Consider the following 57671-nt stretch of genomic DNA (forward strand, 5'->3'; position numbering starts at 1 on the left):
ATTGCTGATCGATGGTTTCACGCATCAACCGCATCTCTGCCGTCATGTCTTGCAGTACTTTTGATATGTCCGTAACTTGCTCTTTCATAAGTATAAAGGTACGAAAAATATCTCACATACGCAAGAAATATAGACACTTTGTTTTGTCTTTTTATGGGTCTTTTTGCTGTATATTTCAATTATGGATTAAGGGTGCAGCGCTACCGCTGAATAGTTACGGAAAGGGAATTAAATCTAAACAAATGTTAAATATAGAAAATCCCGTAACATTTAGGGATTACAGTCGTCGTACTCATGAAAACGGTAATAAACGAACATGGATTACAAGTACATCAACCAGTTGTTGGAGCGCTATTGGAAGTGCGAGACCTCTTTGGAAGAAGAGGATATCCTCCGTGCTTTCTTCAGCCAAGACAACATTCCCGCAGAGCTGGAACGCTACAAGCCGCTCTTTGTCTACGAGGCGAAGGAGCCGGTGAGCGATGTGCTGGGCAAGGACTTCGACGAGAAGATCTTGGCCATGGTCGAGGAGTCGCAGCCGGTAAAGGCCAAGGTCATCACCATGACGCAACGTCTCCGCCCGCTCTTCAAGGCAGCCGCCGTGGTGACCATCGTGCTCACGTTAGGCAATGCCATGCAGGTGCCGTTTGCCAAGCAGAACGCCGATCCTATCAGCAGCTACGACGGCTATAGCAAGCCCGAGCTCAACCACGGCACATCGGTGGCCATGAGCGATAGCGTGGTGCTCGACACCATGAAGCGCAGCTTGGCGGAGCCCACGGCAAAGATGGGCGACCCCATCATTAAATAAGATAATTTCTATGCTTTCTCTATAAAATCATGTTTAGTAAAACAAAATGAAACTGTGAAGTTTCAATTCTCTCAAATTTTTCATAACATACTAACGTTGAAAGGGACTGTAGCTCAGTGGTGAGTCGTACAGTCCCTTATTTTTTTCCTCCGCTCGTTAGCGGATGATTCGTTTTGTACCTAAAAGTTGCTTATGGGTTGCCCTAACGCTTGCAACGCGATGAGAAGATTGTTGTGGCGTGCAATTAGGGCGGTTGCGGGCTGGCCCCGATGGGTTAGGGGTTCTTCTTGCTTACGCCAAAGTTGTCGAGCTTTTGGAATTGCGTCTTGATGGCTTGTCGGCCCCTGAAGATGTTTACCTTCACTTGTTCCTCGGGTATTCCCATGACCGTGGCAATCTCCTTGTAGGTCTTTCCCTCAAAGTCGCGCAGCTGGATGCAGCTTCGTTGCTTTTCAGGCAGACTGTCGACGAGGTGCCTCACAATGTCTATGCGGTTGTTTGTGGTGGCCTTGTCGAGGGGCGTTTGCTGCGTGTCGGCCGCATCGGTGCGCACGTTCTCGAGTGTCTCGTTGCGGTTATCGTGTCGCTTGATGCTGTCGAGCGCCAGGTTTCGGCAGATGGTGAAGCAGAAAGCCTCAATGTTGTCGATCGTGTCCCACTTGTCGCGCACGTTCCAAGCCTTGATGAGCGTTTCCTGCACAATATCCTCAGCCTCGGCGTTACGCAGGGTGATGCGCAGCGCCAGGCGGTAGAGCTGGTTCTTCAGCGGTAGGATATCGTTTTGGAAACTGATTTTACTCATGTTCTTACTGGATGACGGTGCCCCCTTCTTGGCCGATGGCCGAGGCTTGTGTGATGATAACGCGGCCCACGCCAGCGCTTACTGCTGCCAAGGCGTTCTCCACCTTGGGCTTCATTCCGCCAGCGATGGTGCCGTCGGCGGTGAGACGGTCGAAGTCGGTGCGTGTGATGACAGGTATCACGCTGTTGTCGTCGGCTGGATCGCTGAGCACGCCCGGCTTCTCAAAACAGTAGACGAGCGTTACGTCGGCGTATGCGGCGAGCGCCTTGGCCGTCTCCGAGGCCATGGTGTCGGCGTTGGTGTTGAGCATGTGTCCCTGCCCGTCGTGGGTAAGGGGAGCGATGACCGGTACAATGCCTTGGTCGAGCCACGTCAGCAACAGGTCGCCCTTAACGTGGTCTACGTCGCCCACAAAGCCGTAGTCGATGCCGTTCTTCAATGGGCGTCGGTGACTGCGTATCACGTCGGCGTCGGCTCCTGTGAGTCCGAGGGCGTTGACGCCCCTTGCCTGCAGGCGCGCCACGATGTCCTTGTTGACCAAGCCTCCGTAGACCATGGTCACCACCTTGAGCATGTCGGCGTCGGTGATGCGTCGGCCGTCGACCATCTTACTCTCGATGCTGAGCGATGTAGCCACCTTTGTGGCGCGTCGTCCACCACCGTGAACAAGGATCTTCGGTCCGTCTACTTGTGCGAACTGGTCGAGCAGCTGGTTGAGCTGGCCCTCGTGCTCCACGATGGCTCCACCCACCTTGATGATGATAATCTTTTTCATGTTGTGTGTTGTTTGTGGTTGGCAAACGATGCGTTTGGCAAGCGTGTTATGGGGAGAGGCCCTCCGTCGAGGGCGCTCTCCGTGGTGTGTTTACTCCAGGTAGGTGTAGCCGTAGAGTCCAGAGCGGTAGTTGCTGAGGAACTCCTTGCCCTCGTCGAGCGAGAGCTTGCCTTGCTTGACGCTCTTCGTCACCCACTGCTCCAACTGTCTGACGAGCTTCTTGGGGTTGTACTGCACATACTCGAGCACCTCCTCGACGGTTTCGCCATCGATGATTTGGTCGATGTTGTATGTGCCGTTCTTCACGCTGATATGGGCTGCCGTGGTGTCGCCGAAGAGGTTGTGCATGTCGCCCAGGATCTCCTGGTAGGCGCCCACGAGGAATACGCCGATGTAATAAGGCTCATCCTTGCGCAAGGCGTGTACGGGAAGCACGTTGGCCTGCGAGCCGTTGATGGCGAAGTTGGAGATCTTTCCGTCGCTGTCGCAGGTAATGTCCTGTATCGTGCAGTTGCGTGTGGGACGCTCGTTAAGGCGCTCGATGGGCATGATGGGGAAGAGCTGGTCGATACCCCAGCAGTCGGGCAGGCTCTGGAAGAGCGAGAAGTTGCAGAAGTATTTGTCGGCCAGGAGCTTGTCGAGGCCACGCAACTCATCGGGCACGTGCTTCATGGTCTTGGCCATGGAGTCGATTTCGTGGCACACGCTCCAATACATGGCCTCCACCTCGGCGCGTGTCCTGAGGTCGACCATTCCGTGGGCGAACATGTCGAGACAGTCCTCGCGGATCTGGTCGGCGTCGTGCCAGTCCTCCAACATCGACTTGGGGTTGATGTTGCACCATATCTCGTAGAGGTCCTTCACCAACTTGTTGTCGGTCGATTTGGCCTCAAACTCCTCGGGCATCTCGGGCAGTGAGGCGGCGCCCAGCACGTCGAGCACCAGCACGGAGTGGTGGGCCGACAGCGACCGGCCGCTCTCAGTGATGATGTTGGGGTGGGGAATGCCGGTTCGGTTGGCAATGTCGACAAAGGCGTACACGCAGTCGTTGATATACTCCTGGATGGAATAGTTCACCGAGCTCTCCGAGTTGCTCGAGCGTGTGCCGTCGTAGTCGACACCCAGTCCGCCTCCGCAGTCCACAAACTCGATGTTGTAGCCCATCTTTCTGAGGTTGGCGTAATACTGTCCGGCCTCGGTGAGGGCGTTCTGTATGCGGCGAATCTTGGTGATTTGCGAGCCGATATGGAAGTGGATGAGTCGCACGCAGTCGTGCAACCCCATGCTGTCGAGTTTGTTGAGCGCCTCAAGCAGTTCCGAGGGCGTCAGTCCAAACTTCGACGCGTCGCCACCGCTCTCGGCCCATTTGCCCGATCCCGAGCTTGCGAGCTTGATGCGGATGCCGATGTTGGGGCGCACGTTGAGGCGTTCAGCGGTCTTGGCGATGATGTCGATCTCGTTGAGTTTCTCCACCACAATGAAGATGCGCTTGCCCAGTTTCTGCGCCAGCATGGCCAGCTCGATGTAGCTCTCGTCCTTGTATCCGTTGCAGATGATGAGCGAATCGCTCTTACACTGCACGGCGATGACAGCGTGGAGCTCGGGCTTTGATCCAGCCTCGAGGCCGAGGTTGAACTTCTTTCCGTGCGAGATGATCTCGTCGACGACGGGTTGCATCTGGTTGACCTTGATGGGGTAGATGATGTAATCCTCGCCCTTGTAGTCGTATTCCTTTCGCGCCTTGTCGTAGCACGATGCCATTTTCTCAATGCGATTGTCGAGGATGTCGGGGAAACGCAACAGCACGGGAGGCGTTACGTCGCGTAAAGCCAGCTCGTCGATCACGTCGCGCAGGTCGATCTGCGTGTTATCCTTGCAAGGAGTGACGTAGGCGTGTCCCTTCTCGTTGATTCCGAAATAGGACGTTCCCCATCCGTTGATATTGTAAAGCTCCTTAGAGTCCTCAATAGTCCATTTTTTCATTTATGCTATGCCCAATGTTTCTTTTAGTTTTGCTACTGATATTTTGATCTTCTCATAATTGTCCATCAAGGTCACATCCACAGTGTGTTTGGCCTTGCTGTAAAATGGTTCGCGCACCTGCAGTTGTTCCTCGATATAGGTCTTGACCTGCTCGGGAGTCTTGTTCAGGAGCAGGGGACGCACCGTTTTGCCCATGCTCAGGTGTTTATGGAGCACCTCGGGAGTGCATTTCAGGTAGACCGTCTCGCCCTGCTGGTTGAGGTAGTCGATGTTATCGAAGAAACATGGGGTGCCTCCTCCGCAACTGACGACGATGTTTTCGAACTCGGCCACCTCGTGAAGCATGTTGCGCTCGATGACTCGGAATCCATCCTCGCCTCGTTCGTCGAAGATTTGCTTCACCGTTTTGCGCATGCGGCTCTCGATGTACCAGTCGAGGTCGTAGAACGGCATGTTAAGGTCTTTGGCCAGTGCGCGCCCCACGGTGGTCTTGCCCGATCCCATGTAACCCATGAGTATGATGCGTGATGGTGTCATCGCTTAGCCCTCCTGGCCTTTGGTTCGGGTGCGGTCCTTACAATCTCCATGCACTCCTCGTAGCTCAACGCACCGCTGAGCGCCTGGTCTTGCAACTTCTTGTCGATATGGTAGTTCTTGCCGTCGTAGGCGATGTAGGGGCCGTAGCGACCTTTCATGAGCTCCAGTTTGGGGTCTTCGTCAAACTGCTTGATGTGCTTCTCCTGGTCGGCCTTGCGCTTCTGCTCTATTAGTGCGACGGCTGTTTCGAGGGTTACGGTGAGGGGATCCTCTGTGCGCGGCAGCGACACATACTTCTTATCGTGCATGATGTAGGGTCCGAAGCGGCCTGCGCCGATCACCACCGGCGAGCCCTCGAAGTTGCCCACCTCGCGCGGAAGCTTGAAGAGCTCCAATGCCTCGTCGAGCGTGATGGTCTCGATGCTCTTGTCCTTGGGCAACTGGGCGAAGAGGGGCTTCTCCTTGTCCTCGGCCGTTCCAATCTGCGCCACAGGTCCGAAGCGGCCGATCTTCACGAACACAGGCTTGTTGGTTTTGGGGTCGATGCCCAGTTGGCGCTCGCCAGCCTTGTGCTCAGAGCGTGCGTTCATTACCTTCTCCACGTTGGGCTCAAACTTCTTGTCGAAGTTGATCATCATCTTCGTCCATTCCTCCTTGCCCTCGGCGATGCGGTCGAACTGCTCCTCGACCTTGGCCGTGAAGTTGTAGTCCATGATGTCGGGGAAGTTTTGAAGCAGGAAGTCGTTTACCACGAAGCCGATGTCGGTAGGCAGCAGTTTGCCCTTCTCCGATCCGGCCATCTCGTGCTTGGTCTTCGAGGTGACGGCGCTGCCCTTCAGCGTGTCGATGGCGTAGGCGCGTTCCACACCCTTCTTGTCGCCCTTCTGCACGTATTCGCGCTGTTGAATGGTTGAGATGGTGGGCGCGTAGGTTGACGGGCGGCCGATGCCGAGCTCCTCGAGCTTGTGCACCAAACTGGCCTCGGTGTATCTCACGGGACCCATGGAGAAACGCTCGGTGGAGGTGATGTCGGCGCGCAGCAGTCGCTGTCCGGCCTTCATGGCGGGCAGGAGGTTGCCCTCGTCGTTATTGGTTGCCTCCTCGTCGGTCGACTCATGGTAGACCTTCAGGAATCCGTCGAAGCGAACCACCTCGCCGTTGGCCACAAACTGCTCCTCGGCGCCACTGATGTTGATGGTCACGGTGGTCTTCTCCACCTGGGCGTCGGCCATCTGCGATGCTGCCGTGCGCTTCCAGATGAGCTCGTAGAGACGACGCTCCTGGGCCGTTCCGGTGATGGTGGCCTCGTTCATGAAGGTGGGGCGGATGGCCTCATGGGCCTCCTGGGCACCCTTCGAGTGGGTGTGGTAGTTGCGGGGTTTGCTGTAATCGTCGCCGTAGAGCTTGCTGATCTCCTCCTTGCAGGCGTTGATGGCCAGTGAGGAGAGGTTCACGCTATCCGTACGCATGTACGTGATGCGTCCGCTTTCATATAGGCGCTGCGCCACCATCATGGTCTGCGACACGGTGAAGCCGAGCTTGCGGGCCGCTTCCTGTTGCAGGGTGGAGGTGGTGAAGGGAGGCGCCGGCGAGCGTTTCAGGGGTTTCTTGGTGATGTTGTCGACGGTGAACGAGGCGTCCTTACACTGGTTGAGGAAAGCCACGGCCTCGTCGTGCTTGGCGAAACGGTGGTCGAGCTCGGCCTTCACCTCGCTCTGCGAACCATCGGCGTTGGTAAGGAGGAACAGGGCGTTTACGCGGTAGTAGGGCTCGCTCTTGAAAGCCTGAATCTCGCGCTCGCGGTCGACGATGAGTCGTACGGCCACGCTCTGCACGCGTCCGGCGGAGAGGGCGGGCTTCACCTTGCGCCACAATACGGGCGACACCTTGAAGCCCACGAGGCGGTCGAGCACGCGACGGGCCTGCTGCGCGTTCACCAGGTTCATATCGAGGTGGCGTGGGTTCTGGATGGCCTCCATGATGGCGGGCTTGGTAATTTCGTGGAACACGATGCGCGAGGTCTTCTCCTCGTCGAGTCCGAGCACTTCGCAAAGGTGCCAACTGATGGCTTCTCCTTCGCGGTCCTCATCGGATGCCAACCAAACAGTCTTGGCTGCTTTCGCGCTCTTCTTCAAATCGGCCACCACCTTGGTCTTCTCCTCAGGAATCTCGTAGGTGGGTTGAAGGGTCTTTTCGTCTATGCTGAGTTCTTTCTTCTTTAAATCTCGGATGTGTCCGTACGACGACATCACCTTGAAGTCTTTACCCAGAAATTTCTCGATGGTCTTTGCCTTTGCCGGGCTCTCGACGATCACTAAATTATCTTGCATACTAACAGGTATTGTTTTTTTCGGTTGGCAAAAGTAATTAAAACTTTTGTCTACACCTTATATTATAGAGATAAATTTTATTTTTTTAATAATCTTCATGTTGGCAGGGTAGAGGGCGTGGATTGATATGTTGCTGAAAAACAGCGACAAAAGCGTGAATTTGCGCTACGTTTTTTGCCTTTGGTGTCGCGGTTAACTGCCAGTGGGTCGCTTCTGTCAGAGGGATGGCGTTGTGGTTGGGCATACTTTGGGCCTGCGTGGGGTGTGTGGGTTTGTGGATTTCTGTAGTATGGGTGTCTGCTTGTCGTTGGGGTTTGTGATGCGGCAGGCTGGCTTCTTGCAGAATATTGCTGACAAACCAGGGAAAAGTGCGCCACGGGTCATTCTGCCCAAACGACGGCACAAAAACTGCTTTCTTGCTCTTGCCGTGCTCGTCGGTCAGGAGGCGTGTTGGCTTGTCCGTTCCACGCGCCTTCCTGCCCTTGTCGCTCGAAGGCTCGGATTATCCAAATCTGATTATCAAAAATAGATAATTTGTTTTGGGTAATTCGAATATTTGTCTTATTTTTGCACACAAAACCTTTATAGACAAGAAGATATGGTTGTAAACGTGAACCCATTTTTTGTGACAGGCAGGATCCCTGCAGCTTATTTCTGCGACCGGGTAGTGGAGTCGAAGGTGCTGAGCCAAGCGTTGCTCAGTCAGATGAACGTTGTCGTCACCTCGCCGCGAAGAATGGGAAAGACTGCATTGGTCGATTTCGTGTTTCAGCAGGAAGTGATCCAGAAAGATTATTTCACAATCGATGTGGACATTCTTCATACCACCTGTTTTAAGGAATTTATCTATGCGCTGGGCACGGCCGCTTACGACAAGATAGCCTCACGAAGCGATAAGATGAAGCGGCTTTTCATTGCAACCCTACGCTCGCTTTCCGCAAGTTTTGGTTACGATCCCATTCAAAACACACCCACTTTCGACATCAAGTTGGGCGACATTACGACGCCCGACTATACGCTTCGCGAGATATTCAATTTCATGGAACAAGCCGACAAGCGATGCTTGGTGGTGATCGATGAGTTTCAACAAATCACCAAGTATCCAGAGAAGAACATTGAGGCTGTCCTTCGCTCTTATATCCAAAAGATGAGCAATGCCAATTTTGTTTTTGCAGGCAGTCAGCGAACGGTGTTGGAGGAGATGTTCCTGTCGTCTCGTCGTCCCTTCTTTCAAAGCGCTAAACTTATGCAGTTGGATGCGATCGAACTTTCTGTATATCAGGATTTTGTCGTAGGACATTTCCGGGAGGGTGGAAAGGATATCAACCCCGAGGCGGTAGAGGTTGCTTACCGCTCGTTTCGCGGCGTGACGCTTTATATGCAGCGCGTCATGAAGGACGCCTACGCCACAACTCCGCAGGGCGCTACCTGCGATGAGCGGTTGGTGGAACAACTCATCGATGATTTTGTGGCCGAAAACGACTACCGTATCCGTGGGTTGCTGGCCTATATCTCCGAACCGCAAAAGGAAGTGCTCTATGCCATCCACGACGAGAAAGAGGCGCAGGGCATCGTTTCGGCAGCTTTCACCAAGCGCCATCGCCTAAAGTCGCCCAGTGCCACCCAGTCGGCGGTGCAGAAACTGCTCGAAGATGACCTGCTGACAAGAAACGGAAAGGTTTACAGTCTCTCCGACCCCCTCATGTCGCTCTGGTTGGACAAAAACATACGTTAAAATAGCCTCCAAAAGGAGATTTCTTACATTTTTTATAAGAAGCGCTTGTGAGGATCGAATATTTTTCGTACCTTTGCATCGTTCAGTGGAATGAGGGGCTCCAAAGAGAGCTCCTCATTTTGTTTTATACAAAGCATAACGTATGATAGACAAAAACGTCGTTAAAAACTTAGTTGAGGAGTGGTTGGCAGACAAAGACTACTTCTTGGTTGATGTTACCGTCAGCCCCGATGACAAAATCACCGTGGAAATCGACCATGCCGATGGGGTGTGGATTGACGATTGCGCAAAGCTGAGCCAGTTTATCGAGGACCATCTCAGTCGCGATGAGGAGGATTATGAGCTCGAAGTGGGCTCAGCCGGACTGGGGCAGCCCTTCAAGGTGGAGCAGCAGTACATCAATTGCATTGGCGAGGACGTCGAAGTGATGGACGCCGACGGAAAGAAGGTGGCCGGAAAGCTCAAGAGCGTTGACGGACGCGACTTCGTGGTGTCGGTCAACGAAAAGGTGCAGGTGGAAGGAAAAAAACGCCCCGTGAAGATGGACGTGGACCACGCATTCAACATGGATAATGTGAAATATACAAAATACTTAATTAGTTTCAAATAAAAACTATGGCTGTAAGAAAGAAAGACGACGAGCAGTTGTCGATGATCGATAGCTTCCGCGAGTTCAAGGATACCAAGAATATCGACAGAACCACACTCGTGAGCGTGCTGGAGGAGAGCTTCCGCAACGTCCTTGCGAAGATATATGGCAGTGACGAGAACATCGACGTGATCGTTAACCCCGACAAGGGCGACTTCGAGATCTACCGCAACCGTGTCGTTGTGGAGAACGGTGAGGTGGAGGACGACAACAAGCAGATCTGCCTGAGCGACGCACAGAAGATTGAGCCCGACTATGAGGTGGGCGAGGAAGTGTCGGAGCCAGTCGACTTCGCCAAGTTCGGACGCCGCGCCATCCTGACCCTGCGCCAGACGCTGGCGAGCAAGATCCTCGAGCTTGAGCACGACGCACTGTTCAACAAGTATAAGGATCGTGTGGGACAGATCATCTCAGCCGAGGTCTATCAGGTGTGGAAGCGCGAGGTGTTGCTCGTTGATGACGAGAACAACGAGCTGATCCTGCCCAAGAGCGAGCAGATTCCCACCGACCAGTACCGCAAGGGCGAGACGGTGAGAGCCGTCATCGAGCGTGTGGACAACGAGAATAACAACCCGAAGATCATCCTGTCGCGCACCAGCGGTAAGTTCCTTGAGCATCTGCTTGAGCAGGAGGTGCCCGAGATTGCCGACGGCCTCATCGCCATCAAGGCGGTGGCTCGCATCCCCGGAGAGCGCGCCAAGGTGGCCGTGGAGAGCTTCGACGACCGTGTCGACCCCGTGGGCGCCTGCGTCGGCGTGCGTGGAAGCCGTGTGCACGGTATCGTGCGCGAGCTCTGCAACGAGAATATCGACGTGATCAACTGGACTGCCAACACGAAGCTGTTCATACAGCGCGCACTTAACCCCGCTAAGGTGTCGAGCATCGATCTCAACGAGGAGGACAAGAAGGCCGAGGTGTTCTTGGATCCCAGCGAGGTGAGCCTGGCCATCGGTCGCGGTGGACAGAACATCAAGTTGGCTTCTATGCTGACCGGCTACACCATCGACGTGTACCGCGTGGTCGACGGCAAGCAAGAGGCTGAGGTCGACGACGTTTATCTGGATCAGTTTAACGACGAGATCGACCAGTGGATCATCGACGCCATCAAGGGACTGGGTCTCACCACGGCCAAGGCTGTGCTCAACGCCCCCCGCGTGATGCTCGTCGAGAAGGCCGACCTCGAGGAGGAGACGGTCGATCATGTGATCGAGGTCCTGAAGAAGGAGTTCGAGTAATCCAACGGCTCTAAGACAAGAGCCGTCCCCTAATAAAAGGTGAAAAGCGTGGGGGAGGGCAGCACGCCTCCCCAGGCTTCCAAATAACAAGTCAAAAGAGATTATAAATATAATAAATAGAGTAAGGTGATGGAGCGAATGGCGTTTTACCTTTTTGCCACGAACCCCTCTCGCCTTTAAGAAAGGTTTTATGAGCATCAGATTAAACAAAGCATTACGTGAATTGAACATAGGACTTCAAACGGCAGTTGAATTCCTGGAAAAGAAAAGCGATCTGGGCGAGGTGAAGGCCGACGTGAGCTTCAAGCTCAACGATGCGCAGTATAAGGCGCTCGTTGAGGCTTTCAAGCAAGACGCAGCCGTGCTCTCAGCCGCCAAACAGCTTTTCCCTAAGAACAAGGAGAAAAAGCGTGAGACGGATTCCAAGCGGACAGAAACGCGCTCAAAGAGTGTGCTGGAGGGAACAAGCCACCAGCAGTACAAGCCATTGGGCAAAATTGACCTTGACAACCTGGGCAAGAAACCGGTCGGGGTCGGCTCTGCTGCTCCTGAGCCTGTTAAGAAAGAGGAGGCCAAGACTGCTGCCGTCAGTCGCGAGCCCGAGAAAGTCGTTGCCGAGAAGCCTGTGAGCGCAGCTCCGGAGAAGGTGGCCCCCAAGGCAGAGGCTCCCAAGGTGGAGCCTGCCAAGAAGGCTGAGCCCGCCAAGGTGGTTAAGGCGGAGGAACCCGTGAAGAAGGCGGAACCCGCCAAGCCCGCACAGCAGGCTGCTCCCGCTCCTGCCAAGCCCGCCGAGGCTCCGAAGGCCAACGTTGCGGCAAAGGCAACAAGTCAGAACAACGCCCAGAAGGAGGCTCCCAAACAGGAGGCTGCTCCGAAGAAGGCTGAGGAGAACGCTCAGCCCGCTCAGCAGGAGGAGAAATCGGGCGTGTTCCAGTTGAGCAGCGAGAGGAAGATTCTCAATACCCCCAAGGTGAACGTCTTGGGTAAGATTGACCTCTCGACCATCAACCAAAGCACAAGACCCCGTAAGAAGTCGAAGGAGGAGCGCCGAAAGGAGCGTGAGGCCAAGGGACAGAACGGTGCCAACGCTGGAGACCGCAAGAAGCGTCAGCGCATCAACAAGGAGCGCGTGGACATCAACGCCGTCGGACAGCAGAACAACCGCAACGGAAACGACGGCGGCAACAACAATGCCGGCAACAACAATAACAATAAGAAGAGCAAGAAGAAGAACAACCGCAGCCAAAAGCCGCTTGAGGTGAACGAGGAGGATGTAGCACGTCAGGTAAAGGAGACGTTGGCTCGTCTGACCAGCAAGCAGAACAACAACAAGCGCGGTGCCAAGTATCGTAAGGAAAAGCGTGAGGCTGTGCAGGAGAAGCTCGACGCAGAGGCACGTAAGGAGCGCAAGGAGAGCAAGGTGTTGAAGCTCACCGAGTTTGTTACGGTGTCGGAGTTGGCTACCATGATGGATGTTTCCGTCAACCAGCTCATCGGCACACTGATGAGCATTGGTGTCATGGCCTCTATCAACCAGCGACTCGATGCGGAGACCATCAACCTCGTGGCTGATGAGTTCGGATTCCAAACGGAGTATGTCAGCGCCGAAGTGCAGGAGGCTGTTAGCGAGGAGGAGGACGACGAGAGCGATCTCGTGCCCCGCGCTCCGATCGTGACGGTCATGGGACACGTAGACCATGGTAAGACTTCGTTGCTCGACCATATCCGAAACACCAACGTGATCGCCGGTGAGGCCGGTGGTATCACACAGCATATTGGCGCTTATAGCGTTACAATGAAGAACGGACGAAAGGTGACGTTCCTCGATACTCCGGGTCACGAGGCCTTCACGGCCATGCGTGCTCGTGGTGCGCAGGTCACCGATATCGCCATCATCATCGTTGCTGCCGACGACTCGGTGATGCCTACCACCAAGGAGGCCATCGCCCACTGTCAGGCCGCTGGTGTGCCCATGGTGTTCGCCATCAACAAGATTGATAAGCCCGGAGCCAACCCCGATCGCATTCGCGAGGACTTGGCCAACATGAACCTGCTCGTGGAGGAGTGGGGTGGTAAATACCAGTGCCAGGAGATTAGCGCCAAGAAGGGCATCGGTGTCGACGACCTGATGGAAAAGGTGCTGCTCGAGGCCGACATGCTCGACCTCAAGGCCAACCCCAACCGCAAGGCTTCAGGTACCATCATTGAGTCGTCGCTCGACAAGGGACGCGGCTATGTTTCGACGGTTCTTGTAAGCAACGGTACGTTGAAGGTGGGCGACATCGTCCTCGCTGGTACCAGCTGGGGACGCGTCAAGGCCATGTTCAACGAGCGTAACCAACGCATCGACAACGTGGGACCCGCAGAGCCTGCCATCGTGCTTGGTCTTAATGGAGCACCGACCGCCGGTGACGCTTTCCACGTGATCGACACAGACCAGGAGGCTCGAGAGATAGCCAACAAGCGTGAGCAGCTGCAGCGTGAGCAGGGACTGCGTACACAGAAGCGCCTTACCTTGGGCGACATCTCACACCGCATTGCACGTGGCGAGTTCCATGAGCTCAATATCATCGTTAAGGGTGACGTTGACGGATCGGTGGAGGCTTTGTCCGACTCGTTCATCAAGCTGTCGACCGAGAAGGTGCAGGTCAATGTCATCAGCAAGGCCGTGGGTCAAATCTCGGAGAACGATGTTATGTTGGCAAGCGCTTCCGACGCTGTCATCGTGGGATTCCAGGTTCGTCCATCATCGGATGCACGCAAACTGGCTGACCGCGAGGGTGTGGAGATCAACACCTACTCGGTTATCTACGATGCCATCGACGACATCACGTCGGCCATGGTAGGCATGCTCGACAAGGTGAAGAAGGAGATTATTACCGCCCAGGTTGAGGTGAGACAGGTCTATAAGATATCGAAGGTTGGCGCTGTTGCCGGTGGTCTGGTTACCGAGGGTAAGGTGCACAACAAGGACAAGGCTCGTGTGGTTCGCGATGGTATCGTCGTTCACACCGCCCCCATTGCCGCCTTGAAGCGTTATAAGGACGATGTGAAGGAGGTTGTGACGGGTCTGGAGTGTGGTATCTCGCTTGTCAACTACAACGATATCCAAGCCGGCGATGTCCTGGAGACCTTCACTGAGATTGAGGTGGAGCAGAAACTGTAAGATCTAATAGCATAAGGCCTCTCCAAGCCTTTCCATGGCGGAGAGATGTGCGAGCGTTTGTCGAAACGCAATCGGTGTGCTGCAACAACGTTGGGGCGCAGCGATTGCATAACGGCGGGAGGCTTGTGGCGCATCGCTTTCTCCCTGGAAGATCTTGGGGAGGCCGTTCATCATCATATGAAGACAGAACGAAATAATGAGTTTGTCAAAGAGGTAGCCAATCAGAAGTATGAGTTTGGCTTTACCACGAACGTGGAGACCGATGTCATTCCGAAAGGATTGAACGAGGATATCGTCAGACTCATCTCTAAGAAAAAGGGTGAGCCCGACTGGCTTCTTGAGTTTCGTCTGAAGGCTTATCGCTTTTGGACAACCCTCTCCGAACCCAAATGGGGACATGTTCATGTTCCCCCTATCGATTATCAGGATATCTCTTATTATGCCGATCCGTTGGCTAAGAAACCCAAGAACAAGGAGATCGACCCGGAACTCGAGAAAACTTTCGATAAGTTGGGCATTCCCTTGGAGGAACGTTTGGCGCTTAGTGGAACGGCAGTCGACGCCATCATGGACTCGGTGTCGGTGAAAACCACATTCAAGAAACAATTGGCCGAGAAGGGGGTCATCTTCTCGAGCATTGGCGAAGCCGTGAAAGACCATCCCGATTTGGTGCGTCAGTACCTCGGGTCGGTGGTTCCTTATCGCGACAATTATTCCGCCGCACTCAATTCGGCGGTGTTTAGCGATGGTAGTTTCGTCTATATCCCCAAGGGCGTTCGTTGTCCCATGGAGCTCAGTAGCTACTTCCGCATCAATGCGCGCAACACGGGTCAGTTTGAGCGTACGCTCATCATTGCCGACGACGACAGCTATGTGTCGTATTTGGAGGGCTGCACGGCACCTATGCGCGATGAGAATCAGTTGCACGCTGCTGTCGTTGAGATTGTTGTGATGAACAACGCCGAGGTGAAATACTCCACGGTTCAGAACTGGTATCCCGGCGACGAAAATGGTAAAGGTGGCGTGTTGAACCTTGTGACCAAGCGTGGCGACTGCCGCGGTGTCAACTCTAAGTTGTCGTGGACACAGGTGGAGACCGGATCGGCCATTACTTGGAAGTACCCCTCGTGTGTGCTTCGTGGCGACAATTCGCAGGCCGAATTCTATTCGGTTGCTGTCACCAACCATTTCCAGGAGGCCGATACGGGCACCAAGATGATCCACATGGGCAAGAACACCAAGTCGACCATCATCTCCAAGGGAATATCGGCGGGCCATTCGCAGAACAGCTATCGCGGTTTGGTTCGTGCCACATCCAATGCCGACAACGCCCGCAATTATAGCTCGTGCGACTCGTTGCTGCTGGGATCCGACTGTGGAGCCCACACCTTCCCATACATGGATATCCACAACGACACGGCCATCGTGGAGCATGAGGCCACCACGTCGAAGATTTCTGAGGACCAATTGTTCTACTGCAACCAACGTGGCATCCCTACCGAGGAGGCCGTCGGACTCATCGTCAACGGCTATGCCAAAGATGTGCTCAACAAGTTGCCTATGGAGTTTGCGGTGGAAGCCCAGAAACTCCTGAGCGTATCGCTCGAAGGAACGGTTGGGTAAAAAATACTTGTAACGCCAACTCCATCCAGTGAAATGACCGAATGAACAAAGCGTCAATGAGAAACCCACTTGGAGCATCGCAAAGATTATGCGGCAACATCGTAAGGCTAATATGACAACATCGTACGAATGATGCGATCATAGCGTAAGGATAATACGACAACATGAAGCGTTTGGTAATGATATGTATGACTTTCCTGTTGATGGGAAGCGTCTGTGTGTGGGCCCAGAGCGAAGACGACAACGGTCGTCGGTGGGCCATTGACGGCCAATTGGGCGGCAACATGATTCGCAATGCAGCGTCGACCGACGCCCTTGTGCCCCAGTATCGAATGGGGTCAACCTCCAATTCGGGCCTGATCACCAAGCTTCATATGGAGTATTACCTGCCCAAAGCGCCGTTCAGCCTGAAGGTGGGATATGAGCATGAGGAACTTCATTTTCTGAAGGGAGACGGCAGTTGCGACCTCAACCAACTGATGTTGGGAGGCCGTTGGTACCCTGCCCCGGCGCAATGGAAGGTCTGTCCTTATGTGGGTGTCGATGTCTTGTATGCCTTTGGCGCCGATCGCGGACCGTTCGAAATGACGTCTTCCATGTCGTGGAGCGCAAACGGACTGACGGAAAACACCTATTCCTATGCCGTCGAAGGCGTTGCCAAAGCTCCGAGGTTTAGTCTTGGTCCCGTTGTGGGAGCCGACATCTACCTGTTCTCAAGCGTCGCCTTGCAGTTGGAATATAGCTACCGGTTGGGCGTCGACGCTCCTTATCGAGCTCATTACACGGAGGGAGGCAGCGGTCGCACGACCGATTATCATGGACAGATGCACCGCCACGCGCTCACCGTCGGCCTAAAACTGACGTTCCCCTTTCTGTGGACGTGCGACGATGGATATGGATTGTTAAATGGTTTATTAGATATTTTATAAATAAATTATGTTAGAGGTTAGAAACCTGCATGCCACCATTGCTGGCAAAGAAATATTGAAAGGCATCAATCTCACGATCAACGACGGCGAGATACATGCCATCATGGGCCCAAATGGCTCAGGAAAGTCAACGCTCTCGGCCGTGTTGACAGGCAACCCCCTGTACACCGTCACCGAGGGTAGCGTGTTGTTCAACGGCAAGGACCTGCTGGCCATGAAGCCTGAGGACCGCGCTCGCGAGGGATTGTTCCTTTCGTTCCAATACCCCGTGGAGATTCCAGGAGTGTCGATGGTCAACTTTATGAAGGCCGCCGTCAACTCCAAGCGCAAGTATGAAGGCCTCGAACCGCTGAAGGCTGGCGACTTCATGAAGCTCATGCGTGAGAAGCGCGAGCTTGTGGGACTCGACAGTAAGTTGGCACATCGCTCCGTGAACGAGGGATTCTCGGGCGGTGAGAAGAAGCGCAACGAGATCTTCCAGATGGCCATGCTCGAGCCGAAGCTCAGCATTCTCGATGAGACCGACTCGGGCCTTGATGTCGATGCCATGCGTATCGTGGCAGAAGGTGTCAACAAACTCTTCACTCCTGAGAAGTCGATCATCGTCATCACCCACTACGAGCGCTTGCTCGACATGATCAAGCCGCAGGTGGTTCACGTGCTCTACAACGGCCGCATCGTGCGCACCGAAGGCCCGTCCTTGGCCAAGGAGATCGAGAAGCGCGGCTACGACTGGATCAAGGAAGAGGCCGATAAGGAGTTTGGGAAGTAATTCTTTCCCGTTACATGAAGAAAAAGGAAACCCTTTTTACACAATGAGTAGCGAAAAACAATACATAGATTTATTTGAGGCGTCGAAAGCGTTGATCTGCAGCCATTCGGCAGCGGCGCTCAATGCCGTGCGCGATCAGGCCTTTGACGACTTCAAGCGCCAGGGCTTTCCCTCGCGTAAGGTGGAGCGATATAAGTACACCGACATGGCTGAGCTTTTCGCACCCGACTACGGTTTGAACCTTAGCAGGCTCGACATTCCGGTCGATCCCTATTCGGTCTTCAGTTGCGACGTGCCCAACCTCTCCACCTCACTTTATTTCGTGGTGAACGACACGTTCTATAAGAAGGTGCTCCCCAAGGCCTCTCTGCCCGAGGGGGTGGAGGTGATGAGCCTGCGTGAGGCCGCTGAGGTGCATCCCGAACTGGTGGAAGGCCGTTACGCCCAACTGGCGAAGACTTCCGACGACGCCATTACCGCCCTCAACACCATGTTGGCTCAGGATGGCTTGTTCATCCATGTGCCCAAAGGTGTCAAGGCGGAGCGTGCCATCCAGGTGGTCAATATTCTCCGCGCCGATGTCGACTTGATGGTCAACCGCCGTGTGCTCATCGTTATGGATGAGGGCGCTGAGGCCCAGCTTCTCTTCTGCGACGACTCGGCCGACGACCGCAACTTCCTCTCCACACAGGTCATTGAGGTCTATGTGGGTGAGAATGCGAGTCTTGACCTCTACTGCTTGGAGGAGACCCACGAGAAGAACACACGTGTGAGCAACGTGTATGTTGAGCAGCAAGCCAACAGTCGCGTGAGCCATGATGTCATCACGCTTCATAACGGCACCACCCGCAACATGCTCAATCTCACCTTCAAGGGCGAAGGGGCTGAGTGTTGGTGCAACGGCTGTGTCATAGCCGACAAAGGCCAGCGTGTGGACAACAATACGCTCATCGACCATCAGGTGGGCCATTGCGACTCGCATGAGCTCTATAAATATGTGCTCGATGGACATGCCGTGGGTGCCTTCGCCGGTCGTGTGCTGGTGCGCCATGGAGCCCAAAAGACCACCTCGCAAGAGACCAACCAGAACCTCTGCATGACCAAGGCGGCGCGTATGTACACGCAGCCCATGCTTGAGATCTACGCCGACGACGTGAAGTGTGCGCACGGATCTACCGTGGGCCAACTCAACGACGCGGCCCTCTTCTACATGCAGCAGCGTGGCGTTGACCAGCATGAGGCCAAGATGCTCCTCGAACTGGCGTTTGTGGGCGAGGTCATCGACCAGATTAAGCTTGAGCCTTTGCGCGACCGATTGCACCAGTTGGTGGAGAAACGCTTCCGTGGCGAACTGGGTCGCTGCCAAGGATGCCGTCTGACCCGTCCGTTGGCCGATGGCGGTTGCAAGCGCTGATAACCCTTCTAAATCGTAAACAATGGAAACAGGATATAACATTCAGGACGTAAGGGCCGACTTCCCCATCCTCGCTCGCGAGGTTCATGGCAAGCCGCTCGTCTATCTCGACAATGGTGCCACCACGCAGAAACCGTTGTGTGTGCTCGACGCCATGCGCGATGAGTATCTCAATGTCAACGCCAATGTGCACCGCGGCGTCCACTACCTCAGTGTGCAGGCCACCGAGTTGCACGAGCAGGCCCGCGAAACCGTCAGGCGGTTTATCAATGCCCGCAGCGTCAGCGAGATTGTTTTCACCCGTGGCACCACCGAGGGCCTGAACCTGGTGGCCAGCACCTTTGGCGACGAGTTTCTGAAACCGGGCGACGAGGTTATCGTTTCCACCATGGAGCACCATAGCAACATCGTGCCTTGGCAGTTGCAAGCCCACAAGCGTGGCATCAAGTTGCGTGTCATTCCCATGACCGATGGTGGCGTGCTCGACTTGGAAGCCTACAAGGGCTTGTTCAATGAGAAGACACGTATGGTGAGTGTCATGCACGTGAGCAACGTGCTGGGCACGGTCAATCCTGTGAAGCAAATGATCGCCATTGCCCATGAGCACGATGTCCCCGTGATGGTAGACGGAGCCCAGAGCACCCCTCATTTCGCCATCGACGTGCAAGATTTGGATTGCGATTTCTTTGTCTTTAGTGGTCACAAGATGTACGGCCCCACTGGCATTGGTGTGCTCTATGGCAAGGAGAGTTGGCTTGAGAAGTTGCCTCCTTATCAGGGCGGCGGCGAGATGATAGAGCATGTGAGTTTTGAGAAGACCACTTTCGAGCGCCCACCCCTTAAGTTTGAGGCCGGAACCCCCGACTATGTGGCTACCCACGGATTGGCCAAGGCCATCGAGTATATGGAGCACCTGGGTCTCGACAACATCGAACGCCATGAGCGCGAGCTCACCCGTTATGCCCTGAGTCAGTTGCGCGATATCCCCGGCATGCACATCTACGGTCATGCCGCTGACCTGTTGTCCGACGGCCAGGCCAACGACATGCAGGGCGACGCCGTGATCAGTTTTAACGTGGGCGACATCCACCACATGGACATGGGCACACTGCTCGACCAGTTGGGCATCGCTGTGCGCACGGGCCACCATTGCGCCCAGCCACTTATGGACCGTCTCGGCGTGTTGGGCACCGTCAGGGCTTCGTTCGCCCTCTACAACACCCGCGAGGAGGTCGATGTTCTTGTGGCCGGAATCCGTCGTGTCAGTCAGATGTTCTAATCCCCAAAGTCTGTTTTCGGATATACATTATACTATTGATGGTGTCAGGTAAATGACATGGCAAAAACCTCATGCTCATTTGCTTGGCACCATTTCGTTTTGTGATAACGCAAGAAAGCCACTTCCATCCCCCACTTGTTGGTGAGTGGTGGGTGAGAATGGCTTTCTCGTGTTGCGTCGCTTAGGGCGACGAAGAGGTTGCGAGGTCGGCTGGGTTCGTGCCCGACGACGTGCTGTGGCTTAGTCTTTCGACAGGAATTTCTTGCATTGCAGGAGCGATACGGCTAACCATACGCCGCAGCCTATGCGGAAGAGCCAAGGCGCGTCGGCGGGCAAGGCGGTGGCGATAAACGCCAGTTGGGCGCTGACGAGCGTGCCAGTCTGCCCCATTGTCAGTTGCTTTTCGCAAATGTTGGAGTAGTAACTGCGCAACCACTCCAAGGGAGCCATGGCCTTTTGCGCCATCTTGGCGACAGCGGTTTGCAAACTGTTGGCAACCGACTGGAAGTTTACTTCTGTCTGGCTCGATGCTGATAATGTGACGTTCTTTTCCATAAGGCTTTACGATTTGGTTTGGATTTCAGCTGCAAAGTTACCCGATTGCAAAGAAATGTCATTTCACAGCACAATATTTACTTGTTAAAAACGTTAAATATACATGTTGGAACCCTATTATAATCACGATTTATTGGAAGCCGGCTGCGATGAGGCTGGCCGTGGATGTCTGGCCGGTAGTGTGTTTGCCGCTGCCGTCATCCTGCCGCGCGACTATAAAAACGCGGCCCTCAATGACTCGAAGAAGCTCACGGCGAAGAAGCGATACGCCCTTCGTGAGCAGATCGAGCGCGACGCCCTGGCATGGGCTGTGGGCGAGGTGAAGCCCGAAGAGATCGACAAGGTGAACATCCTGCACGCCTCATTTCTGGCCATGCATCGTGCCATCGCCCAGTTGCAAGTGGCGCCCGAGGCGCTCATTATCGACGGAAACCGCTTCGATCCCTATCCCGGCTTGCCCCACACGTGCATCGTGAAGGGCGACGGCAAGTATTTGTCGATCGCAGCGGCGAGCATCCTTGCCAAGACCTACCGTGACGATTACATGGATGCGTTGGCCCGAGAGTGCCCCTATTACGACTGGGAGCACAACAAGGGTTATCCCACCGCCAAGCATTACGCTGGCCTGGAGGCCCACGGCCCGTCGGTCTACCATCGCCGTACGTTCAATCTGGTAGGCAACCGGCAGACCTCCATCAATTGGGATGCGCTCCCCAAGGAGTGACGGGCGCGACCGAGTGTTTCTTTTCTCAAACCGATTTTTATGTCAGCTCCATCAACCATGACCAAATGGCTCGACCTCATCCAGGCGATGACCGACGGCCAAAACCATACCGCCAACGAACTGGCTGAGGTGCTCGGGACCTCCGTGCGCAACCTCTATTACACGCTCGACGCGCTGCGCGAGTCGGGCTTCGAGGTGGTTCACGAGGGTCGCAACTACCATCTTCACCCGCGTTCCCCGTTCTTCCAATCCATCGCCTCGGCCGTCGATTTCACCGAGAACGAGGCCGTGTATCTTCACGGACTGCTGACCGCCGTGGAGAAAGACAACGCCATGGCGTCGATGCTCAAGCGCAAGCTCGAACGCTATTATAGCCTGAAACAATACACCGATGTGCGCATCCAGCGCCATGTATATAATAATGTGACGCAACTTGAGCGTGCCATGCGCCGCAAGTGTGTGGCCATCCTCCACGGCTACTCGTCGCCCCATAGCAGTACCGTCACCGATCGTTTGGTGGAGCCGTTCGCCTTCCTTGGCGACAAGAGCGATGTGAGGGCGTATGAGCTGAAGAGCGGCGTGAACAAAACGTTCAAAGTGTCGCGTATCGACCGTGTGGAACTGGTCGATACGCCGTGGTTCAACGAGAGCAAACACAAGGAGGTGTTCACCGATATGTTCATGTTCGCCGGCGAGGACAAGTACCGCATACGGTTGCGCTTCGACCTGCTGGCCCGCAACCTCATGCTTGAGGAGTATCCCCATTCGACCTCTATGATTACCCAGGAGGACGAAGGCCATTGGATTTTCGAGGCCGAACTGGTGAGCTATGTTGGTATCAGTCGGTTCATCCTGGGTCTCTTCGACCATGTGGAGGTGCTTGAGAACGATGACCTGAAGGCTTTTCTCAATGAGAAAATGTCCCGTTGGAAGCCTTTTGAGTAATTGCGCGAGAATGAAAAGGGGCCAGCGGAACTTGCTGGCGTGGCGTGGCCTACCTGAAAAGCGTTTGCAGCACGGGCAACGACTTCATCTCCGGGAATCCCGGAACGTGCAGGCGGTAGTAGTTGAGGATGATTTCCACGCAACGGTTGCGTTCGGCTTGGCTCATGCGGAACAAGTGCATGTTCTTGTAGTTCATGCGCATGAGCAGTGCGATGCGCGAGGCTTCGGCCGGCTCCAGGTAGTCGGGGTGGGGCGGACGCACGGCCGTGAACACGCTGTTGCGAAGGTCGAACCACTGGTGGGCGTCGCTCTCGGCCAGGTTGGGGAAGAAGCCGATGAACCGCGACAGGCGCATCATGAACACCAAGTGGAAGTTGGCGTATTGCTCCGACACGTTGTCGAGCCATAACAGGCTGTCCTCCACGTAGTCGTAGAGCAACTCGTTTTGTTGCTCGTTGCGCGTGGCGTAGTTCAAAAACTCAGCCAAGAAAAGCGAAATCGACAGTTTGACGGGGTCGAAAGGAACCGAACCAAACGGCTTGGCCAGTCGCAGGTCGCGAAAGCGCTGCATGGAAGCTTGCGGGCGATAGTCGAACACCACCTCCAGGAGGGTAAGGGGTTGAAACAGTTGTTTCTTGATTTTTCCTTTGTTCGATTTGGGCAAATGACAAAAGAACGACACCCTTCCTGCGTCGCGAGTAAACAAGTCGACAATCAACTGCGACTCGCCATATTTCAAAGCATGCAATACAATCGCTGAAGTTTTCATTTCCATACACGGGCAAAAATACGAAAAATCAGGCGTTTAGAGAAAATATTTCAATTAAAATTTGGAAGGTTAAACAAAAAGCCGTAACTTTGCACCCGCAAAATTAAGCAGATGGTCCCTTCGTCTATCGGTTAGGACGAGAGATTTTCATTCTCTAAAGAGCAGTTCGACTCTGCTAGGGACTACTCCTAAAGGCAAAAAACAAGAAAAGAAAAAGATAAAGATGGCAAATCACAAATCATCACTCAAGAGAATTCGTCAGACCAAGGTCCGCACGCTTCACAACAAATATTATGCAAAGACTATGCGTAACGCAGTCCGCAAGCTTCGCGCCACTACCGATAAGGACGAGGCTGTGAAGATGTATCCTGTTGTCCAGAAGATGCTCGACAAGCTGACTAAGACAAACATCATCCACAAGAACAAGGCCGCAAACCTCAAGTCAAGCCTTGCTCTGCACATCAAGAAGCTAGGATAAGCTTCGAGCCATAGCTTATTAGTCATATAAGGTCGTGTTCTCTAACGAGAGCGCGGCCTTAAGTTGTTTTGTGGAAGCACCTTCTTTTCCGCCCCAGCCCGTCACCGATGGTTTCCTGCCGGCCGATGGTTTTTAACCCCTGCATTCTTGATTTTTAATCCCTTCGGCCTTGAGGTTAACGCTTGCGCGTCGTCGTCTTGTTTATGCGGCACGTCATCTCTTGTTAAACCCTAATCGGTCATTGGGTAAAACGCCATATTGTTGCGGCCTGGACGGCATATTGGGATGGTCTGCGAGGAAACCGATTGGTAAGCCCAAGTCGGTCATTAGATTTCAATTCTTGTTAGTGTTTGTTTCGAGCAGGTTGCGACAGTCGCGTTGAAGGCATAACGGGCTATGTCGAAACGCGAATGGAAGCAAGATGCCGAAAGAAACGCTGACAAGAGTTGGAAAGAAGCCGTACAATCATAATAACTCACCCATTTCGGTCTAATGACCGATTTGGGATAAGTGGGAACGCCTCGCTCCAAACCGCTAAACGAATTGGCTTGAAGCGTATTTATTCATGCCAAAAGTTTCATGGTTTGGGCAAATTTTAGTATCTTTGCAACAATAAACTATTTGAATTAAAATGGCAGATATTCACAACCCCGAAGATAATTATTCAGCCTCGAACATTCAGGTGCTCGAGGGTCTTGAGGCCGTTCGCAAACGCCCAGCTATGTACATCGGTGACGTCTCAGAGAAGGGTCTTCATCACCTCATCAACGAAACGGTAGACAACTGTATTGACGAGGCTATGGCGGGCTATTGCACCGACATCGTGGTGACCCTCAACACCGATGGTAGTTGCACGGTGGAAGATAACGGTCGTGGTATTCCCGTCGACGAGCACAAGAAGCTTCACAAGAGTGCCCTCGAGGTCGTCATGACCGTGCTTCACGCAGGCGGTAAGTTCGATAAGAACTCCTACAAGGTGTCTGGTGGTTTGCATGGTGTGGGTGTGAGTTGTGTGAACGCCCTGTCATACCACATGCTCTCGCAGGTATTCCGCGATGGCCACATCTACCAGCAGGAATACGAGAAGGGACGCCCCCTTTACCCTGTGAAGGTGGTTGGTGAGACCACCAAGCGTGGTACACGCCAACAGTTCTGGCCCGATCCCACCATCTTCTCCGCAACAACATTCCAGTGGGATGTGGTGGCCCGCCGTATGCGCGAGCTGGCTTATCTGAACGCCGGTATTCGCATCACGCTGAACGACATGCGCGCCGACGTTGAGGGTAAGACCCGCACACAGGTGTTCCACGCCAAGGACGGCCTGAAGGAATTTGTGCGCTACATCGACCGTCACCGCACGCATCTCTTCGACGACGTCATCTACCTGAAGACCGAGAAGCAGGGTGTGCCCATCGAGGTGGCCATCATGTATAACACCGATTATTCTGAGAATCTTCACTCTTACGTCAACAATATCAACACCATCGAGGGTGGTACGCACGTCACCGGTTTCCGCATGGCTCTGACACGTACGCTCAAGAACTATGCCGACAACGATCCGCAGATCTCCAAGCAGATCGAGAAAGCCAAGATAGAGATTGCCGGTGAGGACTTCCGCGAGGGTCTTACGGCGGTCATTTCCATCAAGGTGGCTGAGCCTCAGTTTGAGGGACAAACCAAGACCAAGCTGGGCAACAGCGAGGTGGTGGGTGCCGTTCAGCAGGCCGTTGGCGAGGCTTTGGCCGATTACCTCGAGGAACATCCCGATGAGGCCAAGCGCATCTGTGAGAAGGTGATCCTTGCCGCTACGGCTCGTATCGCCGCCCGCAAGGCCCGCGAGAGCGTGCAGCGCAAGAATGTGATGAGCGGAGGCGGCCTCCCCGGTAAGTTGGCCGACTGCTCCAACAAGGACCCCAAGCAATGTGAGATATTTCTCGTCGAGGGTGATTCGGCTGGAGGATCGGCCAAGCAGGGACGCGACCGCTACACACAGGCCATCCTGCCGTTGCGTGGTAAGATCCTGAACGTTGAGAAAGTGCAGTGGCACCGCGTGTTCGAGGCCGAGTCGGTGATGAACATCATTCAGTCGATTGGTGTCCGATTTGGTGTTGAGGGCGAGGACGACCGCGAGGCCAACATCGACAAGTTGCGCTACGATAAGATCATCATCATGACCGATGCCGACGTCGATGGTTCTCACATCGATACGCTCATCATGACGCTCTTCTATCGTTTCATGCCGAAGGTCATCGAGGATGGACACCTTTACATCGCCACGCCGCCGCTCTACAAGTGTGAGTTCCACCAGGGCAACAAGCGAGTTAGCGAGTATTGTTACAATGAGCAGCAGCGCCAGCTGTTCCTCGACAAGTATGGCGAGGGCGTGGAAGACGGCAAGCGCATCCACACCCAGCGATATAAAGGTTTGGGTGAGATGAACCCCGAGCAGCTTTGGGAGACCACCATGGATCCCAAGACGCGCCTGCTGAAGCGTGTCACCATCGAGAACGCAGCCGATGCCGACGAGATATTCTCTATGCTCATGGGCGATGATGTGGAGCCGCGCCGCGAGTTTATCGAGGAGAATGCCGCTTACGCCAACATCGACGCATAATGCGCAGGCTCCTGGAATGCTCCACCTTCCAAAATCGCCGATTTCATCGGTATGGATGCATGGTGGGATGGAACAGGAACATAGGATATTCAGAAAGTTAACGATCGAATAAATAGGATAGGCATGCCACACCTTGAATCGTGTGGCATGCCTTTTTAGGTTATGAGAAGAGTTTGGTTGATAACGATGGCTTTGTGTTGGCTGACAACCTTGTGCGCGCAGGAGTTTGGCAGTCATTGGATCCGCATACCACAGCCCGACAGCCTCTCGCACGTGTGGTTCCGACAAACCTACGTGGAGGATGGCTTGCCGCTTGAGGCTCGCGTTACGGTGGCCTCGCCCGGTTATTACAAGCTCTATGTCAACGAATGTAATGTGGGTACGGCTTTGTTTTACCCGCCTCGCTTGCAGGCCGACTCCCAACCCGTGGCGATGACGTTCGACGTTACGCCCTTCCTTCGTGCCGACACCAATGTGGTGGCGCTTTGTTATGCGCCTTCCTATCCCCACGTGGATAGCAGTCAGGTCAGCGTCCAGTTTTTTGGCGTCGACGCCTCTGGCGCGCCTTTCTCTCGCTTTAGCGACGGAGGGTGGTTATGCCGCCGCGCCAACTCGCGCTGGACGGTCGAAGGAAAGGAGCACGTGGATGGTCGCCTGCACGACGCTTCGTGGAAAGCCGCTTGGTTTAACCCTGCCTTATGGCTGACGGCCGATGAGCGCAAGGCCGCCGAAGGGTCCAAGGTCACTTACCTGTCGGCCACCCATCCTGTGCTCCGCCATGTGCATACCGACGGCTATCGCTATTTCGACCGTGATGGTTGCAGCGTGTCTTACGAGTTTGGAGTGGGCTTCCACGGTATGATTCGCCTCACTCTGCGCGAGGCGCGCCGTGGCGAGCGTATCAGTTACGATGGCTTGGAGTATGTTTGCAACGGTCAGCTCGACGAACAAGCGTACCCAGTTTTCCGAATGGCCGATTACCGAAGGGTGCGGGTAACGGGCGACCGCCGCTTCAAGCGCGACCAAATCACCGTTGTGGAAGCCATCCAAACGGCCTATGAGCCCGATGGCGACGGCTTGCCTTGGTAAGGGCAGGGTGGGGGCTGCGAGAAGGCAATGGCTGCTCTCACAGCAGCAACCGCAAAAGCTAAGCGAAGGGCATGGCTCGTGTGAGAGCAGCCCACGCCTTTTCTTGTCGATGGAATCGGGTTTAACAACCAATTTGGGTTAAACGATGAAGAGGGTGTGTCGAAAGTCAAATTATACGCCCCGAAGGGGGCAAAAGCTCTCAGCCCAGGGCAGCGCCCTAGGTAAAATGTGCCGTGTAGATTACGCCCTGCAAGGGCAAAAGCGTTGAAACAGAGTTGGTTAGATGCGCTTTTGCCCTTGCAGGGCGTGGCGTAGCGCTAATGGTTTACCCAGGGCGTCGCTACGCTTGCCCTGGGCTATGCGCTACCTTGGGCTTTCAGCCCGCTTAGTTTGTTTTTTTGACACTCTATTTTGTGTGTATGGAGGGAGAGGAAGGCACCATTTGGCCTTCTCCCCTGTTGGGTTAAAGCAGTCCTTGTTTCTTGAGTTCCTCTGCTATGCTGAGCAGTTCGTCGTACCAGTCTTGTCCGAAACGGCGAATGAGAGGCTCCTTGAGAAATACGTAGAGCGGCAGATGCAGCTCACGTCCCTTCTTTACCGCGTCCTTGCAGATGTCCCACCGATGGTAGTTGATGCCCACCAGGCCTCCGTTAAACTGTTTCTCGCGGATGGGATAGAGCGCGCACGAGATGGGCTTGGCCCATTGGGTCTTGCCAGCGTTGCAGGCGCACTCCAGCGCGCAGAGGCAGCAGTTGTGGATGGTGTGGCCGTCGTTGCGGTCGGTGAGGTCTTGGTGGCAGGTAAATACGCAGTCTTTTCCGCCCACAATGCTCGTCACCAGGTCGCCGTCGGCATCCGAGTAGGCCACGCCTTGCTTGTCGATGATGCTTTGGGCCGATGCGGTGAGATCCTCCCACACGGCGTCGAGCGATTCCTCAATATCGCCGATTTCATCGAGCGTTACGGGTGCTCCGGCGTCGCCTTCCACGCAGCATGCGCCCTTGCATTTGTCGAGGTCGCAGCAAAACTCCTCGGTAAAGATATCGGGCGAAACCAGTACGTCGCCAATTTGTATGATGTGGAGTTCGGCTCCTCGTCTGTTGTCGTTCATGAATGTTATGTTATGGTGTTGGGGTTGTTTGTTCGTTACGGTGAAATGGTTGGATTTCATCCTTCGTTTTCTCGCCATGGCAGAGTTAAACAAGATTTCCTCTGCTCATTTGGCTTAACGAAAACGTTGGTTTTCGTGCTCGCCTTACCATGCGATGGGTGCCTGGCCTTGCTCTTTGAGGTAGGCGTTGCAGCGTGAGAACTGGTGCTGCCCGAACCATCCCCCGCGGTTGGCGGACAGGGGAGAGGGATGAACCGACTCGAGTATCAGGTTCTTCTGGCCATTGATGAGTGCTCGTTTGGAGCGCGCATAGCCCCCCCAGAGCATGTAAACCAGTCCTTCGCGGTGGGCCGACAGGGCTTGGATGGCGGCGTCGGTGAAGAGGCTCCAGCCCAACCGTTGGTGGCTGTTGGCCATGTGGGCTCGCACGGTCAGCGTGGCGTTGAGCAGCAGCACCCCCTGCTTGGCCCATCGTGTCAGGTCGCCATTGGCGGGCATGTCGGTACCCAGGTCGTCTCGAATCTCCTTGAAGATGTTGAGCAACGAGGGCGGCATGGCCACCCCTTCGGGCACCGAGAAGCTCAGTCCCATGGCCTGTCCGGGCTCATGGTAGGGGTCTTGCCCGATGATCACCACCTTCACTTGGTCGAAGGGGCAGAGGTTGAAGGCGTTGAAGATGAGGTTTCCCGGTGGGTAACAGGGTCCGCCCTGGTACTCTTGGCGCACCTGTTGGGTGAGAGCGGTGAAGTAGGGCTTGTCGAATTCCGCCCCTAAATGTTGTTTCCAACTCTCTTCTATCTTGACGTTCATGGTTGGTTGGTCTAAATGATTGGATGGTACGCCCCGTTCCGACGTGTTGCGCGTTCCCCGTGTGTGGGAAGCGCGCCTCGCCGTGCCATGCATGTCTCGTGGCCGATTGGGGTTCAAAAGAAAAAGAGAATTAGGTAGAGGGCAATGTCGTGATGCATGTCCGTCTGCCTAATTCTCTATGTTTATGCGCCAGATGCGGTAATCTTCTTGTTACGGGAGGTTACCTCTCTTGCTTACTTGTTGTCGCTGATGAGGCACTCGCCCGTCATGTCGGCAGGCTGCTCCAAGCCCATGATGTGGAGGATGGAAGGCGCCACGTCGGCCAGACGGCCGTCCTTCACGGTAGCCGAGTTGTTGTTTGTGACGTAGATGAACGGCACAGGGTTGAGCGAGTGGGCGGTATTGGGTGTGCCGTCCTCGTTCATGGTGTGGTCGGCGTTACCGTGGTCGGCGATGATGATGGCCTCGTAGTCGTTGGCCTTGGCTGCCTCAATCACATCCTTCACGCAGTTGTCGACGGCCCACACGGCCTTGGCAATGGCGTTGTAGACGCCTGTGTGGCCCACCATGTCGCCGTTGGCGAAGTTCACCACGATGAAATCATACTCCTGTGTGTTGATGGCACCCACGAGTTTCTCCTTCACCTCGTAAGCGCTCATCTCAGGCTGCAGGTCGTAAGTGGCCACCTTCGGTGAGTGCACCAGGATGCGGTCCTCGCCGGGGAACGGTTGCTCGCGGCCGCCGTTGAGGAAGAACGTTACGTGAGCGTACTTCTCCGTCTCGGCTGTGTGGAGCTGGCGCTTGCCGTTGTTTGAGAGATACTCGGCCAGTGTGTCGCGCACGTCCTCCTTCGGATAGAGGATATGCACGCCCTTGAAGTTGGCGTCGTACGGAGTCATGCAGTAGTACTGCAGGTCCTTGATGGTGTGCATGCCTTCCTCGGGCATGTCCTGCTGTGTGAGCACGTAGGTGAGCTCGCGAGCGCGGTCGTTGCGGAAGTTGATGAAGATGATGACGTCGCCCTCCTGGATGGTGCCCTCCACCTTGGCGTTGTGGATCGGCTTGATAAACTCGTCGGTCACACCCTCGGCGTAGCTCTCGTCCATGGCCTTCAGCAGGTCGTCGGCCTGCTTGCCCTTGCCCTCAACGAGCAGGTCGTAGGCCTCTTTCACGCGGTTCCAACGGTTGTCGCGGTCCATGGCGTAGAAACGTCCCACGATGCTGGCGATGTGTGCGTCGTTCTTGTCGCAGCACTGCAGCACCTCCTCAATGAAGCCCTTGCCGCTCTTCGGGTCGCAGTCGCGGCCGTCCATGAAGCAGTGCACGTAGGTCTCCTTCAAGCCATACTCCTTCGAGATCTCGAGCAGCTTGAAGAGGTGGTTGAGGCTTGAGTGTACGCCACCGGTTGAGGTGAGTCCCATGATGTGGAGGCGCTTGCCCGTCTTCTGGGCATAGCTATAGGCGTTGATAATCTCCTGGTTCTTCAGGATGTCGCCGCTCTGGCAGGCCTTGTTGATCTTCACCAAGTCCTGGTAAACTACGCGGCCGGCGCCGATGTTGAGGTGTCCCACCTCCGAGTTGCCCATCTGTCCGTCGGGCAGACCTACGTCCTCACCGCAAGCGTGGAGCTGTGAGTGAGCGCATGTAGCGTTGAGATAGTCGAGGTAAGGTGTCGGCGTGTTGAAGATAGCGTCGCCCTTGTCGTGCTGACCGATGCCCCATCCGTCGAGGATCATCAGGATTGCTTTTTTTGCCATAACTGTATTGTTTTTAATTGTCTTGTTTCTTTTTGCAAAGGTACTACCTTTTCATCGTTTGGACAAAACGTGAAAAGATAATTTGTGTTTATTTCACCACTTTCTTTCCGTCCACGATGTAGATGCCGCGTGGCAGCGTGCGGAGATCGGTGCCCAGATACTGGCCCGAGAGGCTGTAGACACGTCCCGTCTTGGTGGGGCGCACCCCCTCGATGGCGCTGATGCCCGTGGCGCTGGGCTTGGTCACCGCTACGTCGTCGAGGAAGAAGCGCTTGCTGGGCTGGAAGTTGATGCAGAGCTTGCCCGTTGCGGTGAAACGCAGGGTGTAGGTGGTCCAGGCGCCCTTCGCCATGGTGAGGCTCATGTCGGTCGACTGGCTGTCGACAAACGTGCCGTTGCCCTTGAGCACCACCAGCAGGTCGGTGCCGTCGCGCTTCGCATCCCATCCGGCGGCGCGGAACGAGAGTGTCATGGTGTCGGAAACGGCGGTGAACGAGGGTGAGTTGACGAAGCCCGGGGTGCTGCTGTTGCCAAAACGGCCACAGCGATCGGCGCCGATGGCCACCGTGGCATCCCAGCCGTCGAGATCGGGCGAGAACATGCCCGTGGCCAGCGTGCCGCCGAAACCGCCCGAATTTCCGCCTTCGCCGTTGCAGTTGTCGAACGTTTCGTGCAGCAGGTAGTCGCCCACGATTGGCACATCGTTGCTTGGCGCACTTGTGGGACGGCTCTCAAAACTGACGGTTCCATCGCTGTTTTCGGTGATGCGGTAGAGTCCGAGGTTCATGAAATGGCTGCCGTCGGTGTTGGCGTTGTAGACCTTTGCAGCGGGAACGGAACGGTTGGTCAGCGAGTCGAGACCGTTGTAGGGATAGAGGTCGTGAACCTCCGAGTCGATGTTGTAGTTTCCGTCGTAGTCGTAAAAGCTCTCGCCGTCCTCGTTGTCGGCGTGGAAGATGGTCATGCGTTGGTGGTCGTTGCTTACGCCCTGTTGCTCATAGTCGTCGCCCTTCTCGGTGAAGGTGTTCACGATGTTGTAGTCCCATATCGTGGGGTCGTAGTCCACGTGGCTCACCATCAGTCCGTGGCTGGGCAGGTTCACGTCCCATCCCGTTTGCTGGCGGTTTTCCAGGAGGTAATACTCGTTGCGGTTGGCCTCGTTATAGATAACGTATGTGTTGCCGTTCTCGGTGAGCGACAGCATGCCGCTAATGGCCGTGGTGTCGGCCGTGAGCTCGATGGGCTCCGTCCAACCGCTGTACCATCGCTCCCAGGCGGTGTAGTTGGGGGGCGTCATGCCGTCGCCCAGGTAGCTGCCCATGTCCATGAGGCTGAAGTCGCACATGCCGAAGTTGCCACTGTAGTAGACGTCGTACCAGTCGGGAAGGCCCAAGCAGTGGGAAAACTCGTGGCAGATGGTGCCAATGCCGCTCAGCCCGTTCAGCCCGTTGAGCTCGCTCGAGCAGGCGTAGGTGTCGATTTTCTTACCGTCGAGCGTGATGTGCGACCCGCCTGGGTAGGCCGAGAGCCAAAATTCGTGGGGCCAGATGGTGTTGTTGGCGCCCCCGTCGGCCTGGCCCTTTCCGGCGTAGAGGATAAACACCTGGTCGACCTCGCCATTGCCGCTCCAGTCGTAGTTGGCGAAGTTCACTTGGTCGTCCACCTTGCGGCAGGCCTCCTTCACCAGTTCGTCTACCGGCTCGTCGTCACCATTTTTGCTGGTTCCGCCATAGTAAGTGGAGTTTTTCGACATGCGCACGGGCCCCACCACGTCGAACGAGAGGTTAAACAGGCCGTTGCTCTGGGCGCTGAAGTAGTCGCTCACCGATCCTTTGAATCCGTTCTCGGAGTAGCCCTTCTCGTTGGCTATCTGGTTGAAGAGCGCTTGGGTGTGGCCCGCCTTGAACGGCTTGTCGGGGAAATCCACGAGGATGATGAGGCCTTTCTTGTTGCCCGTGTAGCCCTGCGCCCTGCGCCTGGTGGCCAATTGGCGTATGTTGGCGGTGTTGCGGCGTGCGGCTCCGCGCCGCATGCCCATGAGCGTTTGGGCGCTGGCCTTCTGCCATACGCCGTCGTTCTCCACATAGCGTGTGCCGTCGGCCGCCTGCCAGTAATGGTTAAACTCGTCGCCGCGCAGCTCTACGCGCACGGCCTGCCCGTCGCTGAGCGTCACGGTTCGCCATTGTCCACGCTTGGCGGGCACGGCCATCGTGGCCACTGTAGCCAGCGTGAGCGCCGCGGTAAGTAGTGTTTTCTTCATGCTGATATGAACTTTGTTTTTTTGTCAGTGGGGGGATGTGTGGGCGGTTAGCCCTTCTCTTCCTGCCGACGCCGTTGGTCGGTGAGGGCGATGCAGTTGGCTCCTACCCATTGTTTTGGACCAACAAAATTATAAAGAATCTCGGTGCGCACAAAGTGACGGTGGTTAAAGTTGCTGAAAAGGGCGGCTTTTTTTGACCAAACAACCCCGAGGCGGGTTCCGGATATAGCCGGCTTGAGGCGACAGGGTAATTGGCGGATGGCGCCCTGTCAGTTTGTGGCTTTGTTAATAAGTGTTTGATCGTAGGATATGCGCTCATTTCTATCAAAATGTGCATATTTCGCTTGATAATCGTAACCAAAACCGTCAAAAACGAGAATATTTGTTATAAAAAGTGGGTTCTCCACTGTTTTTTTCTGCAAAAATATTTGGATTGAACCTAAATAATACTTAATTTTGCAATGAAATGATAATTTCATGAAAATTACGCTAAGGCTTGGCGATTATCAGTAACGCTCACAAAGGCATGCGCTTATATATATAATAAGGTGGCGCTTCCACCTCGCGGGGCGAGGTGGTTATAAAGATAGCTCGAAGAATAACAAATATTATATTCATTTAATTAAAAAGAGAGAATTTATGGAAAAAAGACTCATGACGTTCATCGCCTGCTTGTTCTTGAGCATAGGACTGGCCATGGCGCAAAGTCAGGTTTCCGGTACAGTCACCTCTGCTGAAGACGGTGCGCCCGTTGTGGGAGCATCTGTCAAGGTGGTGGGCACCCACACGGGCACTGCTACCGACGCTGACGGTCACTTCTCACTGAACGCACCTGCCAATGCAAAGTTGCAAATTTCATACATTGGCATGGCGACTCAGACCGTGAAGGCCGGAAGAAACATGGACATCAAGCTCGAAGCCTCCAGCGAGTCGCTGAGCGAGTTTGTGGTAACAGGTTATGGTACAGCCCGTAAGCTTGGTACCATCGCAGGTTCTGTCGAGACTATCTCTGGTAAGACCTTGGAGAACCGCCCCATCGCCAACGTGGCCGACGCCATGCAGGGCCAGGTGGCCGGTCTGCAGGTTATGACCTCTTCAGGAGAGCCTTCTGCCACAGCCAGCATGCGTATCCGTGGTGTGACCTCTATCAACGCTTCCACCGAGCCTTTGTTTATCCTCGACGGTAGCGAGATCTCACAGCAGACCTTCCTGTCGATCAACCCCAACGACATCGAGAGCATGACCACTTTGAAGGATGCTTCTTCAACCGCCATCTACGGTTCACGTGCCGCCAATGGCGTCATCATCGTCACCACCAAGAAGGGTAAGTTTGGCGAGGCTCCCACAGTGAGCGTTTCTGCCCAGTATGGTATCTCACGCATGACGGGCGACAAGGCCGACATGATGGACGCCAACCAGTGGCTCGCCTTCCAGGAGGTTATGGATCCCTCTTTGGCCAACAGCGCCAACTTCCAGGCTGAGCGTGCTTACTACAAGAAGTACAACATCGGAACCGACTGGAACAAGTACTTCTTCAGCGACAGCAAGCCCACCTCTCAGATCGACGTGAGCGTCCGTGGCGGCAGCCAGAACACCGCTTACCTGCTTTCGTATGGCCACTACAAGACCAGCGGTATCATCGACGACTCCAACATGCGTCGCGAGACCCTTCGCGCCAACCTCGAGACCAACATCAACCCTTGGTTGAAGATTGGCTCCAACACCAACCTTGCTTTCACGAAGTATCGTTCTTCTCTTTGGGGCGATAATGCCAACAGCGTCTACAACAAGACCTTTGCCGCCCGTAACTTCCTGCCCACCCAGTCCACACACGAGGTGCTCGGTCTCGATCCGAGCGACTACGCCAACAGCACCTTCGAGGGTTACGGTGAAGAACTTCGCTACTACGACATGATGGGCTTCTTCAACCCCATGTGGGTATCATCATGGCAGCCCCAGACTACCAACCGCGTTCGCTTGAATGAGAACGTGTTTGTGAACATCAACCCCATCAAGGGCCTGAACATCCGCACCGCCGTGGGTCTCGACGCCAACGACCTCCGCAACTCACGGAAGTGGACCATCACCGAGGACGAGCCCGACATCAACCCCACAGCCAGCGCTGCCGAGAGCTTCTCGCGCTTCTACCGTTGGACCGTCACCAACACCGCCGAGTACAAGTTCAACATCGCCAAGAAGCACGACTTCACGGTGCTCCTCGGTCAGGAGTCGATGACCAGCAAGACTGTAGCCTTCGGTGCCAAGGCCGATGGCATTACCGACAACCGCCTGTCGCTCATGTCGGCCGGTGCCACGGCTACCGTTCCTTCCCACTCAATCAGCGAGGAGGTTCGCAACTCATGGTTCGGCATGCTCAACTACAGCTACGCCGACCGTTACTTCCTCGACCTGTCTATCCGTCGTGACGGCAGTTCTCTCTTCGGCGAGAACAACCGTTGGGCTACCTTCGGTGCCGCAGCTGCCATGTGGAACATCACCAAGGAAAACTTCATGAACAGCACGCGCAACTGGCTCAACGACCTGCAGTTCAAGGTGAGCTACGGTAGCACTGGTAACTCAGGCATTTCGCCTTACATGGCCCTGGGTCTGGTGGCCGCCGGTCCTCTCTACAACGGCCAGAGCGGTACAGCCATCGCCAACGCCTCCAACCCCGACTTGACATGGGAGACTGTGAAGACCTTCAACCTCGCCCTCACAGGTAAGGTGCTGAACCGCATCACATTCGACCTCGAGTACTACGACAAGACCACCTCCAACATGCTCATGAACGTGCCTTACTCTTACACCACAGGTTTCTCTTCTGGTTGGGGTAACATCGCCGAGATGTACAACCGCGGTTTCGACTTCACCGTTGGTGTTGACATCATCAAGAACAAGGATTGGTATTGGAACGTAAAGCTGAACGGCAACTACAACAAGAACCGCATCACCAAGCTCCTCAATGGTGTTGACTCATACGACTCAGGCGGCTTGCACCTCGAGGTTGGCCACTCCTACGGCGACTTCTACGGTGTGCGTTGGAGCCATGTTGACCCGCGCGACGGTCAGAACGTATGGCTCGACCTCAATGGCAACGAAACCAAGAACGTTTCCGACAGCTACCAGTACATGAGCCGCAAGAGCTTCATCGCTCCTTGGTCGGGTGGTTTGATCTCGACCTTGACTTGGAAGAACTTCGAGCTCGACCTGCAGTTTTCTGGCATGTTCAACCGTTACATGTATAACAATGAGCGCTGGTTCACAGAGAACCCAACCTTCGCAACCACCAACAACCAGAGCAATGCCATGTTCCACATGTGGCAGAAGCCGGGCGACATCACCGATATCGCAGCTGTTGACGCCCAATACTACTTCGGCGACGACCGCCTGTTGGAGAACGCCTCATTCGTTCGTCTGAAGTTCTTGCAGTTGTCTTACACTGTTCCCAAGAAGTGGATCAACGCTACCCACTTCCTCAAGGGCGCCAAGGTTTATTTCGTAGGCCGCAACCTCCTTACCTTCACAGGCTACAAGGGTTACGATCCTGAGGTTGACACCGATCACACCCTCGGCAATTACCCCAACACGCTCCAGATTTCATTTGGTGCAGAACTCACATTCTAATTATATAAACGCAAACTAACATGAAGAAAATATATTTAATGTTGGCCTTGGCAGCTGGTCTGATGTCGTCTTGCGACATGGACAAGGAGCCCTACAATGCGCTTCCTGACACCGAGGGCATCAGCACCCCGACCGACTTTGCCAACGCCCGAGTGAGTCTTTATTCAGGTCTTCGTGGTTGCATTGGTGGCGACAGCTTCAACAACGCCATGGAAATCCAGACCGACGGCTTCAATGCCGTCACTGGCTACAGCAACACACTGGGCGACATGTACCGTTACACCTTCGCCACATCGAGCGGCTACTTCTCTACCGTCTACAGCAGCTACCAGGGCATGATTGCCCGCGCCAACTACATCCTTGACGGTTACAAGAAGGTTGACATGAGCAACGCTGTGGTTTACACTCCCGAGAACATCGCCAAGATCAAGGTGGCTGTGGGCGACGCCTACTTCACACGCGCCTACTCTATCTTTGGCCTGTCGCAGTATTTCTGCGCCGACTATGAGGCTTCTACGGCTTCTGCCGCCAACAGCGGTGTGTCATACCGCCTCGACTACGCTCCCTCTTCAAGCGCAGCCACCTATCCTGCCCGCGCGACCCTGGAGCAGACCTTCAAGCAGATCACCGAGGACCTCGACTCTGCCGCCAAGTACATCACCGCAGAGGGTGAGGCAAGCTACGGCTACTTCTCACAGGATGCCATCAAGGCCCTGCGCGCTCGCGTAGCCCTTGCTATGGACGACTACACCAACGCCGCCAAGTATGCCACTGAGCTGATCAAAGATGGCAAGTACACACTGGCTGAGGATGCCGACGAGTTGGCCGACCTCTGGCAGAACGACGGTGGCAACGAGACCATCATGCAGTTTGCTTGCCCCACAAAGGACGAGCTTCCCAACAGCAGTAAGATTTACCAACCTTACTCAGATGGTTCTGTGCCCGACTACATCCCCACCCAGACTTTGATGGACCTGTACTCAGCCAAAGACTACCGCAAGCAGGTATGGTTCAACAAGATGACACTGACCACCAACACAGGTGCCACTGGTGAGGTTTACTGCTTCAACAAGATCGTCGACCACGGCGCTCTTTGGACCAAGCTTCAGGGCTACGAGTATGCCCGTTTCTGCATCGAGCCGAAGATGTTCCGCATCGCCGAGATGTACCTCATCGCCGCCGAGGCTTACGCACAAGCTGGCGACCTGACCAAAGGCGCCAAGTACCTCAACGACCTTAAAGGCAAGCGCATCGAGGGCTACGAGGAGACATCGTTCCCCACAAAGAACGCCCTGATGACCGAGGTGCAGAACGAGCGCGAGCGTGAGATGGTGGGCGAGGCCACTCGTCTGTTCGACCTGAAGCGTTGGCACAAGGGCTTCAAGCGCGGTGTTCCTCAGCAACTCGACCTCTGTCTGCTGCCTGGCGCTACCACCACAGGCTTCTCTCTCGACGCCAACTCTCCCAAGCTCACTTGGCCGATCCCGAAGCACGAGATCGATGTAAACAAGAAACTTGTGCAGAACCCTGGCTATTAATCAAGCGTTAACTATAAACAGAAAAAGTAAAAAGACATGAAATATATCAAATTATTCATGCTGCTGGCTGTCGTTTCGTTGTTCGCCGCTTGCTCAAGCGACGACGACTACAACACCAACGAGACGACCGTAAGCTTCGCTAACAACGCCATCACCACCAAGGAGAGCGCTGGCATCGTAAACATCCCCATCAATGTAACGGGCCTGCGCAACGGCGACATCAGCCTGCGCATTGTGACTGAGGAAGTGGGCGCGAACCCCGCCAAGGAGGATGTGAACTACATGATCACCGACAAGACCCTGACCCTGAAGGCCGACACGCTGCAGAGCGGTGTGATCAACGTTGAGGTGAAGATGGTCGACGACGACGAGATCAACGAGAACCGCACCTTCAAGCTCACCATCGCAAGCGTAAACGGCGCCACGGTTGGCACCAACGCCTCTACGACTATCACCATCCGCGACAACGACGCTGCCTTCTACGAGAAGTTCTTCGGCAAGTGGACCCTGAGCGGAAACATCGAAGGCTCAACTGGTGTGAGCCCATTCAGCAAGGATGTAACCATCTCGGGCGTAACCGATGAGGAGTCGGCCGACTACAACAACATCCTAACCGTTTCAGCTCCTGGCTTGGTCAACGTAGGTGTGTCCGTCGACTGTGAGTGGCACTTCCGCTACTCATTCAACACGGAAGCCAAAACGGGTACGCTCGGATTCATCTGCGGCGAGATCATTGGCAGCTATGGCGATGCCTACCAGTGGATGTGGGCCTCTATCAGCGCCAACAACCAGCTGACCATCGACGACGTCACTGCTCCTTGGGCATTGGGCGAGAACGATGCATTCCCATCAACCATCACCTTCCCCGAGAGCGCCAAATTGGCATTCTATCAGCCCGGCAATGGTGTTTGGAGAATCTTCTCCGACCTGAAGCTCACCAAAAAGTAAACACACAGTTTAACAACTGACATACCAAGGCAGGTTGACAAGGTTATCAAGTCCTTGCCAACCTGCCTTTATCTTGTACAAACCCAGCTGGCCCAACCAGCAAACAACGTTTTTTACATCATAACATGATTCGCAACATGCACAAACATTTATCGATCATCGCACTCGCATGCATGGTTAGCCTGAGCGCCACGGCAAAGCAACGCACGCAGCAACAACTGTTGCAGGCCGCACAAGCCTTTGTGCAAGCCAACGGTGGCCCCGCCAAGGGCGCCAAGAGCAAGGTAACCTTCACGCAGTTGCTCAGCAATGATCAAATCACCCTTCTGAACAGCAGCAACGGCCAAGCACTCATCATGGCCAACGACGACGCGTTCCAGCCCATCGTGGGTTACACCGACGCGCCTGTCGACCGCAACAACATGGCTCCCGCCTTCGAATGGTGGATGACCACCATCAGCCAAGCCATGGAGGAGACCCTGGCCAAGGGTGCGACGCCCACACAGGTCAAGAGGAACGCCGCCTACCGCGAGGCCGTCGACAAGCTGATGACCACCGAGTGGGGACAGAGCGAGCCTTACTACAACCTCACACCCACCTACACGCAGAACTATCAGGAGACCCATTACGTCACAGGTTGTGTGGCCACAGCCATGGCGCAGGTCATGAAATACCACGATTACCCCGAAAAGGGTAAGGGTTATAACCGCTGGACCTTCTACCCCAACGGCAACAACAGCACCGGCACCACCGTTCGCGTTAATTTCGCAAACACCTACGACTGGAAGAACATGCTCGACAAGTACACCCGTGGCAAATATAACGACACGGAGGCCAAAGCAGTGGCCGTACTGATGAAAGACTGCGGTGGCTCGGTAAGCATGCAATACGCCAAGGACGGCAGCGGTGCCTACGCCGCCGACGCTTGCCGCGCCCTCCGCAACAACTTCAAGTATCACCAGGCCATCAAACTCTACACACGCGCTTTCTACCCTAAGGACGCATGGATGGATCTCATCTACCGTGAGCTCAACGACAGTTGTCCCATCCTCTATGGTGGAGCCACCACCCAGGGTTTCGGCCATGAGTTTGTGTTTGATGGCTACGACAAGAACGGCTTGGTACACGTGAACTGGGGTTGGGAAGGTGTCAACGATGGTTACTTCGACGTGGCGCTGCTCAACTCGCGCGAGGGAAGTTTCACCGAGAGCCAGAACATGGTGATCGTGCGCACGCCCGACGACAAGCACTTTAAGGAGACCTACCACTCATTGTGGGGCAGCGTGACAGGACTGATATTGACGCAGGCCGGAAGCCGAGTGAACGCCAACAGCTATGTGGCGTACAATCTCGACGTGGATTATTTCACAGGCTACGTGGAGCTGGTGGCCGCCAACACAAAGACGGGTATGGTTACGCAGCTCACATCCAACGATCCCGTGAGCAATGTGGAATACACCAGTGGCTTCCGCCTCAACATCAGCGCCGACCTCAGGCAGTTGGCCAATGGCGAGTATCGTATCTACATGGCCACCAAGTCGACTTCGGCCGACAAGCAGGAACTTGATTGGCAGCCTATCTTGAGCAACGAGACCGTAAACTCCAACTACTTGCTGACGGTGAACAACGGCAAATACACGCTCACCAAGGGCTCCAACAATTTCACCACGGGCATCTCCACGACGCTCGTCGAGAATGAAGCAAGCAAGGTTACGCGCGTCTACAACCTGCAAGGCCAAGAGGTTTACCAATCGGCCACCGATGATTTCGACCCTAACCGCCTGCCTGCCCACGGCACATACATCGTGCGCCAAGGCAGCAAGAGCGTGAAGATCGTCAGGTAAGAAGCTATCAGAGTAATTTTTTCTCTTCTATAGGAAGGGGGAGTCAAAAGTCAATTATACGGGCTGAAAGCCCAATAAGCTCATAGCCCAGGGCATCCGCCCTGGGTGTACGGATTGACAAAAGCAAGACGCCCTGCAAGGGCAAAAGCATTGATTATTAACGCTTTTGCCCTTGCAGGGCGTTTGGCTGTTTGGGAACTTTTACCCAGGGCGGGTGCCCTGGGCTATGTGCTTCTGCCCCTTCGGGGCGTGCTGCTTAAACTTTTGACACACTCTCTTCTTTCGTAAACACAAGGTCTGAAAACGCTCAACAATCTATAGCAAGAACTACACTGTTGTTTTCCATGACGGAAATGTTGGGCGCAAATACGCGATTCTCAGCGCTTCTGCACAATACGCTAAGCATCAGTGCGTTACGACAAATTTTTGGTTTTCTGCACGCCGCATTTCATACTCCACCTCACGGTTAGGCATGTTTCGCGCCTCGGAACATGCCTAACCGAGGCGCGAAAGATGGTCTTTCGCAACTCGATACACGGTCTTTCGCAACCCGAAAGATGCCTAACGGCAAAAGCGAAACGCAGTTTTGCCGATGAAATGGGGCAAAAATGAGCTTCACGCTCGCTGGTTCGCGCAAAATTACGACACAACTTTTTCACCAAATTACCTGACAGGCGCCATACGCCAACCATCCGTTGCGCATCACGTTTGCCAATGCCGTCGACGTGCCTGTCGCATCCTGCTCGAAGCAAACACTAACAAGGATTGAAATTATTGCTGTCCGGTAAATAAATTATTGGGGTTTCTGATTTAGGCAGAGTGGGCTGAAAGCCCAACAAGCGCAAAGCCCAGGGCAAGCGTAGCGACACCCTGGGTATGAATACAAACAACATACCCATTAACGCCCTGCAAGGGCAAAAGCGTTAATAATCAATGCTTTTGCCCTTGCAGGGCGTCTTGCTTTTGTCAATTCGTACACCCAGGGCGGATGCCCTGGGCTATGAGCTTATTGGGCTTTCAGCCCGTATAATTGAGTGTTGACACACCCTCTCGTTGGTATATGCGGATCTTGCTGCTTACTTCTTCGGACGGCGGCGTGCCCATCCCTCCTCAGAGAAGTCGGGCTCCTCGCCTTTCAACTTGAACGACTGGCCGTTCATCAGGCTCTTCCAGTCGTCGCGCGAGTGGCGCTGGTTTTCGTCGCCAAAGGGGCTCTGTGGCTTGCGGCCACGGCGTGTGTCGCGACGGTCGCCTCGGCGTTCATCGTATCGGTCGTCGCGGCGGTTGCGCTCGCGTCCCTTGCGGGCGTCGCCACGTCCGCGTGTGTCGCCATCGGCAGCGGCGCGTCCGCGTCCACCCTCAGCGGCGCGTCCGTGTCCGCCCTCGTCGGCATCGTTGCATCGCACCTCGCGACCCTTGTAGCTCACACCGTTGAGCGCGCGCATCACCTTCTCGGCGTCGTCGGTGGGCACCTCGATGTAGGCAAACTTCTGCAGCAGGTCGATGTGACCGATGGTCTGCTTCGGGCCGTGTATGTGGTGGTTCATAAACTGCATGATCTCGCCGGGGTAGAAACCGTCTTGCTTACCCAGGTTGATGAACAGTCGGCGATAGCCCTCCTCGGCCTTGCGCGGTCCGCGCTGGCGTGTGGCGCCACCCCGTCCGTCGCGCTGCGACTTGCGGTCGCCCTTTTCGCCCCGCTTCGAAGTGGGGCGAACAATCTCAGGCGCGTTCTTATAGTAGTTGAGGAATCGTCCGAAGGTGATGCTCACCACCTTCTGCATGATGTCCTCCTTGTCGATGTATTCAAACTGGCGCATGATGTCGGGCATGTAGGGAGCGATGAGCTCCTCGTCGACATCGGTCTTCATGATGTCGTCCATCACCTTGTAGAGCTGCTTCTTGCAGATCTCCTCGGGCGTGGGCAGCGTGCCTTCCACAAACTCCTTTCCGATGATCTTCTCGATGTTGCGCACCTTGAATTGCTCACGGGTGTGGATGATGCAGATGCTCGTTCCCTTCTTTCCGGCGCGTCCGGTACGTCCTGAGCGGTGCGTGTAGTTCTCCACATCGTCGGGCAAACCATAGTTGATGACGTGCGTCAGGTCGTCCACGTCAAGTCCGCGCGCCGCCACGTCGGTTGCCACAAGCAGTTGCACGGTGTGCTGGCGGAACTTCTGCATGGTGAGGTCGCGCTGCTGCTGCGAGAGGTCTCCGTGGAGCGACTCGGCGTTGTAGCCGTCGCGTATGAGCTTGTCGGCCACCTCCTGCGTCTCGATCTTTGTGCGGCAGAAGATGATGGCATAGATGTGGGGATAGAAATCCACGATGCGCTTCAGCGCCAGATACTTGTCCTTGGCGTTCACCACGTAACAGATGTGGTTCACGTTCTCCGCACCCTCGTTGCGCGATCCCACAACGATCTCCTTGTAGTCGTGCAGGTAGTTTTTGGCAATGCGCTCCACCTCCTTGCTCATCGTTGCTGAGAAGAGCAGCGTGTTGCGGTCGGCTGGCACGTTGTCGAAGATGGTGTTGATGCTCTCCGAGAATCCCATGTTGAGCATCTCGTCGGCCTCGTCGAGCACCACGTTGTTCACCTTTTCGAGGTTCACCACACCGCGCTCCATCAGGTCGATGAGTCGTCCGGGTGTGGCCACGATGATCTGCACGCCGTGGCGCAGCTCGCGAATCTGTCCCTGTATCGACGCACCGCCGTACACGGGGATGATGTGCATGCCCGGCATGTATTTGGCAAACGCGTTGAGGTCGTCGGCGATCTGCAGGCAGAGCTCACGCGTGGGGCTCAAGATGAGCGCTTGTGTTTCCTTGTTGGTTGCGTCGGTCTTCTGCAATACGGGTATACCGTAGGCCGCCGTCTTTCCTGTGCCCGTCTGGGCCAATGCTATAACGTCGTTACCGTTCCCCAAAAGATAGGGAATCACTTCCTCCTGAACGGGCATGGGATGTTCAAAGCCCAGCTCTTCGATGGCGCGGCGAATCTCTTCGCTAACGCCAAGTTCTTCAAATGTCTTCAAAAAAATATTGTTTAATTGTTACCGTAGGGACTACTTCAAAACACCCTACCGTTTCGTACGAGTCCCCTTTCGGGGTGCAAAGTTACAACAAAAACCTGACAACCCACCATCGTAACGCCACAATTTTCAATAGGTTACCACCTTTTGGCAGAACGCTGAGGCTTCGCGGAAGGGGTGGGAGCGTGGTCGAGGGGTAGGGGTGGAACGCCCCAAGCAGTGCTTGGAACGACAGAAAAGCCGGTCGAAACGATGCTTCGTTCGGTAAAAAACACTAACTTTGCAACCAGTATGGTACTCAATTACATTTGGATTGCGTTTTTCCTCGTTGCCTTTGTCTTCGGCTTTGTGCAACTGTTGATGGGCGACACCACCATCTTCCAGAAGATGGTCGACTCCACGTTCGCCACGTCTAAGACCGCCTTCGAGACCTCCTTGGGCCTTACGGGCGTGTTGGCCCTTTGGCTTGGCATCATGAAAATTGGCGAGAAGGCCGGCGCCGTCAATGCCTTGGCGCGTGTGCTCAGCCCCTTGTTCACCAAGCTCTTCCCCGACATTCCCAAGAACCATCCCGTCATGGGGTCGGTGTTTATGAACATCGCCTCCAACATGCTGGGCCTCGACAATGCCGCCACGCCCACCGGCCTGAAGGCCATGGCCCAGATGCAAGAGCTCAACCCGAAGAAAGACACGGCCACCAATCCGATGATTATGTTCCTGGTGCTCAACACCTCAGGCCTGACCATCATTCCAACCACCATCTTGGCGTTCCGCGCCTCGTATGGTGCGGCGCAGCCCACCGACGTGTTTATTCCCATCCTTCTTGCCACCACCGTGGCCACGTTGGCCGGCATCCTCATCACCGCCGCCTGGCAACGCATCAACCTGTTGCAGCCCGTGCTGCTCGCCGCCCTCTTGGGCATCATAGCCTTTGTGGCGGTGGTTATCTGGGGCTTTGGCCAGATGAGCGCCGAAACGATGGGCACCGTCACCTCCATCGCCGGTCCGGTTATCCTGCTGGGTGTCATCGTCGCCTTCATTGTGGCAGGCATGGTGCGCCGCGTCAACGTGTACGACGCCTTCATCGAGGGCGCCAAGGAAGGCTTTCAGACCGCCGTGCGCATCATTCCTTACCTTGTGGCCATCCTCGTGGCCGTGGGCGTGTTTCGCGCCTCGGGCGCCATGGACCGGCTGATTGATGGCATCTCATGGCTGGTGGCCCAGTGTGGACTGAACACCGACTTTGTGGGCGCCCTTCCCACCGCCTTCATGAAGCCCCTCTCGGGCAGCGGAGCGCGTGGCCTGATGCTCGAGGCCATGCAAAACTACGGCCCCGACTCGTTTGTGGGGCGCCTCTCCTGCATCTTCCAAGGCAGCACCGACACCACGTTCTACGTGCTCGCCGTTTATTTCGGATCGGTCAGCGTCAAATACACGCGCCATGCCGTAGCGGCCGGTTTGCTGGCCGACCTGGCCGGCGTTGTGGCCGCCATCGCCATCGCATACATCTTCTTCGCCTAAGGTGGGCGTACCACCCCAGTTAGAATATCATTATGGCAAGTTTAAAATCACTCTTGAAAGACACAGCCATCTACGGCATCAGTTCCATCGCCGGACGGTTTGTCAACTATCTGCTCGTGCCCATCGAGACCTACGCTTGGGTGGCTGGCGGAGGTCAGTTTGGTGTCATCACCAATGTTTATAGTTACATAGGCATCCTCATCATCGCCCTCACCTTCGGCATGGAGACCACGTTCTTCCGCTTTGCCAACAAGGAAGGCGAGAACGCCCGCATGGTCTACAGCACCGCCCTGCGCATGGTGGGTGCCGTGGCCCTTGTCTTCGCGCTGCTTGTGCTGGCGTGCCTCAAGCCGCTGGCCGCCGCCATGGGCTATGCCGACCACGTGTGGTACATAGGCACCATGGCTGTTTGCGTGGCCGTCGACGCCTGGACCGCCATCATGTTCGACTACCTGCGCTATCAGCATAAACCCTGGAAGTTTATGGCGCTGAAGCTCGCCAATATCCTCATCAATGTGGCGTTGGTGGGCGCGTTCCTCTTCGTGCTGCCCCATTTCGGCCTGTTCATCCCCGGCCTCTACGACGCCAACGGCACCCCCGACGTGGGAATCGTGTTCTACGTGAACCTCTTTGTGTCGGTCGTCACCGTGCTCTTGCTGTCGAAGGAGATGACAGGCGTGAGCTACGGCTTCGACAAGGCGCTCTGCCGCCGCATGCTCTCCTACACCTGGCCCATGCTGATCCTGGGCATTGCAGGCCAGCTCAACCAGAGCGCCTCGACCATCATCTTCCCCTATCTCTTCGATGGCGACATCGCCGAGGCCCACGCCCAGTTGGGCATCTATGGCGCCACCATCAAGATCGCCATGATCATGGTTATCATTACCCAGGCGTTTCGCTTTGCCTACGAGCCGTTTGTCTTTGGCAACAAGGACGCCGACAAGAAGGCCACCTACGCCAAGGTGATGAAGTTTTACATCGTCTTCACCCTCTTCGCCTACTTGGCCGTCATCGGTTACATGGACATTTTGCGCCACATTGTGGCGCGCTCTTATTGGGAGGGCTTGCGCGTGGTTCCCATTGTGATGGCCGCCGAAATCATGTTTGGCGTGTATTTCAACCTCAGCTTCTGGTATAAGCTCACCGACCGCACCATCTGGGGCGCATGGTTCTCGCTGTTGGGCTGCGTGGTGCTCATCGCCATCGATGTGCTCTTCATTCCGCGCTACAGCTACATGGCTTGCGCCTGGGCCGGCTTTGCCGCCTATGGCGTGTGCATGGTGACCAGCTATTTCTTCGGCCAGAAGTATTACCCCATCAACTATCCGCTGCGCGACATCGCCTTCTATGTGGTGTTGGCCGTGGCCCTCTTTGCCGCCATGACATGGGGCAACGCCCACCTCGGCACATGGTCGTCGCTGGGTGTGAACACCTTGCTGTTGGGCCTTTACCTTGCCGTGGTGGTTTGGAAAGATTTCCGCGGCATCATTCGTCGTCGCAAGGCAGCGTAAGCAAAACCTCATTCATCACGAGCGGCGACAAAGCGGACCCCCGTCCACCCTTTGTCGCCGCCCGCGTCTTATCCCCTTCAAGCTATGGCAAAAGTAGAGACCGACATGCTCCATGGACCGTTGCTGGGCAAGATAGTGATGTTTGCCTTGCCTTATGCCGCCACCGGCATCCTGCAACAACTGTTCAACTCCGTCAATGTGTTTGTGGTGGGGCGCTTCGACAGCAGCCACGCCATGGCCGCCGTGGGCGCTACAACGTTCCTCATCAACCTCATCATCAACTTGTTCCTGGGTGTTTCGGTAGGTGCCAACGCTGTTATAGCCAACAACATTGGGCGCCGAGACCCTCAGGCTGTGCATCGCGCCGTGAGCACAACGGCCGCCCTCTCGCTCATTGGCGGCGCCATACTCTTGGTGGTGGGCCTGTTGGTGGCCACCCCCCTGCTGCGCTTGTTGGGCACGCCGGCCGACGTGATCCACGACTCGGCCCTTTATCTGAACATCTGTTTCCTTGGCGCACCGTTCTTCATGGTCTACAATTTCGGCGCAGCCATCTTCCGAAGCAAGGGCGACACCCGCACGCCCCTTTACATTCTTGCCGTGGCAGGCGTCATCAATGTGGTGGTGAGCATGGTCACCGTCATCGTCTTCCACATGAGCGTGGCCGGTGTGGCCTGTGCCTATTTTGTGTCGAACATGTTCTCGGCGGTTGTCATCACCACGCTGCTGTGGCGCGAGAAGGGCGAGTTCCGCGTGCGCCTGCGACAGATACGCATCTACCGCAAGGAGTTGGGCGACATTCTTTCCATCGGTCTGCCCGCCGGCTTGCAGGCCACCGTGTTCTCGTTCAGCAACGTCTTTGTGCAGTCGTCCATCAATAAGTTTGGCTATGCGGCCATCGCTGGCGCGTCGCTCAGCATCACCTTCGACACCTATTGCTATTATGTCCTCACCGCGTTCTGCGCCACGGCCATCACCTTCACGGGCCAAAACTACGGCGCAGGCCAGGTGGACCGCTGCCGCCGCATCTTCCGCCTCTGTTTCTTGTTGGGTGGTGCGTCGATTTTTACGGCCAACATGGTGTTTGTGTTGTTTGGTCCTCCCATCGCCTCCGTCTTTACCACCGACCCACAAGTCGTCCATTACTGCACGTCGCGCATCTACGTGGCGCTTGCCTTCCAGTGGATCGCCACCAGTTATGAGATACCGGCGGCGTGCATGCGCGGCTTGGGAAAATCGTTGGCTCCAGCCTTGCTTACCATCTTTGGCACCTGTTTCATCCGTTTGGGCTGGATATTCCTTGTGTTGCCCCATTGGTATGGCTACGAGCATCTCATGCTTTGCTACCCCATCTCGTGGGTCATCACGGGCGTCCTTGTAAGCTCGGTTTACGTTGCCGCCAGTAGGAAGGCATATCGGCTTTTGGCCCCTTGATGTGTGCTTTTGCCATTGGCGGTGAGCGAAACCACTGCAACGCGAAACGAAAAACGCTCGTTCCATCGGCAAAAAGAAAGCCTTGCGCCCTACTTTGTCAATGAAAAGTGTTATCTTTGCAGCGATAATGCGCCTTGCCGCAGCCGCCTAACGGCTTGCCCGAAGCGCCCCGTCCACACCCCTCACGGCAGTTGCCCGATGGTGGAAAAGCCGATGTCCGCCCACAGGAATGAAGCGCCTTGCCCATTGGCCCAACTCGATCGCTGAGCCTTGGATGGGAAATGTTAGCAAACAGTCATAACAATGAAGATACTCAAGATTACCGTTGTTGCCGCCCTTGTGATGGTGGCGTTGTCGCTTGCCTCATGCACGGGCAAGAAGTTTCAGGTGTCAGGCGTCATCTCAGACGCCCCCGATTCGCTCCTCCTCTTTGAGAACATGAGCCTTAACGGCCCCGTAGTGGTCGATTCAGTGCGCCTTGGCGCCGACGGCTCGTTCAGCTTCGAGGGAGAGGCGCCCACCGCTCCCGAGTTTTATCGCCTGCGCATCGCTCGCCAAATTATCAATGTGGCGGTCGATTCCACGGAGCATGTCACCGTGAAAGCCTCATACCCCACCATGACAGGCAGTTATGAGGTGGAAGGGTCTACCGAGTGTTCGAAGATCCGCGAGCTCGCTTTGATGCAGCTGAACCTGCAAGCCCAGCTCAACGCCGTGGTTCAGAACCCCAACGTTAGCTACGAGAAGGAGGCCGACAGCGTGCGCACCATCCTCGAGGTTTATAAGTATAAGGTAAAGAACGACTACATCTTTAAGGAGCCTTGGCGTGCTTACGCCTATTTTGCCTTGTTCCAAACCATCACGTTGGGCCAGCAGGTGGGACTCATCTTCGACCCGCAGAGCAAGAAGGAGGATGTGCAGGCCTATGCCGCCGTCGCCACCAGTTGGGACACCTACCACCCGGGTTCGGAGCGTGGCACCAACCTTCATAACATTGCCATTGAGGGCATGAAGAACGTGCGCATCCTGCAGGCAGAGCAAAACCAGACGATCGACGCCAGCAAGATCAACAGTTCGGGTGTCATCGAGGTGGCGCTGCCCGATCGAAACGGCAAGACCTGCAAGCTCACAAGCCTTAAAGGCAAGGTGGTGTTGCTCGATTTCCACCTCTTCGCCTCTAAGGGAAGCACCGAACGCATCATGCACATGCGCGACCTTTACAACAAGTATCACGCCCAGGGATTCGAGATCTACCAGGTCAGCCTCGACCCCGACGAGCATTTCTGGAAGGAGAGCGTGGCCGCACTGCCTTGGGTTTGCGTGCGCGACGCCAACAGCACCGGCTCCGTTTACCTGACACAGTATAATGTGCAGTCGCTCCCAACCTTCTTCACCATCGACCGCAACAACGTGTTGCAGAAGCGCGACGCACAGATCAAGGATCTCGACGCGGAGATCAAGGGCTTGCTCGCCAAGTAACCCAAGGTAACCCATCGCCAACATAAAAACCGAGGTCCATGCATCCTTTAGATAAATTCAGATACTGCCCCGCATGCGGCAGCAAGCATTTCGAGATACAAGACGAGAAGAGTAAGAAATGCGAAAATTGTGGGTTTGAGTACTACTTAAATCCCAGTGCGGCCAACGTGGCGCTGATTGTCAACGACAAGGATGAGCTGCTTGTAGCCACCCGCAAGAAAGAGCCCGCCAAGGGAACGCTCGATCTGCCCGGAGGCTTTGCCGATATCGGCGAGACTGCCGAGGAGGGAGTGGTGCGCGAGGTGAAGGAAGAGACCGGACTGACGGTCACCGAGGCGCGTTACGTGTTCAGCCTGCCTAACGTCTACGTCTATTCGGGCTTCGAGGTGAAGACGCTCGACAGTTTCTTCCTCTGTCAGGTGGAGGATTTCTCCACGCTCCATGCCAGCGACGACGCGGCCGCCCTCCAGTGGATTCCCATCACCGACATCCACACCGAACTCTTCGGTTTGCGCTCTGTGCGCCATGGTCTTTATCGATTCGTGGAGTCGTACAAGAAGCCATAACCCTCGCGTTTGCCAAGACAATCCCATTTTGCGAGGTCTTATTGTGGTTTGAATCGCAACATCCCGTGTTTCGTTGCGGCAATCATTCGCATCTCGCACCGCACATTCTGAATAACGCCTTACGCTTGCTACGCCTTAAGAGAGGATGTGGCAAGCGTTTTAAGTATTAAGAGCTAATGCTTTTTTTAGTCGGATTTGAGCACTTTTACAGCTGTTTTTTAGTCGGATTTGAGCACTTTTATAGTGATTTGTTTGTCGGATTTGAGCACTTTTATTATATTTGTGGCTGATTATCAACAACTTTTTTAATCGGCCCATGAATTACATTGCGAGAAATATAGATGCCCAATTGATGGAGTGGAAATCAGATCCCATGCGTAAGCCCTTGTTACTACGAGGAGCGCGACAAGTGGGAAAATCATCGGCCATCAGGCATTTGGGAGAAACCTTTCAGCATTTTGCCGAAGTGAATTTTGAGCGCAACAAAGCCATTAAGAGTTTTTTCCAAGGCGATATTGATGTGCATCTCATTGCGCAAAAGATTGCCGCTTACCTCGGTGTGCCCATCGTGAATGGCAAGACGTTGCTCTTTCTGGATGAGATTCAGGAATGTCCGGAAGCCATTATGGCACTAAGGTTCTTCAAAGAAGACTATCCCGAGTTGCATGTGGTGGCCGCAGGCTCGCTGCTCGAGTTTGCCCTTGAAGAGTTGCCCACGTATGGAGTAGGGCGCATCCATTCTATATTTATGTACCCCATGACCTTCGATGAGTTTTTGGGCGCATGCCACGAGGATGCGCTCTTGGCGATGCGTCGACAGGCCAGCAGCCTCTCTCCGATTGATGATGCGTTTCACCAACGACTGATCGACCTGTTCCGAATCTACCTCTTGGTGGGCGGAATGCCTGAAGCGGTGCTCGCATGGGTTACCATGGGCGATATGAACCGTTGCCAACAGATTCAAAGCGACATTGTGTTGTCGTATGAGGACGACTTCGCCAAATACAAGAAAAAGGCCAACCCCGACCTTTTACGCACCACCATGCGTGGCGTATGCCATCAGAGCGGGCAAAAGTTGTCGTTCAAACAGATATCGACCGACTATAGGAGTTCTCAAATTCGGGAGGCGTTGCGTTTGTTGACCTTGGCGGGTATTGTGGTGCCTGTGGTGTCCACTTCGGGCAATGGCATTCCGCTGGAAGCCGAGGCGAATGATAAGAACATGAAGTTGCTATTTCTCGATACCGGATTGTTATTGGCTGTTTTGCAGTTGGAGGGCGGATTGTCGCAGCAACTCGTTCAGTTCATCATGACAGGTAATGCGCAGGAATTGGTCAACAAGGGCGGTGTGATCGAAATGGTGGTGGGCTTGGAAATACTACGTAATAAGCCTGCCATACAACGGCAAAAGATGTATTATTGGGAAAAAAGCGGCAAGAGCATTGCCGAAATTGATTATCTCGACATACGCAACTTAAAGATTATGCCTATTGAGGTGAAATCGGGAACGAAGGGAGGCATGAAGAGCCTATGGACCTTTATGAGAGAGAAGCATCTCACCGAAGCCACCCGTTGCTCACTGGAAAACTTTGGTGAGTTTACGTATGTCGACATGGAGGATGGTGAAGCCCAAAGGCATGTAACCATCGTTCCCGTCTATGCCTTGTCGCAGTTTTAACCCAAATGTTATATGTGCCAGGTCAGCCCGAGGCGTGTCTCGAAGGTGCGTGCGTTCACGTTGTCGTGATAGGCGTAGCGTGTTTGTCTGACGAAGTAGCTGGCTCCCCAACTGATGCTGAGCGGGCCGCGCAGGTCAAACTCCCACATCGACGACAGCTCCAGCAGTTCGGCGTTGCTCTTGTCGCCTTGGGCGTTGAGATAGAGCGGGTCGGTGTGCTCCAGGTCCTTTCCCTCATATCCCTTCCAAGTGAAGATGCGGTAGTAGTTGGCGTGCAGGATGAAGCGGCCGATGCTTCTGAAGTCCATTTGCGTCTTGGTCTTCACCGAGAATCCCGACCCCATGTTGTAGTCGCGGTCGATCACGTTGTAATAGTCGCTCTTGGTTCCTCCCAACAGTATTCCGCTGAGGTAGATGCGTTGTTCCAGGCGGTTGAGCGCACCCACTTGTGGGAAACGCATCAGCATGCCGGGACCCAGTGCGGCGGCCTCCGATATGCGGTAGGGGGTTAGTTGGGTGCCGTCTTTCACCGGTTTCGAGTCGTAGTAGTTGAAGTGTTGGAAGAGTCCCACCTCGGCTTCCATGTCGCTGTTGGTCTCCACGCTCTTTCCCCAGATGCGGCCCACGATGTGGAGCCGGTTGATGAGCGGTTGGTTGGCCGACATGCCCACCGTGGCCTCCAGCGAGAAGAAGTCGAAGGGCTTCGTGCCGTTGGCCTCAAACGGGTGGCCATACTCCAGAAAGAGGTTGATGTAGGGGTTCCATTCGCCTCGGAAGAGCGCGCCGTCGTCGGAGAGGTAACGTGTTCCGAGCGCCACGCTGAAGTCGATGGGCGTCCGCTTGGCGTCGTAATACTTGTTGTGGTCGTTTCTCACACGCCATGCGCTTCCCGTCAATATGCGGTTGAACCCACCCATGGGGTTGATGAGCGTGGCGGCTGCCTCGCGCAGGAAGCGGCGGAAGCCCCGACTGCTGTCGTTGAGGATGATCTCCGATATGCGATGGGTCACCTCGCCAATGCAGATGCCGCCCATCGTGGTGGCCATGAGGTCGTTGATGGCTGGCGGCTCAATCTCGCCGCAGGTCTCCCACATGAGCGATCCGGCGAAGGCATAGGGTGCGCTCTGCCAGAACGACAGGCCGCTCGATCGCGCCGCGTTGAAATAGAGGTTGCCGTGGTAGGGATGGGCGAAGAGGTTGGTGGAGAACTGGTCGTTGTCCCATACCCAACCGTTGTCGATGTTATGTTTGATGGTCTTGAAGTTGACCTTGGCAAAGTCTTCGTTCATCACAAACCGGTCGAAACAGTGTACCAACACATTGATGCCCGCCGTTTCGGCAGCCGCCTTCCAGAAGTTGCGCCGCCCGTCGTTCCATTGTCCCAATGGCACGTGGCCTGTGGTGTCGGTCGTGGCCCTTGTTCCCGGCGTGTAAGGGTCAGGGCGATGGTTCCAGCGTATGGCCAAGCCACCCTCCACAATCAGTTCGTCCTTGTAGTGTTGCTGGTGATGGTAGTAGCGCGTGTTGGCGTAGCCCACCGAGGCGAACACTCCCAGGTGGCGGTTTATCTGGTAGTCGGCGTTGAGGCGCGCCTGCAAGGAGAACAGGCGGTTGGGGCGCTGCTGCGAGCTCTCCTCAAACGACTCGATGTGGGCGTAGCCGATGTCGCCGCTCAGCGACCACCGGTCGTTCAACCTGAAATATTGTCCCAAGCGATAATAGAGGGCGCCCGAGAAGTGGCCGTCGAAGCCCACGTAGGGCGATCCCACACCAATGATGTTGTAGGTGGATCGGTTGCGGAATCGCAGCGCCATGTTGGCTGCCGTGTTGCTGCCGCCAAACGCCATCACGTCGATGAGCGTCGAAGGGTTGATGTTCACCAGTCCGATCTTTTTGGCGCGCGTGTCGTGTGTGTAGTTCACCAATCCCACCTGCACGCCGTGGGGATGTTCGAGCGCCACATTGATGAGTCCCACCTGCGATCCTGTGAGCGTGTCGGCGTAGTTGTAGCCGCCCACCTGCAGTCCGCGCATGCTTCCCGACACCACATTGGCCAGCAGGCCCACCTGCGTGCCGCGGCGAACGCCCATGGCGATGTTCGACCCTAACGACAGTTGCAATCCCCTGAACGGTTGCATGGTGACGTTGTAGAACGCAGCCGCCTGCACACCGCGCAGCGATGTGGCGTAGTTGTTGATGGCCGACAGCTGCACACCTCGCACCACACCATAGCCTGATGTTATGGCTTGCAGCGATGCGCCCCGCAGGGTATCGGCCGCTCCCACGATGCCCAGATCCACAGCTTTGGTGCGGGTGGAGTCGGCGTTGCGGTGGCCGATGGCCAGCGAGAGGCTTGCGCCGTGGTTGCGGTGGGGCGTTTGGGCGACGACCGATGGGACGATACCTACCGATATAATTAGGAGTAAGAGGGCTTGATGAATTCTTTTCATGGGAATGGTGGGTTGAAATGTATGGGCTTGACGCCTTATTGTTGCAAAAGTACAGAATAATTTTGATAGGCTCGATGAAATGTCTTAACTTTGACTACGCAAAAAACATTTATTATGAAGATAGGAGTGTTCTGCTCAGCCAATGAGCATATCGACCCCGATTTCTTCCGTTCGACGGAGGAGCTGGGCCAATGGATTGGTAGCGAAGGCCATCAGCTGGTCTTCGGAGGTTGCAATATGGGACTGATGGAGTGTGTGGCGCGCGCCACGCACGAGGCGGGTGGCACTACCATTGGCATGGTGCCGCGTGTGGTGGAGCAAGGTGGCCGTGTGTCCGACTATGTGGATGTGCATGTGGCTTGCGACAACCTCTCCGATCGCAAGGACCTGATGTTGGCCCAGAGCGACGTGCTCATTGCCTTGCCGGGGGGCATTGGCACGCTCGACGAGGTGTTTACCGTGGCGGCAAGCCACACCATAGGCTATCATCGCAAGATGGTGATCCTCTACGACATGAAGGCTTTTTGGGCTCCGCTCATAGCCCTGCTCGACGACTTGCAGGCGCGTGGCTTCATCCGTGGCCATTGGACCGACTTCATCCGTGTGGCCCATTCGCTCGACGAGATACGGCAAGAGGTGAACAGAATCTGATAATCCTTATATTCTTCCTGTTTCGGTCTAACGGCCGATTGGGTTAAACGCAACAACGGGCTATTCCCTCGTGTGGGGAATGGCCCGTTGTGTTAGAAGCCTATGTTAGGGCTTTGCGGGCTTATTTGGCTCCGATCTCCTGGAGCAGGCGGTCGGCATGACCCCAGCGGTCCATGAGGTAGAGCACGAAACGAATGTCGACCGAGATGGTGCGAGCCAGCACCTTGTCGAACATGATGTCGGAAGCCAGGCTGTCCCAGTTGCCGTCGAAGGCCAAGCCGATGAGGCGGCCCTGACCGTCGAAGAGGGGCGAACCACTGTTTCCACCCGTGATGTCGTTGTTGGTGAGCAGGCAGAGTTGCATCTTGCCCGTTGTCTTGTCGGCATAAGGGCCGTAGTTGGAGGCGCTCATCAGCTCGTGCATGATAGGCTCGGCCTGATAGTCGATCACGCCCTTGTCGCCGGCCTTCATCTTCTCCACGATGCTTTCTGATGCGGTGTAGTAGCCCGAGGGTTGGCCGCCGATGTTGTATCCGCCCACGCGGCCATAGCTCAGGCGCATGGTGAAGTTGGCGTCAGAGTAGTGGGGCATGTCCTCCTCCATGCGCAGCTTGGCTGCACAGAGCATGCGCTCTTGGTCCTCAATGCGCTCGGTGTTGGCGCCCAGGGCCTTCTTCAGGCGCTCAGCCACCTCCTTGAGGTCCTTGCCCAGGCGTACGCCGGGATCCTTGTCGAAGGCCTTGTTGTTGAAGTAGATGCGCTTGTTGTTCTTCATCAGCACGGTCTTGCTCCAGATGTCGTCCACGAAGCGGCGATAGTCGTTGCCATACTCGTTGGCGATGGTGGTGTAGAAGGCCGGCAGGTTGCGCACGTCGGCAATGTGCTCCTTGTAGTTTTTCAGCGAAACGGCCAGCACCTCCTTGTCGAGGCCCTCGTCCCAGGTCTTCTGGTCGTCGTCGTAGAGCAGGTAGCTCTTGCTCGGCTTCTTCTCGTTGCGCACCACATTGGGACCCTGTGCGCCCATCATGGCGCGTGTGGTGAGCTCGTTGGTGCGGCTGAAGCTCTCGCTGAGCAGCAGCAGGTCGTGAGAGGCTGTGCTGTTCTGGGCGTAGAGCGCCTTCAGGGTGTCGAAGTTGAGCTGGCCCTTCAGGTAGCCTGTCGAGTCGACGTATGCCTTGATGCGGAACTCATAGTCGCGCTTCTGCTGGATGAGGCCGATGGAGTCGATACACTTGTTCATGCCGATGGAGTTCTTCCAATAGTTGGAACTGGTGGCAAACTTAGAATCATACTTGATGCGAACGGCCTCGTCGGCTCTCATGTGGCGAACCATCACGTCCTGCTTCACGCCGCGGGCTTGTGAGCGGGTGGCGTTGCGCATGTGCATCTGCTCGATGCCATAGCTCGACAGGTAGCGCTCGGTGGATCCGGGATAACCCATGGTCATGGCGAAGTCGCCTTCCTTATAGCCCTGCATGGACACAGGAGCCCAGTGCTTGGGATGATAGGGAACGTTGTCCTTGGAGTAGCGGGCAGGACCATTGGTCTTGGGGTCGGCGTAGATGCGGAACACGCTGAAGTCGCACGTTTGGCGCGGCCACATCCAGTTGTCGGTCTCGCCGCCAAACTTACCCATGCTCTTGGGAACGGTGAACACCAGGCGGAGGTCGTCAAACTGCTGGTAGGTGGTGGCAATCCACTGGTTGCCCTCGTAGAAGGCGTCGATGCTCACGTAGAGCGTAGAGTCCTGCGCCTTCGCCTGCTGTGTCATGATGTTCTCCAGCGAGTCGACGGCAGCGGCCTGTCCCTCACGGCTGAGCTTGCTGAAGCCGGCCTTCTCGAGAACCGGGGTCACATCCTCCTGCTTCACCATAAAAGCCACGAACATGTCCTCGTTGGGAAGTTCCTCGGCATAGCTCTTGGCGTAGAAGCCATTGAGCATGTAGTCGTGCTCCACGGTGGAGTGGGAGCGGATGCTCTCGAATCCACAGTGGTGGTTGGTGAACACGAGGCCGTCGGGGCTGACCACAACACCTGAGCAATAGCCCGAGAAGTTGACCACGGCGTTCTTAACGGCCTGGTCGCCTTGGTACAGACTGCCGTAAGGCAACTGGAAACCGTAGCCGCACATCTGGTCGTAGACCTGAGTGGGCAAGTTGTAGAGCGTCCACATTCCCTCGTCGGCTGAAGCCGGCATGCTCAGGGTTAGGGCCGCCAGTGCGATAAATTGTTTGAGTTTCATA

At 55.3% G+C, this 57671-nt stretch carries 40 protein-coding genes; 26 read left to right on the forward strand and 14 right to left on the reverse strand.

The genetic code is table 11. The features are described from left to right. The first annotated feature begins 316 nt into the window (after positions 1-316). The gene (locus KM934_RS05245) at positions 317-811 is read left to right on the forward strand and encodes a pyruvate ferredoxin oxidoreductase (protein ID WP_215759575.1); all 495 of its coding nucleotides are present in this window, start codon (positions 317-319) and stop codon (positions 809-811) included. A 274-nt stretch (positions 812-1085) separates the two neighbouring features. Here the strand turns inward: KM934_RS05245 and KM934_RS05250 are convergent, their stop codons facing one another. The 5 genes from KM934_RS05250 to topA all read right to left on the reverse strand — a co-directional run bounded on the left by KM934_RS05250 (position 1086) and on the right by topA (position 7238). Then, entirely contained in the window at positions 1086-1613 is a 528-nt protein-coding gene (locus KM934_RS05250; protein WP_215759576.1) for an RNA polymerase sigma factor, read from the reverse strand. A 4-nt stretch (positions 1614-1617) separates the two neighbouring features. Next, positions 1618-2388 carry an acetylglutamate kinase gene (gene argB, locus KM934_RS05255; protein ID WP_215759577.1) on the reverse strand — a complete coding sequence of 257 codons (771 nt, stop codon included), beginning with the start codon at positions 2386-2388 and terminating at the stop codon, positions 1618-1620. A gap of 90 nt (positions 2389-2478) precedes the next feature. Beyond that, a complete protein-coding gene (gene speA, locus KM934_RS05260; protein ID WP_215759578.1) occupies positions 2479-4371 on the reverse strand; it encodes a biosynthetic arginine decarboxylase in 1893 nt (630 codons plus the stop codon). Further along, the gene (locus KM934_RS05265; protein ID WP_215759579.1) at positions 4372-4908 is read right to left on the reverse strand and encodes a shikimate kinase; all 537 of its coding nucleotides are present in this window, start codon (positions 4906-4908) and stop codon (positions 4372-4374) included. It abuts the gene before it with no gap. After that, complete coding sequence (gene topA / locus KM934_RS05270) at positions 4905-7238, reverse strand: type I DNA topoisomerase (protein ID WP_215759580.1); 2334 nt, start codon at positions 7236-7238, stop codon at positions 4905-4907. Before topA ends, KM934_RS05265 begins: the two co-directional genes overlap by 4 nt. Positions 7239-7863: 625 nt before the next feature. Between topA and KM934_RS05275 the strand changes: the two genes are divergently transcribed. The 9 genes from KM934_RS05275 (at position 7864) to KM934_RS05315 (ending at position 20040) form a co-directional block, all read left to right on the forward strand. Continuing rightward, a complete protein-coding gene (locus KM934_RS05275) occupies positions 7864-8973 on the forward strand; it encodes an AAA family ATPase (protein WP_287769267.1) in 1110 nt (369 codons plus the stop codon). 142 nt (positions 8974-9115) lie between these two features. Then, positions 9116-9583: a ribosome assembly cofactor RimP gene (gene rimP, locus KM934_RS05280; protein ID WP_215759582.1), complete on the forward strand. Its 468-nt coding sequence runs from the start codon at positions 9116-9118 to the stop codon at positions 9581-9583. A gap of 5 nt (positions 9584-9588) precedes the next feature. After that, positions 9589-10857 (forward strand): transcription termination factor NusA, encoded by a 1269-nt coding sequence (gene nusA / locus KM934_RS05285; protein WP_215759583.1) that lies wholly within the window; start codon positions 9589-9591, stop codon positions 10855-10857. Between the two features lie 190 nt (positions 10858-11047). Beyond that, positions 11048-14023: a translation initiation factor IF-2 gene (gene infB / locus KM934_RS05290; RefSeq protein ID WP_215759584.1), complete on the forward strand. Its 2976-nt coding sequence runs from the start codon at positions 11048-11050 to the stop codon at positions 14021-14023. Positions 14024-14200: 177 nt separating this feature from the next. Next, entirely contained in the window at positions 14201-15646 is a 1446-nt protein-coding gene (sufB, locus tag KM934_RS05295) for a Fe-S cluster assembly protein SufB (RefSeq protein WP_215759585.1), read from the forward strand. 188 nt (positions 15647-15834) lie between these two features. Next, on the forward strand, positions 15835-16575 hold the full coding sequence (locus KM934_RS05300; protein WP_215759586.1) for a hypothetical protein: 741 nt from the start codon (positions 15835-15837) through the stop codon (positions 16573-16575). 7 nt (positions 16576-16582) lie between these two features. Further along, positions 16583-17347 (forward strand): Fe-S cluster assembly ATPase SufC, encoded by a 765-nt coding sequence (sufC, locus tag KM934_RS05305; protein WP_215759587.1) that lies wholly within the window; start codon positions 16583-16585, stop codon positions 17345-17347. A 43-nt stretch (positions 17348-17390) separates the two neighbouring features. Beyond that, on the forward strand, positions 17391-18761 hold the full coding sequence (gene sufD / locus KM934_RS05310) for a Fe-S cluster assembly protein SufD (protein ID WP_215759588.1): 1371 nt from the start codon (positions 17391-17393) through the stop codon (positions 18759-18761). A 22-nt stretch (positions 18762-18783) separates the two neighbouring features. Then, positions 18784-20040 carry an aminotransferase class V-fold PLP-dependent enzyme gene (locus KM934_RS05315; RefSeq protein WP_215759589.1) on the forward strand — a complete coding sequence of 419 codons (1257 nt, stop codon included), beginning with the start codon at positions 18784-18786 and terminating at the stop codon, positions 20038-20040. Positions 20041-20280: 240 nt separating this feature from the next. Here the strand turns inward: KM934_RS05315 and KM934_RS05320 are convergent, their stop codons facing one another. Further along, positions 20281-20595, reverse strand: coding sequence for a hypothetical protein (locus KM934_RS05320; RefSeq protein ID WP_215759590.1), 315 nt, complete (start codon positions 20593-20595; stop codon positions 20281-20283). Between the two features lie 103 nt (positions 20596-20698). On the opposite strand from KM934_RS05320, the gene KM934_RS05325 reads away from it, so the two are divergent. Continuing rightward, on the forward strand, positions 20699-21319 hold the full coding sequence (locus KM934_RS05325) for a ribonuclease HII (RefSeq protein ID WP_215759591.1): 621 nt from the start codon (positions 20699-20701) through the stop codon (positions 21317-21319). Positions 21320-21358: 39 nt separating this feature from the next. Continuing rightward, positions 21359-22264 carry a helix-turn-helix transcriptional regulator gene (locus tag KM934_RS05330; RefSeq protein WP_252344903.1) on the forward strand — a complete coding sequence of 302 codons (906 nt, stop codon included), beginning with the start codon at positions 21359-21361 and terminating at the stop codon, positions 22262-22264. 49 nt (positions 22265-22313) lie between these two features. Here the strand turns inward: KM934_RS05330 and recO are convergent, their stop codons facing one another. Beyond that, a complete protein-coding gene (recO, locus tag KM934_RS05335) occupies positions 22314-23039 on the reverse strand; it encodes a DNA repair protein RecO (protein ID WP_215759592.1) in 726 nt (241 codons plus the stop codon). 217 nt (positions 23040-23256) lie between these two features. Here recO and rpsT point away from each other — a divergent pair, with 217 nt between their 5' ends. The 3 genes from rpsT (at position 23257) to KM934_RS05350 (ending at position 27214) form a co-directional block, all read left to right on the forward strand. Further along, positions 23257-23511 carry a 30S ribosomal protein S20 gene (gene rpsT, locus KM934_RS05340; RefSeq protein WP_215759593.1) on the forward strand — a complete coding sequence of 85 codons (255 nt, stop codon included), beginning with the start codon at positions 23257-23259 and terminating at the stop codon, positions 23509-23511. A 631-nt stretch (positions 23512-24142) separates the two neighbouring features. Beyond that, the gene (gene gyrB / locus KM934_RS05345) at positions 24143-26125 is read left to right on the forward strand and encodes a DNA topoisomerase (ATP-hydrolyzing) subunit B (RefSeq protein WP_215759594.1); all 1983 of its coding nucleotides are present in this window, start codon (positions 24143-24145) and stop codon (positions 26123-26125) included. Between the two features lie 162 nt (positions 26126-26287). Then, positions 26288-27214: an alpha-L-rhamnosidase N-terminal domain-containing protein gene (locus KM934_RS05350; RefSeq protein ID WP_215759595.1), complete on the forward strand. Its 927-nt coding sequence runs from the start codon at positions 26288-26290 to the stop codon at positions 27212-27214. A gap of 463 nt (positions 27215-27677) precedes the next feature. Here KM934_RS05350 and KM934_RS05355 read toward each other — a convergent pair whose 3' ends face one another. The 4 genes from KM934_RS05355 to KM934_RS05370 all read right to left on the reverse strand — a co-directional run bounded on the left by KM934_RS05355 (position 27678) and on the right by KM934_RS05370 (position 33152). Beyond that, complete coding sequence (locus KM934_RS05355) at positions 27678-28325, reverse strand: DUF3109 family protein (RefSeq protein ID WP_215759596.1); 648 nt, start codon at positions 28323-28325, stop codon at positions 27678-27680. Between the two features lie 144 nt (positions 28326-28469). Continuing rightward, entirely contained in the window at positions 28470-29135 is a 666-nt protein-coding gene (gene ung / locus KM934_RS05360; protein WP_215759597.1) for a uracil-DNA glycosylase, read from the reverse strand. A gap of 233 nt (positions 29136-29368) precedes the next feature. Then, positions 29369-30892 (reverse strand): 2,3-bisphosphoglycerate-independent phosphoglycerate mutase, encoded by a 1524-nt coding sequence (gpmI, locus tag KM934_RS05365; RefSeq protein ID WP_215759598.1) that lies wholly within the window; start codon positions 30890-30892, stop codon positions 29369-29371. 88 nt (positions 30893-30980) lie between these two features. Then, positions 30981-33152, reverse strand: a complete 2172-nt coding sequence (locus KM934_RS05370) for a M6 family metalloprotease domain-containing protein (RefSeq protein ID WP_215759599.1) — start codon at positions 33150-33152, stop codon at positions 30981-30983. Positions 33153-33791: 639 nt separating this feature from the next. Here KM934_RS05370 and KM934_RS05375 point away from each other — a divergent pair. The 4 genes from KM934_RS05375 (at position 33792) to KM934_RS05390 (ending at position 41106) form a co-directional block, all read left to right on the forward strand. Next, complete coding sequence (locus KM934_RS05375) at positions 33792-36776, forward strand: SusC/RagA family TonB-linked outer membrane protein (RefSeq protein WP_215759600.1); 2985 nt, start codon at positions 33792-33794, stop codon at positions 36774-36776. A gap of 20 nt (positions 36777-36796) precedes the next feature. Further along, a complete protein-coding gene (locus KM934_RS05380) occupies positions 36797-38314 on the forward strand; it encodes a RagB/SusD family nutrient uptake outer membrane protein (RefSeq protein ID WP_215759601.1) in 1518 nt (505 codons plus the stop codon). A gap of 36 nt (positions 38315-38350) precedes the next feature. Next, on the forward strand, positions 38351-39262 hold the full coding sequence (locus KM934_RS05385) for a Calx-beta domain-containing protein (protein WP_215759602.1): 912 nt from the start codon (positions 38351-38353) through the stop codon (positions 39260-39262). A 137-nt stretch (positions 39263-39399) separates the two neighbouring features. Beyond that, complete coding sequence (locus KM934_RS05390; protein ID WP_215759603.1) at positions 39400-41106, forward strand: C10 family peptidase; 1707 nt, start codon at positions 39400-39402, stop codon at positions 41104-41106. 1076 nt (positions 41107-42182) lie between these two features. Here KM934_RS05390 and KM934_RS05395 read toward each other — a convergent pair. Then, positions 42183-44141, reverse strand: a complete 1959-nt coding sequence (locus KM934_RS05395) for a DEAD/DEAH box helicase (protein WP_215759604.1) — start codon at positions 44139-44141, stop codon at positions 42183-42185. Between the two features lie 288 nt (positions 44142-44429). Here KM934_RS05395 and KM934_RS05400 point away from each other — a divergent pair, with 288 nt between their 5' ends. From KM934_RS05400 to KM934_RS05425, 6 genes are all read left to right on the forward strand, one after another. After that, positions 44430-45659 (forward strand): nucleoside recognition domain-containing protein, encoded by a 1230-nt coding sequence (locus KM934_RS05400; RefSeq protein WP_215759605.1) that lies wholly within the window; start codon positions 44430-44432, stop codon positions 45657-45659. 32 nt (positions 45660-45691) lie between these two features. Continuing rightward, positions 45692-47170 (forward strand): polysaccharide biosynthesis C-terminal domain-containing protein, encoded by a 1479-nt coding sequence (locus KM934_RS05405; RefSeq protein ID WP_215759606.1) that lies wholly within the window; start codon positions 45692-45694, stop codon positions 47168-47170. Between the two features lie 84 nt (positions 47171-47254). Beyond that, positions 47255-48604: an MATE family efflux transporter gene (locus tag KM934_RS05410; protein ID WP_215759607.1), complete on the forward strand. Its 1350-nt coding sequence runs from the start codon at positions 47255-47257 to the stop codon at positions 48602-48604. 303 nt (positions 48605-48907) lie between these two features. Beyond that, on the forward strand, positions 48908-50083 hold the full coding sequence (locus tag KM934_RS05415) for a TlpA disulfide reductase family protein (protein WP_215759608.1): 1176 nt from the start codon (positions 48908-48910) through the stop codon (positions 50081-50083). 38 nt (positions 50084-50121) lie between these two features. Further along, complete coding sequence (locus tag KM934_RS05420) at positions 50122-50649, forward strand: NUDIX domain-containing protein (RefSeq protein ID WP_215759609.1); 528 nt, start codon at positions 50122-50124, stop codon at positions 50647-50649. A gap of 352 nt (positions 50650-51001) precedes the next feature. Further along, complete coding sequence (locus KM934_RS05425; protein ID WP_252344904.1) at positions 51002-52327, forward strand: ATP-binding protein; 1326 nt, start codon at positions 51002-51004, stop codon at positions 52325-52327. 8 nt (positions 52328-52335) lie between these two features. Here the strand turns inward: KM934_RS05425 and KM934_RS05430 are convergent, their stop codons facing one another. Then, positions 52336-54777, reverse strand: a complete 2442-nt coding sequence (locus KM934_RS05430; RefSeq protein WP_215759611.1) for a DUF3943 domain-containing protein — start codon at positions 54775-54777, stop codon at positions 52336-52338. 114 nt (positions 54778-54891) lie between these two features. On the opposite strand from KM934_RS05430, the gene KM934_RS05435 reads away from it, so the two are divergent. Further along, positions 54892-55428 carry an LOG family protein gene (locus KM934_RS05435; RefSeq protein WP_215759612.1) on the forward strand — a complete coding sequence of 179 codons (537 nt, stop codon included), beginning with the start codon at positions 54892-54894 and terminating at the stop codon, positions 55426-55428. A 121-nt stretch (positions 55429-55549) separates the two neighbouring features. Here the strand turns inward: KM934_RS05435 and KM934_RS05440 are convergent, their stop codons facing one another. After that, positions 55550-57670 (reverse strand): S46 family peptidase, encoded by a 2121-nt coding sequence (locus tag KM934_RS05440; RefSeq protein WP_215759613.1) that lies wholly within the window; start codon positions 57668-57670, stop codon positions 55550-55552. Between the last annotated feature and the right edge of the window lies 1 nt (position 57671).

The sequence above is a fragment of the Hallella faecis genome (genome assembly GCF_018789675.1).
Taxonomy (GTDB): Bacteria; Bacteroidota; Bacteroidia; order Bacteroidales; family Bacteroidaceae; genus Prevotella; species Prevotella faecis.

Excerpts from the sequence above, each read along its gene's own strand:
- KM934_RS05245 (WP_215759575.1), top strand. The coding sequence starts at position 317 with ATGGATTACAAGTACATCAACCAGTTGTTGGAGCGCTATTGGAAGTGC.
- KM934_RS05250 (WP_215759576.1), bottom strand. The coding sequence starts at position 1,613 with ATGAGTAAAATCAGTTTCCAAAACGATATCCTACCGCTGAAGAACCAG.
- argB (WP_215759577.1), bottom strand. The coding sequence starts at position 2,388 with ATGAAAAAGATTATCATCATCAAGGTGGGTGGAGCCATCGTGGAGCAC.
- speA (WP_215759578.1), bottom strand. The coding sequence starts at position 4,371 with ATGAAAAAATGGACTATTGAGGACTCTAAGGAGCTTTACAATATCAAC.
- KM934_RS05265 (WP_215759579.1), bottom strand. The coding sequence starts at position 4,908 with ATGACACCATCACGCATCATACTCATGGGTTACATGGGATCGGGCAAG.
- topA (WP_215759580.1), bottom strand. The coding sequence starts at position 7,238 with ATGCAAGATAATTTAGTGATCGTCGAGAGCCCGGCAAAGGCAAAGACC.
- rimP (WP_215759582.1), top strand. The coding sequence starts at position 9,116 with ATGATAGACAAAAACGTCGTTAAAAACTTAGTTGAGGAGTGGTTGGCA.
- nusA (WP_215759583.1), top strand. The coding sequence starts at position 9,589 with ATGGCTGTAAGAAAGAAAGACGACGAGCAGTTGTCGATGATCGATAGC.
- infB (WP_215759584.1), top strand. The coding sequence starts at position 11,048 with ATGAGCATCAGATTAAACAAAGCATTACGTGAATTGAACATAGGACTT.
- sufB (WP_215759585.1), top strand. The coding sequence starts at position 14,201 with ATGAAGACAGAACGAAATAATGAGTTTGTCAAAGAGGTAGCCAATCAG.
- KM934_RS05300 (WP_215759586.1), top strand. The coding sequence starts at position 15,835 with ATGACTTTCCTGTTGATGGGAAGCGTCTGTGTGTGGGCCCAGAGCGAA.
- sufC (WP_215759587.1), top strand. The coding sequence starts at position 16,583 with ATGTTAGAGGTTAGAAACCTGCATGCCACCATTGCTGGCAAAGAAATA.
- sufD (WP_215759588.1), top strand. The coding sequence starts at position 17,391 with ATGAGTAGCGAAAAACAATACATAGATTTATTTGAGGCGTCGAAAGCG.
- KM934_RS05315 (WP_215759589.1), top strand. The coding sequence starts at position 18,784 with ATGGAAACAGGATATAACATTCAGGACGTAAGGGCCGACTTCCCCATC.
- KM934_RS05320 (WP_215759590.1), bottom strand. The coding sequence starts at position 20,595 with ATGGAAAAGAACGTCACATTATCAGCATCGAGCCAGACAGAAGTAAAC.
- KM934_RS05325 (WP_215759591.1), top strand. The coding sequence starts at position 20,699 with ATGTTGGAACCCTATTATAATCACGATTTATTGGAAGCCGGCTGCGAT.
- KM934_RS05330 (WP_252344903.1), top strand. The coding sequence starts at position 21,359 with ATGTCAGCTCCATCAACCATGACCAAATGGCTCGACCTCATCCAGGCG.
- recO (WP_215759592.1), bottom strand. The coding sequence starts at position 23,039 with ATGGAAATGAAAACTTCAGCGATTGTATTGCATGCTTTGAAATATGGC.
- rpsT (WP_215759593.1), top strand. The coding sequence starts at position 23,257 with ATGGCAAATCACAAATCATCACTCAAGAGAATTCGTCAGACCAAGGTC.
- gyrB (WP_215759594.1), top strand. The coding sequence starts at position 24,143 with ATGGCAGATATTCACAACCCCGAAGATAATTATTCAGCCTCGAACATT.
- KM934_RS05350 (WP_215759595.1), top strand. The coding sequence starts at position 26,288 with ATGAGAAGAGTTTGGTTGATAACGATGGCTTTGTGTTGGCTGACAACC.
- KM934_RS05355 (WP_215759596.1), bottom strand. The coding sequence starts at position 28,325 with ATGAACGACAACAGACGAGGAGCCGAACTCCACATCATACAAATTGGC.
- ung (WP_215759597.1), bottom strand. The coding sequence starts at position 29,135 with ATGAACGTCAAGATAGAAGAGAGTTGGAAACAACATTTAGGGGCGGAA.
- gpmI (WP_215759598.1), bottom strand. The coding sequence starts at position 30,892 with ATGGCAAAAAAAGCAATCCTGATGATCCTCGACGGATGGGGCATCGGT.
- KM934_RS05370 (WP_215759599.1), bottom strand. The coding sequence starts at position 33,152 with ATGAAGAAAACACTACTTACCGCGGCGCTCACGCTGGCTACAGTGGCC.
- KM934_RS05375 (WP_215759600.1), top strand. The coding sequence starts at position 33,792 with ATGGAAAAAAGACTCATGACGTTCATCGCCTGCTTGTTCTTGAGCATA.
- KM934_RS05380 (WP_215759601.1), top strand. The coding sequence starts at position 36,797 with ATGAAGAAAATATATTTAATGTTGGCCTTGGCAGCTGGTCTGATGTCG.
- KM934_RS05385 (WP_215759602.1), top strand. The coding sequence starts at position 38,351 with ATGAAATATATCAAATTATTCATGCTGCTGGCTGTCGTTTCGTTGTTC.
- KM934_RS05390 (WP_215759603.1), top strand. The coding sequence starts at position 39,400 with ATGCACAAACATTTATCGATCATCGCACTCGCATGCATGGTTAGCCTG.
- KM934_RS05400 (WP_215759605.1), top strand. The coding sequence starts at position 44,430 with ATGGTACTCAATTACATTTGGATTGCGTTTTTCCTCGTTGCCTTTGTC.
- KM934_RS05405 (WP_215759606.1), top strand. The coding sequence starts at position 45,692 with ATGGCAAGTTTAAAATCACTCTTGAAAGACACAGCCATCTACGGCATC.
- KM934_RS05410 (WP_215759607.1), top strand. The coding sequence starts at position 47,255 with ATGGCAAAAGTAGAGACCGACATGCTCCATGGACCGTTGCTGGGCAAG.
- KM934_RS05415 (WP_215759608.1), top strand. The coding sequence starts at position 48,908 with ATGAAGATACTCAAGATTACCGTTGTTGCCGCCCTTGTGATGGTGGCG.
- KM934_RS05420 (WP_215759609.1), top strand. The coding sequence starts at position 50,122 with ATGCATCCTTTAGATAAATTCAGATACTGCCCCGCATGCGGCAGCAAG.
- KM934_RS05425 (WP_252344904.1), top strand. The coding sequence starts at position 51,002 with ATGGAGTGGAAATCAGATCCCATGCGTAAGCCCTTGTTACTACGAGGA.
- KM934_RS05430 (WP_215759611.1), bottom strand. The coding sequence starts at position 54,777 with ATGAAAAGAATTCATCAAGCCCTCTTACTCCTAATTATATCGGTAGGT.
- KM934_RS05435 (WP_215759612.1), top strand. The coding sequence starts at position 54,892 with ATGAAGATAGGAGTGTTCTGCTCAGCCAATGAGCATATCGACCCCGAT.
- KM934_RS05440 (WP_215759613.1), bottom strand. The coding sequence starts at position 57,670 with ATGAAACTCAAACAATTTATCGCACTGGCGGCCCTAACCCTGAGCATG.